Annotated in this window: 68 protein-coding genes and 2 tRNA genes (1 of these 70 running past the window's edge); 27 read left to right on the plus strand and 43 right to left on the minus strand. The window is 63.6% G+C overall.

The window, feature by feature from the left end; genetic code table 11:
- Nucleotides 1–137: 137 nt before the first annotated feature.
- Nucleotides 138–932 carry an IS21-like element helper ATPase IstB gene (gene istB, locus ACS5PV_RS02990; RefSeq protein WP_455393894.1) on the plus strand — a complete coding sequence of 265 codons (795 nt, stop codon included), beginning with the start codon at nucleotides 138–140 and terminating at the stop codon, nucleotides 930–932.
- 49 nt (nucleotides 933–981) lie between these two features.
- Here the strand turns inward: istB and ACS5PV_RS02995 are convergent, their stop codons facing one another.
- The gene (locus ACS5PV_RS02995; protein WP_455393895.1) at nucleotides 982–1,494 is read right to left on the minus strand and encodes a hypothetical protein; all 513 of its coding nucleotides are present in this window, start codon (nucleotides 1,492–1,494) and stop codon (nucleotides 982–984) included.
- Nucleotides 1,495–1,550: 56 nt separating this feature from the next.
- Here ACS5PV_RS02995 and ACS5PV_RS03000 point away from each other — a divergent pair, with 56 nt between their 5' ends.
- Nucleotides 1,551–2,489 (plus strand): ArdC family protein, encoded by a 939-nt coding sequence (locus ACS5PV_RS03000; protein WP_455393896.1) that lies wholly within the window; start codon nucleotides 1,551–1,553, stop codon nucleotides 2,487–2,489.
- 307 nt (nucleotides 2,490–2,796) lie between these two features.
- Here the strand turns inward: ACS5PV_RS03000 and ACS5PV_RS03005 are convergent, their stop codons facing one another.
- From ACS5PV_RS03005 to ACS5PV_RS03075, 15 genes are all read right to left on the minus strand, one after another.
- Nucleotides 2,797–3,003 carry a hypothetical protein gene (locus ACS5PV_RS03005; RefSeq protein WP_455393897.1) on the minus strand — a complete coding sequence of 69 codons (207 nt, stop codon included), beginning with the start codon at nucleotides 3,001–3,003 and terminating at the stop codon, nucleotides 2,797–2,799.
- Nucleotides 3,004–3,117: 114 nt separating this feature from the next.
- On the minus strand, nucleotides 3,118–3,339 hold the full coding sequence (locus ACS5PV_RS03010) for a hypothetical protein (protein WP_455393898.1): 222 nt from the start codon (nucleotides 3,337–3,339) through the stop codon (nucleotides 3,118–3,120).
- Complete coding sequence (locus ACS5PV_RS03015; RefSeq protein WP_455393899.1) at nucleotides 3,339–3,593, minus strand: hypothetical protein; 255 nt, start codon at nucleotides 3,591–3,593, stop codon at nucleotides 3,339–3,341. Before ACS5PV_RS03015 ends, ACS5PV_RS03010 begins: the two co-directional genes overlap by 1 nt.
- Before the next feature lie 14 nt (nucleotides 3,594–3,607).
- On the minus strand, nucleotides 3,608–4,189 hold the full coding sequence (locus ACS5PV_RS03020; protein WP_455393900.1) for a glycoside hydrolase family 108 protein: 582 nt from the start codon (nucleotides 4,187–4,189) through the stop codon (nucleotides 3,608–3,610).
- Nucleotides 4,189–4,494 (minus strand): hypothetical protein, encoded by a 306-nt coding sequence (locus ACS5PV_RS03025; protein WP_455393901.1) that lies wholly within the window; start codon nucleotides 4,492–4,494, stop codon nucleotides 4,189–4,191. Before ACS5PV_RS03025 ends, ACS5PV_RS03020 begins: the two co-directional genes overlap by 1 nt.
- A 32-nt stretch (nucleotides 4,495–4,526) precedes the next feature.
- Nucleotides 4,527–5,972: a choice-of-anchor Q domain-containing protein gene (locus tag ACS5PV_RS03030; protein WP_455393902.1), complete on the minus strand. Its 1,446-nt coding sequence runs from the start codon at nucleotides 5,970–5,972 to the stop codon at nucleotides 4,527–4,529.
- Entirely contained in the window at nucleotides 5,972–6,205 is a 234-nt protein-coding gene (locus ACS5PV_RS03035; RefSeq protein WP_455393903.1) for a spike base protein, RCAP_Rcc01079 family, read from the minus strand. The genes ACS5PV_RS03030 and ACS5PV_RS03035 overlap by 1 nt, the downstream gene beginning before the upstream one ends.
- A 69-nt stretch (nucleotides 6,206–6,274) precedes the next feature.
- Entirely contained in the window at nucleotides 6,275–6,550 is a 276-nt protein-coding gene (locus tag ACS5PV_RS03040; RefSeq protein WP_455393904.1) for a hypothetical protein, read from the minus strand.
- A complete protein-coding gene (locus ACS5PV_RS03045; RefSeq protein WP_455393905.1) occupies nucleotides 6,550–7,377 on the minus strand; it encodes a hypothetical protein in 828 nt (275 codons plus the stop codon). Before ACS5PV_RS03045 ends, ACS5PV_RS03040 begins: the two co-directional genes overlap by 1 nt.
- Nucleotides 7,377–7,889: a hypothetical protein gene (locus ACS5PV_RS03050; protein ID WP_455393906.1), complete on the minus strand. Its 513-nt coding sequence runs from the start codon at nucleotides 7,887–7,889 to the stop codon at nucleotides 7,377–7,379. The genes ACS5PV_RS03045 and ACS5PV_RS03050 overlap by 1 nt, the downstream gene beginning before the upstream one ends.
- Nucleotides 7,890–7,913: 24 nt before the next feature.
- Nucleotides 7,914–8,507 carry a hypothetical protein gene (locus ACS5PV_RS03055; RefSeq protein ID WP_455393907.1) on the minus strand — a complete coding sequence of 198 codons (594 nt, stop codon included), beginning with the start codon at nucleotides 8,505–8,507 and terminating at the stop codon, nucleotides 7,914–7,916.
- Entirely contained in the window at nucleotides 8,486–9,661 is a 1,176-nt protein-coding gene (locus ACS5PV_RS03060) for a hypothetical protein (RefSeq protein ID WP_455393908.1), read from the minus strand. The genes ACS5PV_RS03055 and ACS5PV_RS03060 overlap by 22 nt, the downstream gene beginning before the upstream one ends.
- Nucleotides 9,658–10,449 carry a hypothetical protein gene (locus ACS5PV_RS03065; RefSeq protein WP_455393909.1) on the minus strand — a complete coding sequence of 264 codons (792 nt, stop codon included), beginning with the start codon at nucleotides 10,447–10,449 and terminating at the stop codon, nucleotides 9,658–9,660. The genes ACS5PV_RS03060 and ACS5PV_RS03065 overlap by 4 nt, the downstream gene beginning before the upstream one ends.
- Entirely contained in the window at nucleotides 10,446–12,806 is a 2,361-nt protein-coding gene (locus ACS5PV_RS03070; protein ID WP_455393910.1) for a phage major capsid protein, read from the minus strand. Before ACS5PV_RS03070 ends, ACS5PV_RS03065 begins: the two co-directional genes overlap by 4 nt.
- The gene (locus ACS5PV_RS03075; protein WP_455393911.1) at nucleotides 12,778–13,455 is read right to left on the minus strand and encodes an HK97 family phage prohead protease; all 678 of its coding nucleotides are present in this window, start codon (nucleotides 13,453–13,455) and stop codon (nucleotides 12,778–12,780) included. Before ACS5PV_RS03075 ends, ACS5PV_RS03070 begins: the two co-directional genes overlap by 29 nt.
- Before the next feature lie 175 nt (nucleotides 13,456–13,630).
- Between ACS5PV_RS03075 and ACS5PV_RS03080 the strand changes: the two genes are divergently transcribed.
- Nucleotides 13,631–14,407, plus strand: a complete 777-nt coding sequence (locus tag ACS5PV_RS03080; protein WP_455393912.1) for an eCIS core domain-containing protein — start codon at nucleotides 13,631–13,633, stop codon at nucleotides 14,405–14,407.
- Between the two features lie 14 nt (nucleotides 14,408–14,421).
- Here ACS5PV_RS03080 and ACS5PV_RS03085 read toward each other — a convergent pair whose 3' ends face one another.
- The 10 genes from ACS5PV_RS03085 to ACS5PV_RS03130 form a co-directional block, all read right to left on the minus strand.
- A complete protein-coding gene (locus ACS5PV_RS03085) occupies nucleotides 14,422–15,186 on the minus strand; it encodes a phage minor head protein (RefSeq protein WP_455393913.1) in 765 nt (254 codons plus the stop codon).
- The gene (locus tag ACS5PV_RS03090) at nucleotides 15,183–16,526 is read right to left on the minus strand and encodes a phage portal protein (protein WP_455393914.1); all 1,344 of its coding nucleotides are present in this window, start codon (nucleotides 16,524–16,526) and stop codon (nucleotides 15,183–15,185) included. The genes ACS5PV_RS03085 and ACS5PV_RS03090 overlap by 4 nt, the downstream gene beginning before the upstream one ends.
- Nucleotides 16,527–16,528: 2 nt before the next feature.
- Entirely contained in the window at nucleotides 16,529–17,740 is a 1,212-nt protein-coding gene (locus ACS5PV_RS03095; RefSeq protein WP_455393915.1) for a hypothetical protein, read from the minus strand.
- A 115-nt stretch (nucleotides 17,741–17,855) separates the two neighbouring features.
- A complete protein-coding gene (locus tag ACS5PV_RS03100) occupies nucleotides 17,856–18,302 on the minus strand; it encodes a terminase small subunit-like protein (RefSeq protein WP_455394445.1) in 447 nt (148 codons plus the stop codon).
- A gap of 6 nt (nucleotides 18,303–18,308) precedes the next feature.
- Complete coding sequence (locus ACS5PV_RS03105; protein ID WP_455393916.1) at nucleotides 18,309–19,535, minus strand: hypothetical protein; 1,227 nt, start codon at nucleotides 19,533–19,535, stop codon at nucleotides 18,309–18,311.
- Nucleotides 19,532–20,323, minus strand: coding sequence for a hypothetical protein (locus ACS5PV_RS03110; RefSeq protein WP_455393917.1), 792 nt, complete (start codon nucleotides 20,321–20,323; stop codon nucleotides 19,532–19,534). Before ACS5PV_RS03110 ends, ACS5PV_RS03105 begins: the two co-directional genes overlap by 4 nt.
- A 25-nt stretch (nucleotides 20,324–20,348) precedes the next feature.
- Nucleotides 20,349–20,582, minus strand: a complete 234-nt coding sequence (locus ACS5PV_RS03115; protein WP_455393918.1) for a hypothetical protein — start codon at nucleotides 20,580–20,582, stop codon at nucleotides 20,349–20,351.
- Between the two features lie 523 nt (nucleotides 20,583–21,105).
- Nucleotides 21,106–21,672: a hypothetical protein gene (locus ACS5PV_RS03120; RefSeq protein WP_455393919.1), complete on the minus strand. Its 567-nt coding sequence runs from the start codon at nucleotides 21,670–21,672 to the stop codon at nucleotides 21,106–21,108.
- Nucleotides 21,672–22,151 carry a hypothetical protein gene (locus ACS5PV_RS03125; RefSeq protein WP_455393920.1) on the minus strand — a complete coding sequence of 160 codons (480 nt, stop codon included), beginning with the start codon at nucleotides 22,149–22,151 and terminating at the stop codon, nucleotides 21,672–21,674. The genes ACS5PV_RS03120 and ACS5PV_RS03125 overlap by 1 nt, the downstream gene beginning before the upstream one ends.
- Nucleotides 22,152–22,164: 13 nt before the next feature.
- Nucleotides 22,165–22,338 carry a hypothetical protein gene (locus tag ACS5PV_RS03130; RefSeq protein ID WP_455393921.1) on the minus strand — a complete coding sequence of 58 codons (174 nt, stop codon included), beginning with the start codon at nucleotides 22,336–22,338 and terminating at the stop codon, nucleotides 22,165–22,167.
- A gap of 142 nt (nucleotides 22,339–22,480) precedes the next feature.
- Between ACS5PV_RS03130 and ACS5PV_RS03135 the strand changes: the two genes are divergently transcribed.
- Genes ACS5PV_RS03135 through ACS5PV_RS03155 form a run of 5 tightly spaced genes read left to right on the plus strand, consistent with a single transcriptional unit; the run spans nucleotide 22,481 to nucleotide 24,297 of the window.
- Nucleotides 22,481–22,630, plus strand: a complete 150-nt coding sequence (locus ACS5PV_RS03135) for a hypothetical protein (protein ID WP_455393922.1) — start codon at nucleotides 22,481–22,483, stop codon at nucleotides 22,628–22,630.
- 20 nt (nucleotides 22,631–22,650) lie between these two features.
- Complete coding sequence (locus tag ACS5PV_RS03140) at nucleotides 22,651–23,262, plus strand: phage replication initiation protein, NGO0469 family (protein WP_455393923.1); 612 nt, start codon at nucleotides 22,651–22,653, stop codon at nucleotides 23,260–23,262.
- 60 nt (nucleotides 23,263–23,322) lie between these two features.
- Entirely contained in the window at nucleotides 23,323–23,778 is a 456-nt protein-coding gene (locus ACS5PV_RS03145) for a hypothetical protein (RefSeq protein ID WP_455393924.1), read from the plus strand.
- Nucleotides 23,765–24,037 (plus strand): hypothetical protein, encoded by a 273-nt coding sequence (locus ACS5PV_RS03150; RefSeq protein ID WP_455393925.1) that lies wholly within the window; start codon nucleotides 23,765–23,767, stop codon nucleotides 24,035–24,037. Before ACS5PV_RS03145 ends, ACS5PV_RS03150 begins: the two co-directional genes overlap by 14 nt.
- Entirely contained in the window at nucleotides 24,034–24,297 is a 264-nt protein-coding gene (locus ACS5PV_RS03155; protein ID WP_455393926.1) for a hypothetical protein, read from the plus strand. The genes ACS5PV_RS03150 and ACS5PV_RS03155 overlap by 4 nt, the downstream gene beginning before the upstream one ends.
- On the opposite strand, the gene ACS5PV_RS03160 is transcribed toward ACS5PV_RS03155, so the two are convergent.
- From ACS5PV_RS03160 to ACS5PV_RS03190, 7 genes are all read right to left on the minus strand, one after another.
- Nucleotides 24,294–25,286 carry a DUF4238 domain-containing protein gene (locus tag ACS5PV_RS03160; RefSeq protein WP_455393927.1) on the minus strand — a complete coding sequence of 331 codons (993 nt, stop codon included), beginning with the start codon at nucleotides 25,284–25,286 and terminating at the stop codon, nucleotides 24,294–24,296. The genes ACS5PV_RS03155 and ACS5PV_RS03160 overlap by 4 nt on opposite strands.
- Nucleotides 25,287–25,302: 16 nt before the next feature.
- A complete protein-coding gene (locus tag ACS5PV_RS03165) occupies nucleotides 25,303–25,758 on the minus strand; it encodes a hypothetical protein (RefSeq protein WP_455393928.1) in 456 nt (151 codons plus the stop codon).
- Between the two features lie 71 nt (nucleotides 25,759–25,829).
- Complete coding sequence (locus ACS5PV_RS03170) at nucleotides 25,830–26,204, minus strand: hypothetical protein (protein WP_455393929.1); 375 nt, start codon at nucleotides 26,202–26,204, stop codon at nucleotides 25,830–25,832.
- Nucleotides 26,201–26,800, minus strand: coding sequence for a hypothetical protein (locus ACS5PV_RS03175; RefSeq protein ID WP_455393930.1), 600 nt, complete (start codon nucleotides 26,798–26,800; stop codon nucleotides 26,201–26,203). Before ACS5PV_RS03175 ends, ACS5PV_RS03170 begins: the two co-directional genes overlap by 4 nt.
- Nucleotides 26,797–27,528 carry a helix-turn-helix domain-containing protein gene (locus tag ACS5PV_RS03180; RefSeq protein WP_455393931.1) on the minus strand — a complete coding sequence of 244 codons (732 nt, stop codon included), beginning with the start codon at nucleotides 27,526–27,528 and terminating at the stop codon, nucleotides 26,797–26,799. The genes ACS5PV_RS03175 and ACS5PV_RS03180 overlap by 4 nt, the downstream gene beginning before the upstream one ends.
- Nucleotides 27,525–27,962 (minus strand): hypothetical protein, encoded by a 438-nt coding sequence (locus ACS5PV_RS03185; RefSeq protein WP_455393932.1) that lies wholly within the window; start codon nucleotides 27,960–27,962, stop codon nucleotides 27,525–27,527. Before ACS5PV_RS03185 ends, ACS5PV_RS03180 begins: the two co-directional genes overlap by 4 nt.
- Before the next feature lie 178 nt (nucleotides 27,963–28,140).
- Complete coding sequence (locus ACS5PV_RS03190) at nucleotides 28,141–28,506, minus strand: hypothetical protein (protein WP_455393933.1); 366 nt, start codon at nucleotides 28,504–28,506, stop codon at nucleotides 28,141–28,143.
- Nucleotides 28,507–29,440: 934 nt separating this feature from the next.
- Here ACS5PV_RS03190 and ACS5PV_RS03195 point away from each other — a divergent pair.
- The gene (locus tag ACS5PV_RS03195) at nucleotides 29,441–29,749 is read left to right on the plus strand and encodes a hypothetical protein (protein ID WP_455393934.1); all 309 of its coding nucleotides are present in this window, start codon (nucleotides 29,441–29,443) and stop codon (nucleotides 29,747–29,749) included.
- A gap of 754 nt (nucleotides 29,750–30,503) precedes the next feature.
- Here the strand turns inward: ACS5PV_RS03195 and ACS5PV_RS03200 are convergent.
- Complete coding sequence (locus tag ACS5PV_RS03200; RefSeq protein ID WP_455393935.1) at nucleotides 30,504–30,911, minus strand: hypothetical protein; 408 nt, start codon at nucleotides 30,909–30,911, stop codon at nucleotides 30,504–30,506.
- A gap of 172 nt (nucleotides 30,912–31,083) precedes the next feature.
- Between ACS5PV_RS03200 and ACS5PV_RS03205 the strand changes: the two genes are divergently transcribed.
- The 5 genes from ACS5PV_RS03205 to ACS5PV_RS03225 all read left to right on the plus strand — a co-directional run bounded on the left by ACS5PV_RS03205 (nucleotide 31,084) and on the right by ACS5PV_RS03225 (nucleotide 32,907).
- A complete protein-coding gene (locus tag ACS5PV_RS03205) occupies nucleotides 31,084–31,341 on the plus strand; it encodes a hypothetical protein (protein WP_455393936.1) in 258 nt (85 codons plus the stop codon).
- A gap of 74 nt (nucleotides 31,342–31,415) precedes the next feature.
- Complete coding sequence (locus tag ACS5PV_RS03210; RefSeq protein WP_455393937.1) at nucleotides 31,416–31,568, plus strand: hypothetical protein; 153 nt, start codon at nucleotides 31,416–31,418, stop codon at nucleotides 31,566–31,568.
- Nucleotides 31,569–32,183, plus strand: a complete 615-nt coding sequence (locus ACS5PV_RS03215; RefSeq protein ID WP_455393938.1) for a hypothetical protein — start codon at nucleotides 31,569–31,571, stop codon at nucleotides 32,181–32,183. It begins immediately after the preceding gene.
- Nucleotides 32,180–32,419 (plus strand): hypothetical protein, encoded by a 240-nt coding sequence (locus ACS5PV_RS03220; protein ID WP_455393939.1) that lies wholly within the window; start codon nucleotides 32,180–32,182, stop codon nucleotides 32,417–32,419. The genes ACS5PV_RS03215 and ACS5PV_RS03220 overlap by 4 nt, the downstream gene beginning before the upstream one ends.
- A gap of 131 nt (nucleotides 32,420–32,550) precedes the next feature.
- Entirely contained in the window at nucleotides 32,551–32,907 is a 357-nt protein-coding gene (locus ACS5PV_RS03225) for a Lar family restriction alleviation protein (RefSeq protein WP_455393940.1), read from the plus strand.
- Nucleotides 32,908–32,944: 37 nt separating this feature from the next.
- Here the strand turns inward: ACS5PV_RS03225 and ACS5PV_RS03230 are convergent.
- The 5 genes from ACS5PV_RS03230 to ACS5PV_RS03250 form a co-directional block, all read right to left on the minus strand.
- Nucleotides 32,945–33,016: transfer RNA gene (locus tag ACS5PV_RS03230), tRNA-Ser, on the minus strand.
- Between the two features lie 14 nt (nucleotides 33,017–33,030).
- Nucleotides 33,031–33,102: transfer RNA gene (locus ACS5PV_RS03235), tRNA-Thr, on the minus strand.
- A 213-nt stretch (nucleotides 33,103–33,315) separates the two neighbouring features.
- Nucleotides 33,316–33,831 (minus strand): transcriptional regulator LdtR, encoded by a 516-nt coding sequence (ldtR, locus tag ACS5PV_RS03240; RefSeq protein WP_455393941.1) that lies wholly within the window; start codon nucleotides 33,829–33,831, stop codon nucleotides 33,316–33,318.
- A gap of 174 nt (nucleotides 33,832–34,005) precedes the next feature.
- A complete protein-coding gene (locus ACS5PV_RS03245) occupies nucleotides 34,006–34,467 on the minus strand; it encodes a DUF6163 family protein (RefSeq protein WP_455393942.1) in 462 nt (153 codons plus the stop codon).
- Nucleotides 34,468–34,469: 2 nt separating this feature from the next.
- Nucleotides 34,470–35,522, minus strand: coding sequence for an enoyl-CoA hydratase/isomerase family protein (locus ACS5PV_RS03250; RefSeq protein ID WP_455393943.1), 1,053 nt, complete (start codon nucleotides 35,520–35,522; stop codon nucleotides 34,470–34,472).
- Between the two features lie 219 nt (nucleotides 35,523–35,741).
- On the opposite strand from ACS5PV_RS03250, the gene hemB reads away from it, so the two are divergent.
- The 6 genes from hemB to ACS5PV_RS03280 all read left to right on the plus strand — a co-directional run bounded on the left by hemB (nucleotide 35,742) and on the right by ACS5PV_RS03280 (nucleotide 42,071).
- The gene (gene hemB, locus ACS5PV_RS03255) at nucleotides 35,742–36,791 is read left to right on the plus strand and encodes a porphobilinogen synthase (protein ID WP_455393944.1); all 1,050 of its coding nucleotides are present in this window, start codon (nucleotides 35,742–35,744) and stop codon (nucleotides 36,789–36,791) included.
- 32 nt (nucleotides 36,792–36,823) lie between these two features.
- Nucleotides 36,824–37,207, plus strand: coding sequence for a hypothetical protein (locus ACS5PV_RS03260; protein ID WP_455393945.1), 384 nt, complete (start codon nucleotides 36,824–36,826; stop codon nucleotides 37,205–37,207).
- A 46-nt stretch (nucleotides 37,208–37,253) separates the two neighbouring features.
- Entirely contained in the window at nucleotides 37,254–38,495 is a 1,242-nt protein-coding gene (locus ACS5PV_RS03265; protein ID WP_455393946.1) for a threonine ammonia-lyase, read from the plus strand.
- Nucleotides 38,496–38,578: 83 nt separating this feature from the next.
- Entirely contained in the window at nucleotides 38,579–39,109 is a 531-nt protein-coding gene (locus ACS5PV_RS03270) for an RDD family protein (RefSeq protein ID WP_455393947.1), read from the plus strand.
- Between the two features lie 143 nt (nucleotides 39,110–39,252).
- Nucleotides 39,253–40,005: an arginyltransferase gene (locus ACS5PV_RS03275; protein ID WP_455393948.1), complete on the plus strand. Its 753-nt coding sequence runs from the start codon at nucleotides 39,253–39,255 to the stop codon at nucleotides 40,003–40,005.
- A gap of 173 nt (nucleotides 40,006–40,178) precedes the next feature.
- Nucleotides 40,179–42,071, plus strand: coding sequence for an autotransporter domain-containing protein (locus tag ACS5PV_RS03280; RefSeq protein WP_455393949.1), 1,893 nt, complete (start codon nucleotides 40,179–40,181; stop codon nucleotides 42,069–42,071).
- A 109-nt stretch (nucleotides 42,072–42,180) separates the two neighbouring features.
- Here ACS5PV_RS03280 and ACS5PV_RS03285 read toward each other — a convergent pair whose 3' ends face one another.
- Nucleotides 42,181–42,675 carry a hypothetical protein gene (locus ACS5PV_RS03285; RefSeq protein WP_455393950.1) on the minus strand — a complete coding sequence of 165 codons (495 nt, stop codon included), beginning with the start codon at nucleotides 42,673–42,675 and terminating at the stop codon, nucleotides 42,181–42,183.
- Nucleotides 42,672–43,466, minus strand: coding sequence for a hypothetical protein (locus tag ACS5PV_RS03290; protein WP_455393951.1), 795 nt, complete (start codon nucleotides 43,464–43,466; stop codon nucleotides 42,672–42,674). Before ACS5PV_RS03290 ends, ACS5PV_RS03285 begins: the two co-directional genes overlap by 4 nt.
- Nucleotides 43,467–43,808: 342 nt before the next feature.
- On the opposite strand from ACS5PV_RS03290, the gene purB reads away from it, so the two are divergent.
- Complete coding sequence (gene purB / locus ACS5PV_RS03295) at nucleotides 43,809–45,119, plus strand: adenylosuccinate lyase (RefSeq protein ID WP_455393952.1); 1,311 nt, start codon at nucleotides 43,809–43,811, stop codon at nucleotides 45,117–45,119.
- Nucleotides 45,120–45,207: 88 nt separating this feature from the next.
- Nucleotides 45,208–45,489, plus strand: coding sequence for a helix-turn-helix domain-containing protein (locus ACS5PV_RS03300; protein ID WP_455393953.1), 282 nt, complete (start codon nucleotides 45,208–45,210; stop codon nucleotides 45,487–45,489).
- A gap of 141 nt (nucleotides 45,490–45,630) precedes the next feature.
- Here ACS5PV_RS03300 and ACS5PV_RS03305 read toward each other — a convergent pair whose 3' ends face one another.
- Nucleotides 45,631–46,557: a dihydrodipicolinate synthase family protein gene (locus tag ACS5PV_RS03305; protein ID WP_455393954.1), complete on the minus strand. Its 927-nt coding sequence runs from the start codon at nucleotides 46,555–46,557 to the stop codon at nucleotides 45,631–45,633.
- Between the two features lie 185 nt (nucleotides 46,558–46,742).
- Here ACS5PV_RS03305 and ACS5PV_RS03310 point away from each other — a divergent pair, with 185 nt between their 5' ends.
- The 5 genes from ACS5PV_RS03310 (at nucleotide 46,743) to ACS5PV_RS03330 (ending at nucleotide 51,873) form a co-directional block, all read left to right on the plus strand.
- Nucleotides 46,743–47,591 (plus strand): D-amino-acid transaminase, encoded by an 849-nt coding sequence (locus ACS5PV_RS03310; protein WP_455393955.1) that lies wholly within the window; start codon nucleotides 46,743–46,745, stop codon nucleotides 47,589–47,591.
- A gap of 72 nt (nucleotides 47,592–47,663) precedes the next feature.
- The gene (locus ACS5PV_RS03315) at nucleotides 47,664–48,026 is read left to right on the plus strand and encodes a hypothetical protein (RefSeq protein WP_455393956.1); all 363 of its coding nucleotides are present in this window, start codon (nucleotides 47,664–47,666) and stop codon (nucleotides 48,024–48,026) included.
- A gap of 165 nt (nucleotides 48,027–48,191) precedes the next feature.
- The gene (locus ACS5PV_RS03320; RefSeq protein WP_455393957.1) at nucleotides 48,192–49,484 is read left to right on the plus strand and encodes an adenylosuccinate synthase; all 1,293 of its coding nucleotides are present in this window, start codon (nucleotides 48,192–48,194) and stop codon (nucleotides 49,482–49,484) included.
- A gap of 71 nt (nucleotides 49,485–49,555) precedes the next feature.
- The gene (locus tag ACS5PV_RS03325) at nucleotides 49,556–50,875 is read left to right on the plus strand and encodes a histidine kinase (protein WP_455393958.1); all 1,320 of its coding nucleotides are present in this window, start codon (nucleotides 49,556–49,558) and stop codon (nucleotides 50,873–50,875) included.
- Nucleotides 50,876–50,940: 65 nt separating this feature from the next.
- Nucleotides 50,941–51,873 (plus strand): AEC family transporter, encoded by a 933-nt coding sequence (locus ACS5PV_RS03330; RefSeq protein WP_455393959.1) that lies wholly within the window; start codon nucleotides 50,941–50,943, stop codon nucleotides 51,871–51,873.
- A gap of 95 nt (nucleotides 51,874–51,968) precedes the next feature.
- Here ACS5PV_RS03330 and rpoH read toward each other — a convergent pair whose 3' ends face one another.
- On the minus strand, nucleotides 51,969–52,781 hold the 3' portion of the coding sequence (rpoH, locus tag ACS5PV_RS03335; RefSeq protein WP_455393960.1) for an RNA polymerase sigma factor RpoH. Its footprint extends 78 nt past the window's final position; only the last 813 of its 891 coding nucleotides appear in the window; the start codon falls outside the window, past its right edge; its stop codon occupies nucleotides 51,969–51,971.

Here is a 52,781-nt window from a genome sequence, read left to right on the forward strand (position 1 = left end):
CCGCCGCCCTACGGCGGCCGCTCGGTGCGCCAGATCCAGGCCCCGGCGGTGCCGGCTCCCGCCCATCCGGTGATCGGGCTGCAGCACCCGCTTGCGCTCTACGACGGGCTCTCGGGCCTGATGACGGGAGAACCGGCATGAGCGACCTGCAGCATGCCCGCCTCGCCGAACTCTGCGCCGAGTTGCGCCTGCAGGCGGTGCCCGCAGCCTACGGCGCGCTCGCGCAGGCGGCGTCCGAGCGCGACACGCCCTACGCCGTCTTCCTGGAGGAGGTGCTGCGGGCCGAGCGCGAGGCCCGGCGCACCCGGGCACGGGAGATGTTCGCCCGGGTGGCGGGCTTCCCGGCGGTGAAGACGCTGGAGGGCTACGACTTCGGCTTCGCCACCGGGGCGCCGCGGGCGCAGATCCAGGAACTGGCCAGCCTGGCCTTCGTGGAGCGGGCGCAGAACGTGGTGTTCCTGGGCCCGTCCGGCGTGGGCAAGACGCATCTGGCGATCGCGCTCGGCTACCTGGCGACGCAGCGCGGGATGAAGGTGCGGTTCACCAGTGCGGCGGACCTGGTTCTGACGCTGGAGACGGCGCAGCGCCAGGGGCGCCTGAAGGAGGCGATGCACCGGGCGGTGAACCTCTACCGCCTGCTGATCGTCGACGAGATCGGCTACCTGCCGTTCGCGCGCGAGCAGGCGAACCTATTCTTCCAGGTGGCGGCCAAGCGCTACGAGCGGGGAGCGATGATCCTGACCTCGAACCTGTCGTTCGGGGCATGGGACCAGGCGTTTGCGGGCGACGCGGTGCTGACGGCGGCGATGCTGGACCGGGTGTTGCACCATGCCTGCGTGGTGACGATCACCGGCGAGAGCTACCGGCTGAAGGACAAGCGGCGCGCCGGGCTGGTGGCGCTGCCAGTGCGGGAACCAGCCGTTCCCGCGTGAGGGGTGGGTCAGGTTACGATCGGCGACAAACCAAAAGGTGGGTCAGACTTCAATCGGCGTTGACACCGTTGCTCGGGTTCACGAGGTCGATGACCACGCGCCGGTATTTCATGGTGTTCAGGGCGGCCTCAGTCCCTGCGGAGATTTCCCCATTCGCCGGGTCGTTGAGGAACAGGTCCGGCTTCGGGCACTTCCACTTCTGGATGACCCGCACGTTGGCGATAATCATCTGGCTCTTTCCGGTGCCAGGGACGCCGAACATGATGAGGCTGCGGTTCTTGTTGCCGTAAGTCCGGTCGGCAGTGTTCCTGAAAACCCCTTCCTCCCGGCGGATGCCAAGGTACGGCCCGCCGTCAGGGACCAGGTGCCCGCGCTTCTTCAGGTCGCGGCGTGTGTAGAAGTTCGAGCCCTCCGCCTTCGGCTGCTCCTGAAAGCACCCGTAGACGTACTGACCCGCTTTCCAACCCTTCTTTACAGAATAGCTGACCACTCGCCCGCCGATGACGACCGGGGCGCAGAGAAGGTCTATCGACTTTGCAGCTACCTTTAGAGGGTTAATCATGTTCTAATCTTGGCTGTAGTTCTGCGTAACATCAAAGCGTTTCAACGAGGTTTGCCATGAGCAAAGCCGCGAACGAGAAGTCATGCCCAGCCCATCCCGAGGCATGGCAGGAAGCTTTAACCGCCCGCATCATCCAGGATCTGAAAGAGGGAGTGCCGCCGTGGGTCAAATGCTGGAAAGAAGACCGTACCTGCGCCGCCGTCCGGCTGCCCATGAACATCACGGTCAACCGGCCCTACGCTGGCATCAACGTGCTTGCCCTCTGGTACGCCGCTTTGGAGAAAGGCTACCGTACCCATGGCTGGCTCACCTACAATCAGGCCGGAAAGCTCGGCGCTCGCATTAAGAAGGGCGAGAAAGCCGAAAAGATAATCTTCGTGGACTATGTCCAGAAGAAGGATAAGGGGGCGAAGGAGGGCGAGGAGAAGCAATTCTACCCCGTCGTCAAATTCCACAACGTGTTCAACGTGGACCAGTGCACCGACATCCCCCTGCCCTACCTCAAGCCGCCGGAGATGTTGCCGCCGTCTGAGTACAAGCTGGCGATGGTGCGGTTCGCTCACGATACAGGCGTGCAGTTCATCCAGTTCGGCTGCCGGGCGGCGTGCTACAAGCCCTCCATCGACCAGATCGAGCTGCCCAAGCTGGAGAGCTTCACCAGCGAGGACGCCTTCTGCGGTGTCCTGGCCCACGAGCTGATTCATGCCAGCGGCCACAAGGACCGCCTGAAGCGGACCTACGGCAAGCGGTTCGGCGACGAGCTGTACGCCGCTGAGGAGCTGGTGGCGGAGATCGGCAGCGCCTTCCTCTGCGCCCACCTCGGCATCCCGCCGACGACGCGCGAGAACGCCTCCTACATCGCCACCTGGATCACGGTGCTGGAGAACGACTTCCGCGCCATCACCAGCGCGGCGTCCTATGCGTCGGAGGCGTTCAACTTCCTCACGCGAACTGTGGAAGAAAACAGGGCCGCCAGGCTAATGGCTGCTGAATAATCACTGCCCCGGTGCGAGCCGGGGCACTTTTTTTGGAGTGAAGCGATGGAATGGCGACCGGTTGGTGCCCCTCCCGACATACAGCAGACGGATGAGATAGACCTTTATCTTCGATATGCCGACGGCACAATCAGGGATGGATCATACGACCAGGAGATTGGCTTCTTTGTCTGGAACTTTTCTGGCGTCGAAGAACCTGTAGAATGGTCATATCTCTGGGAAATGCCCCCGCCGATAACCCCACCACCGGACGGCAAAGAAACACAGTGGTTCTGACCTATGGCCGGGAGCAATCCCGGCCTTTTTCCTATCTACGCCCCTTCAGTCCCAAGGCCGCAAAGAAGCCAATCGCGCCGAACACGAGGAGCAATGCTCCGATCCACGGTACGACCAGGGCAATGCCTATACCGGCGACGAGCAGGCCGAGCGAGAAGCCGTTGAAGTTCGGGTGGTAATTCTGGGCCTTCTGCAGCAGGGCTTCTCGGCGGTCGCTCCAAAGGGTTCTTACCGGCATATTTCCTCCCAGACCGCACGGGCGCGGCCTGCATCGTTCTGTGTTTTTGGGGTGTCCCGGCGGCTCACCTGAATGGGCTTGAGCTTGTCGCAGAGCACGGCTTTCACCGGGCCCTCACTCGTCACGGTAGACGCCATACTTCTCGCGGTAGCGCAGCTTATCAGCATCAGAGAGAGCATCATAAGCAGCGCCAGCCTGATCGGCCTTCTGATCGAGGGCCAGGGCGGCCTCAGCGTCATCGGCGCGCCGCTTCTCCTGCGCGTTGGCCAGAGTGACCTCCCGCAGGAGCAGGACACCACCCAGCCACGCCAGGATTTCCCTGAGCCATGCGGGCACTACTGCGCTGCCGGCTCGCCGTTCACGACGGCGCTGTTGCTCGGATCGCTCACCACGACCACCGGCCCCTGAGCGACGACGTTGGTGCGCTCCTGGATCAGCACGCCGTCGACGGTGTGCAGGATGTCCTGAGCCGGTTTGACCTGCATGTAGTCGGCCAGGCGTTGGGCGCCGCCAATCACGAAAAGTGCGATGAACGTGTAGAGAGACTTTGTGGCAATCTCTTTGATGAAGTTGGCGAGGAAGGCAGGCACCGGAATTTCTTTCTTTATGCTTTAGCTTCGTCGGTATCCGGCACGTCGTCAAGGATACGATTCGCCATCCAGCCGTAGAAGAAGGTGCGCTGGCTCCGGTCCTTCAGTGCCAGGGTCAGGTAGCGGTCCGCCTGCTGCCCCTCCAGCGCGGCGATGAGCACGCTCTGGCCCGGGCGCTTACCCCGGTGCATCGCGTACCGTTCCAGCACGGCGAGCGTCGCCTTGCCGATCCTGCCGTCCGGCACGAGGTCCGCGCCGTACCGCTGGTCGTTGTTCAGGGCGTTGAGCGCGAGTTGCAGCCATTCGGAAGCAGCGGATACGCCGCAGTTCACCGCCGCGTCGGCCAGCTCGATAGCGAGCCGGGGAAACAGCTTGGCGATGGCAAGGAACTGGAGCGGCCGCAGGTAGCTCCGCAGGTACACCGCCTGCACCTGCTCCCGCGTCACCGTGTCGATGTTCAGGCCATTGGCGCGCGCCACAGCCTCGGTCATGCCGAAAGCGGTCTTGCCGCCCCGGTCGTTCGGGTTGTTCACCCGGCCGCCCTCGGTCCCGAAGATGTGCGCCAACGCATAAGCCTGGGCGTTCTCGGGCGTCATCAGCGGCCATCCGCCATTGGCTTGTTGCCGAACCCGTTCTGCATGAGCAGCATGCGGCGGATTTCGCCCACACTGGCCTCAATGCGGATGGTGCTGTCACGGGTTTCCTTCGCGTCCTTCGCGTTGTCCTTATTGCTGGCAAGGATGCTTTCGATGACCTTCGTATTCTCCTGACCGTTCCGCTCCACGTCGTTCAGGCGCAGCCATTGGTTGAAGCAAAAGCTCACGAACAAGAAGATCCCGCCGAGCAGGTACGGCAAAGGAATTTTGTAATCAATCCAGCGGGAAATCGTCTTACGGTTCACGGCACATATCGATCTTGAGCATCAGCAATTCATCATGCCTTCTCGTAGGCGCCGATGTCCGGCGTCCCACCTTGAGGCACCGCGTTGCCGTCCTTGTCGGTGGTGAGGCCCAGGTTGGCCCCGACGTTGATGCAGGGCGAACCAGCTTGCAGGTGGAAGTCGCCAGCAGCAGCGTTCACGAACAGCGGGTTGCTCGTGATGCTGTGACTGCCCACCTTGGCGTTCAGATTACCGGCGCTGTTATCGAAGTAGTTGGTGGTGTTCCCGAAGGCGCAGTTGTAATCCAGGGCCTCGATCACGCCATTGTTGAATTGGTCGTCAAAGCCGCGGGACCAGTTAGCCACGATCATGTTGCGGAAGTTGTATGTGAACTTGGGTCCATCCGTGATGAAAACACCGGCCCGGCCTGCCCGCATACCGCCGTACAGCACGTTGTTGTAACCCTCGATCCGCACGTTGCTGGTGAGGCTGGAACCGCCCTGAGCATTGATGCCGCGATTGTCGTTCACGCTGCTCTTGCAGACGTTGTAGTGGAATTTGTGCACGCCGGGCGTATTGGTGCCGGAGGCGATGCCGTAGACCGGGAAGTGGTCCCAGTTGTTCTCACAATAATTGCCGTAAGCCGTGGTGTACCCAGTGGATTGATTGCCCACGGCGGATTTGTTGTTGTACCGGATGTCGCAGCCGCGCACGGTGACACTGAAATAGTCGTCAGTGCCCGGATTGCCGTGGAACGACACGCCGTCCCCGGCTGATCCAGTCCCATCCTTCGGGCCGTAGCCGCTCGCCCAGATGCGGCTATTCTCAATCAAAATATTCTTGGGCGGATTGACCCCTGCATCGCCGTCAACACCGTCCTGTGTCGAGCCGTAGACATCGCCTCGGAACGTCCCGCCTACGACGCCGAGCCCGAACAGGCAGGCGTTCCGAGGGGAGCAGAGGAGAGAGAGGCCGTCCACGACACAGCCATTGCCGGTCACACGCACCAGGGCCGACGTGCTGGACGGGTTGAGGACGACCTGTTCGTAATTCTTGGCGTTCGGGTCGGTGCTGCTGAAGACGTACAGCAGGCCGTTACTCCAGCCCCACTGGCCGGACGTGGGCGCGGTCGGTGTGCTGGTGTTCTCTGCCAGCTTGGTGATGCCGTCCAGGGTGTATGCAGCCCGCTCAAACACGTTGGTGGGCTTGGCGGCGAGCGGCGAGGAGTAGACGTTGCCGGACACCAGCGTCCACGGCGCGGCGATTGCGGTGGAGCCGAGCAGGACAGGCAGGTTGCCGGTGCCGAAGGTGGTGACCTTGGAGCCGCCGGACAGGGCCGGGATGCTTCGCCCCCGCAGCACAAGACCGCGCTGGAAACGCAGGTCCATCGCCGGGCGCGCCCAATCGACGGCATCGAAGTCCCCGGCCGAGGTGATGAAGATCGGCGCCGGTGGCGCGTACTGCAGGATGGGCGAGACGCCGATGCCGATGCCGAGCATTAGGCGTAGGCCACTCGTAGCCCTGTGGCGGTGGTGGCGGCGGCAATCCCCTTGCCCTGGATGGGATGCCAGATACCGGCGGCGACGTTCGCGTAAGTTGCGATGTTGCCGCTGGCCTCAACCACGATCAGCGTTCCGGTCCCGCCGACGTAGACGGCATTGAATCCAGCAGATGACGCGAAATCAACTCCCGCTGTAACTGCGGCTGTATCGCTGACCGGGTTTGTTCTCATCGCGCCTCCCTGGCTTTCTTTATTGGATAAGCTTGCCTGAATAATTTGTTTCTATGCAAGCGGTTTATCTCATAGTTTGACCGTGACCCCAGCTACGGGTGTCGTCACGGTGGCCGTGGTGCCGCTGGTGCTGGTTGAAGCGCCAAGGGTGCTGAGCGTCGGCATCCACACGCCGCCGACCCGCTTCTGGTCGGCGGTTGGCGGCGGGGAAGTGACCTCAACCGCGCCCGGCACAGGACAGGGCAAATCCGCCCAGCCGCCGAGGTAGTTTCCAGACGCGTCCGCGTAGTACCGCGCCGCCGATCCCTGATTGGCCATGATGCCGTTGGTCGTCTTCGAATCCATCACGCGAAAGCCCTCAGGATCAGGCGCCAGTTCGCGTTCGTGAAGGTGACGCCGGTGCCGGTGGTGAAGTGCAGCCCCTGGAATGGGCTACCGGTCGCGTACCGGATCGCCAGCGCGCTGCTGGTGGCGACGATGGCCATGGCCGTCGCGTTGTTCGAGCCGTTGAAGGCCAGAGGCACAGTGATCCGGTCGCCGACCGAGTAACCGTACTCGGCCGTCTTGCACACGAGAATGGCGTAGAGAAGCTTCGGCTCGGCGTTCAGCCCGTGGGCGATGTTCAGGAGGCCCGCGCCGGTGATCGCCTGCTCTGCGCTTTCGAACGAGGCGGTGAACACCATCGGCACGGCGGCCCAGCTGAAGTCACCGCGCAGGAACTTCGAGGCGTCGGCCGCGCCGGTGAACGGCAGATCGACCGATGAGATAGCGCGGAAGCCGGGCGTCGCGTCCACACCGCTGGAGGGACCGGCGAGAAAGGTGTTCTTGGCCTGCTTGTTCCAAGCCACGTTGATGCCCCCTGTCACGGTGTACTGAGAGGGCATCGTGATCGTCAGGGTGCTCTGGTTGCCGTCGAAGGCACAGAAACCCGAGACCTTTTTCACCGTGCTCCCGGCGGTGATGTAGATGTCATAGGTGCCGTTCGGCAGCTTGCCTTCCACAAACCCGTTCGCATCGCAGATGAGCGGCGCGGCCTTGCGGGTGGTCTCATTGTCCTCGTAGACGGCAGCCTCATTGTTGGTGCCGCCCTGATAGATGAAGACCTGCGCGCCGACGAGCGGCTTGACTGCACCTGTGCTCTGGTCGGTAACGGTGGTGGCGAACTTCTGCATCAGGACACCGATGCAAAGTCGAGAGGTTGGTCGGCATACAGGCGAAGGTTCGACACCGCGGCCCCGCTGGCTCCCCCGGCCGAGCCGCCGTTGCCCCGGACCTGCACGCTCTGCCCAGCCTTCACGGTCACGTCGGCGGAGATCTCGCCGCTGCCGGAAACCGCCTGCTTCGAGCCGATCGCCGTGTCCCCGACGAACAGCTGCACCTCAGCGCCGTAGCCCGCACTCACTCCGTAGGTGAACTTGGCGGTGTAGGTGCCGTCATGGGCGACCAGTGTTTCCTTCCACTTCTGGAGGCCGCTGCTGTTGGTCATCTGCACGGGAGCGGCGTTGGTGTGCAGCAGGTATGTGCCGGCCGAGAATCCGCCGATGGCCTTAGGGCTGATGCGCGGAGCGTTGTCGACGCCCGCGATGACCGCCAGGAGATTGTCCCGCAGGGCCCGCATAAGGCTTTTTGTGACCGGACGGTCCTGATCTATCTGTGCGTCTGGGATATTCGTGTAATCGACCACATGGCGAGCTTTCTTGGGTACAGCTTAGTTTATTCTAGGACCAGGCTGCAAGTCGCTCATCACGCCTGCATCATTGCTGATGAACATGTATTTCTTGCGCTGGTCGTCGGTCGCCGCGCTCCACGGCGCCATCGTATCCGGTGTGATGGAGGAGAGCTTGCCGACGCCGGTGGTGCTCACCTGCAGCAGTACATATTCGTACTGCGTGCCGACCTCGACCTCCCGCTCCTGAGTGACGATGTAGCGGATATAGCCGGGCGTGCCGTCCGGGTTCTGAATCAGGCGGCTGGTCACATCCACCAGGTCGCCAGTATGCAGGGTGTAATCCTTGGCATCGACGCGCAGGGTCACCTCACGGGGCGTCTCCGCGTAGCGCGCCAGCAGGCGGAGCGCGACCTGGCGCGCCTCAGTGCGGGTCGGCGCCCAGCGGCTGAGGATGGTTTCCGTGGCGGGCACGCCGTAGGCGCTGGCGGCTTCGCTGGCCGCATCGACCGTGACCTCGATGTAGCGGAAGTTCTCCTGCTTCGCGTCCTTCGTCGGACCGGTCAGGCCGAGGTAATAAATTACCCGGCTGATGCGCTCCTTCTCCTGGTCCTTCACCTTGAAGGAATCGGCCACGATGTGCTGCAGCTCATCGAACACCGGCACGTTGCCCGAGGGCGGCTGAGGCACGATGGCCTTGAACGGAGCCTGGCGGCCTGCTCATCCCACCACAGCGCGCACCCCGTGCTCGCCATCAGGTCCTCAACGAGCTTCTGGACGCCCTCCGGTTTGCTCAGCACGATGGTAATGGCGTAGCCGGGCAGCCAGGTCGCAGCCTCCGTCTCCCAATCGGCCTGGTTGATGTAGGCGGCGCTGATCCCAGCGTAGGTGGTCAGCAGATCGGCGGCGACGGTGGCCACGCTGACGGCGGTATACCGGATGCACAGCTGCACGGCGTCCGCCGCCTGATGGTCGGCGGCGGCCGAGCCGTCGCTGCCCCGTGTCAGCCCCGTCAGCTGGTCGCCGCTTTTGGCCGTGTAGCGAATCAGCTCATCCCCGACGCGGACGGTGCCGCTGGCAGGGTAGGACGCGCCGACGCCGGTGGGCTGAAGGGCCAGGCTGGCGGCCGAGGCCGTGATATCGGCCGACAGGGAGCCGGTGCTGGTCACCGGCGCGACAGCCTTGTCCGTCTCGGCAAACCGCAGCACATCCTTGCCGTAGACCTTCACAACGCCGTTGGCGTCCGGCCCCTCCATGCGGTCGATGAAGTAGGTGCGCGTCTTGCTGTAGATGGTCCGGTCGCCGTCCACGTAGCCGGTGTTCACCCGCATCACACGGTTCAGCATGAACGGGTTGCGGGCCCGCAGCTTGCCGAAGAAGCTGCCCTGATCGTTGGGGAGGTAGGCCCGGCCGCTCGCATACGGGTCGATGCCCCGGTCATGGTACGGGAAGTCCTGCATCGTCACGACGACCGAGGCGCTGATCGACAGCCCGGACGGCTTCAGCTGGGTCGGCGCTATGTCCACATCCTGGATGCAGGGGAAGAGGGTCTCACCGACGGGCCGGAAGGCGTTGGCCGAGCAGAACCGGTACGTCTTGGCCGTCTTGGCGTAGGCCAGCGGCGCCTGGCACGTCTTGAACGTGTTGAAGCACTTCTGGCCGCCGGTAGTGCCCAGGACCGCGGTGCAGGGCGCTGCGCCATACGTCAGGCCGCAGAAATCCAGGTCCAGCTCCACCACCGTGATGGGGCGGCGGCCGACCCTGATGCGCAGCTCATCAAAGGTGGTCATTCGACCACGCCCCTGATGTTCAGCGTGGCGCCCATGTACCCGTTGTAGTGGGTGAAGGTCGGTGCGGGCACCTCATCCTCGGACCAGACCAGGGCCACGTCCAACGGGCGCTTGACCACCTGCGGGGCGAAGAAGAACGGCTTCCGCTCGATGTGGCGGACCAGCGGCAGCCAGTTGGCCTCCATCCATGCCGTGGGCACGAACTGAACCACCAGCGTGGTCCTGATGCCGTTCGCCAGGACACTGCGGCCAAGGAAGGCGCCGCCATCCGACAGGCTGGTGGTCAGCCGGGTCGCCCGCGCGAACCGGGGCGGTGCCCAGCCGAGGTACATGCCATAGGGGAGCGCGAGGTACTGGCCGAAGCTCACGACGCCGAGACTGAACACCTGCGTGCAGATGATGACCAGCCGCCACTGCGTGGCCGTCTTGGTGTCGAAGAAAACGATCCGGGGCGCGTTGTTCGCCGGAGCCACGCCGGACGTGGCATCGACCCAGGTGGTCCCGTTGTAATATTGCAGGCCGATGGTGCCGCCGTACTTGTAGACATCCTGATTGTAGACGGCCAGGTAGTTGGCCGAGCCCGGCATAGTGAGGGTCAGGTTGATGTACACCGTCCCGGCGGCGGCGGGCTTGAAGAAGTCGCAGGTGAGCCAATCGTAGGCGTTAGCGACCGGGTAGGCCGCGTTCTCACTGGAGGCGGTGACCGTGCCGCGTTCCAGAAGGTTGTCGTAGGCGATCCGGCACGGGTTCTGCGCGGTTGTGCTAGAGGGCAGGATAAACAGCGTCATGCTGCATATACTTCTACACGAGCGCCGCTCTTTTGTTGCTCGTTAATTTGATCAATGAGCTGGCGGACAGCCAGGCCAGACAACAGCGCGCGGTCGCCTCCTTCGATGGAGATGTAGACTTGCGTAACCGCGTTCTGGCCCGTTGTGTTTTGTTCGTACTGGCCTGTGCTCGAATTGAAGCTCGTTCCTGCGTTACCGGGGCTTCCGCTCGACTTATCACCGCTCGCCATCATGGCCGCCTGAGCAATCCCGGTGGCCGCCACTGCCGCCGCCGAGATGTAGCCCATAGTGCGGACTGTGGTTGCCGCCGCGATTCCCATCGGGGTCGGCCCATATATTGCGAGGGCTTTGGCTGCCGCCACTTCTGTGTTGATAAGCATTTCCGCGATTGCTCGCGCCTTTTCGAAGGCCAGCATGGCAATCGCAATCGCCTTGTTTTTGTTTGCGAACACCTGAACAAAACCGAGAATAGAATCCAGGGCCTGTTTGCGTGACGACGCTATAAGTGCATCATTGTCACGCTGTTGTTGCAGCGCCTTCTCCGCAGCGTCCTGCCGAATCTCGTTGAGGTTGTCCTGGTGCTCCTGCTCCAGCTCCTCTGCCATCCGACGATACTCTTCATCGGTAACCAGTCGGAGTTCCAGCGCCTCTTCAAGCCGCTTTTGCTTTTCCTCGTACTGAGCGTTCTCCTGCTCGGTTTCCGTCCCGAACTGCTCAGTCACATAATCCTTCAGCTTTTGACGGTAGGCCTCATCCGTGGCCGCCATCATCTCGTTGTACTTTTCCTTTGTGATGGCCTGTTTCGCCAAGGCTTCTTCAATGATTTTCTGCTGATCCTCATAGCTGGCTTGCAGCTTGTCAGGATCACTCCCGATGGACACTCCAATGTCGCGGACCTGTCCACTCAAGCTATCGCGCTCATCGGCTTGCCGTTTGGCTTCGCGCTCGGCTTCCTTGCGTGCCTGCTCGGCCTCGCGGGCTGCCTTCTTACGGGCTTTCTCAGCGGCTTTATCTGCCGCCGATGTGTCCGGCGATGCGAGCTTGCCCAATGTATAGGAACCGCTGACTTTTGGAGCCGCCGGCGCATGCTGTGCGTTGAAGTCAGCAATCGTCTGCTGAATCATCCGTTGTTGGAAGGTCGCAGCGTCGTTCTTTGATACCCGCTGCTTTTGGACCTCGGCTCCCAAACCGAACGGTAGATTGTTGCCGACGCTTTCAACAGCGGAATTGGCCTTAGCAGTGAAGCTGCCGATGCTGGCAGCTGCCTGGACTGCGGCACTTGCGACTTGCGCCAGCAGCCCAGCCAAGGCGGCGAGACCAGCTTGAACCTGCGGGTCGTTGACCGCAGCCGTAAGCTCCACGACACCGTCGGTCACTGCATCAAGGATGCCCGCACTGGCGAATCGGGCCTTGAGGTCGAACAGCGCGTTTTCCAGCCGGTTAAATGCGGCCTGTGCGCTCTGGGTGGCATCTTCCAGGCTGGCGCCGAACTCCTGCCGGACTGCGGCGGCAAACTTCGGCAGGAAGTCGCCGGACATGACCTGCCCCTTCTGCATGAGCTCGCCCAGCTCGGCCGTCGTCACGCCCATAGCCTTTGCAGCGATCTCGAAAGCGCCAGGGAGACTTTCGCCCAGCTGACCTTTCAGCTCCTCCATCTGGACGGTGCCCTTGGCCGCCATTTGTTCGAGCGCCTTAAACACCAGGGCTACGTTCTCGGACGGCAGGTGCATGGCGGTGGCCGCCTCAACGTCAAAGGCGCTGTCCGCCAACATTTCTTCAGTCATACGCGGGAAGGCGTACATCTTCTTGGCGGCAATCTCGATCTTGCCGATCTGCGGGGTGCCGGTCTCGACAATCACGTCACCTTCACCGGCCCAGCCTGCCGACGCTTCCTGGTCGTCCAACGGCATCTCAACGCTCTTCTGGGAGGTCTTGATGACGGTGGCGATGCTACGCATGGCCGAGGTCTCGAAGATTCGCCCGTTGATCGGGGCCAGCATCTGAGCCGGCACCATGTACCCACCATCCGGCAGGCTGTCGGTGCTCAGGTACTTCTGCTGCTCGGTGTTCAGGTTGCGGTCGCCCTTGCGCAGGAACGCATCGTAGGCGGCCTTCTCAGCCTTCTGCTGCTCGGTTTGGGCATTGTCGTTGGCTAGACCGCCACGCTCGAAGGCAGCCTTCAGCTTCTGATGCTCGGCCTGCATGGTTTCGAGAGAGGTGGCGACCTCGTTGGCGCGCTTCTCAATCTCGGCCTTTACTGCCGGACTGACTTCCTTAACGGCAGTATCGTGGGCATTACGGAGCGCATCAAAGCTCTCGGTAATGGTCTTAACTGTTTGCTCTAGTTCCTTGCTCACTGGGGAGTGACTTTCTTGCACGTTCAGCCAGGCTCAAAAGCCCGGCCATGAGTGCGGCTGAATCGCCACCATCCCGGTGCGCCAGCATCGCCTTGAAACCGCTGGACACGATGACTTTCGCATCTTCGCGGCTATACCCTGCATCCCGCAGGACAATCTCTAAATCCCGTTCGCTCTCTGGCGCGGACTTCACACGGTCCACGGTCGCATCGGCATTGGCGGGAAAAGTAACGAGGGACACTTCCATCAGCTTCACCTTGCGCAGGTGACGAACCTTGGTGTCCGCATTGAAATAGTCTTCCAGGGTGATGAACCCGATGGACAGGCCCTTAAGCGCGCCCTGCTTGAGGAGCGAGTAGGCTTCCTTGCCCTGCTGCACGTCCTGGTTCAGCTTACCGCGGAGCTTGAGGCCGTGTTCGTCCTCCTCCATCTCCACGTAGATGCCGACCGGCTGGCTGGGATTGTGCTGCCAGAGCAGCGCAGGCATCCCGTATTTGCGCAGAGACTCGATGAAAGCCCCTTTGTCCACGATCTCATTGTAGGAATCGACGACGCCAAAGACCGAGCCGTAGCCCTCAAACTCACCAGCTTCGCCGCCATCTTTTGCTTTGATCTCGGCGCTGAACTGGAGAACCTGCTTCTTTTGCATCAACCAACCCTTGTTTATCGCATTAAACACACATGTTAATGCCTATGACAAGCTTGTCGGTTGCTTCTTCTTCAGAACAGAGTTTCGTTCGAGTTATGTCAGGCGAGTGCCGGAACGGAGGCTTGACACGCTATGGTTGGCGTGCGGTAACTGGCACGGGCTGGAGGTATTGCAGATGAGAGCTTTAGCCGTACTTCTCTGTTCAGTAATTTGTACCGAAGCCCTGGCCTGGGATCCCATAGGGGATATCAAGAATCCCGGTCGAATTTTACGGAACATACAGAGAGAAACAGGCGCTGCTATTGATAAAGTTCCTGTTGTTGGGCCTGCAATAAATGATGCAGGGAGAACGATAGATCGATGGAGGCTAGAACTCCAATCCAGTGTATTTACTGGACCCGGGCTTGAGCAGTGGTTTTACGCCTCTAGGAATACGTCTATCAACGGTGCTCAACCGATTCCGCCGAACATCAGGGCTGCCGTCCAGGGTTGGTACGATGATGATGTGCTCAATCGTGCAAGATTCAAAGTCGGCGATGGTGGCGCGCTGAACCTCGCCAATAATTCGATCCGTGTTGGCAGTGCTGAAGCTGTTACCCTAATTGACGTAATCGTATTCAAAGGCCCTACCGAGGCATCTCAACCTGACTTGTGGGTGCATGAACTGAAACACGTCCAGCAATTCAGAGATTGGGGCGTACGGGACTTTGCAATTAGGTATATGCGCAGCTGGAACAGCGTTGAAAACGAGGCGTACGCCATTCAAGGCGAGTACCAGCGCAATCCTGGACCACGAGGACAAACCGCCTTTCAGCAGCCGCCAAATTTCCCAATGCTTTCGCAGATGTGCGCAACACCGGCAGGCATGTGTATAGTTCCTCAACCTCAGCAGAAAGGCGTTCAATGCGGATGCCAATTCCCCAATGGGTTGTTCATGGGGTTTTTGCAGTAAGTATATAGCTAAAACTATGTAGACACCGCGAACGCCAATACGCAGCGGCAGTGCACGACGTTTGAGGCACTGCCGCGCGGGTCGCCCGGCCGGGCCATCTTCTCCCCGCTCACTGTGAAATTCTGATCCATGGGAATGGCAGGTGACCCGGCCATGGCCGCGTGACCGTCGCGTGTCCGGCCGTCCTGCACCGGCACCCACCGCTTCAGCATCTCAAGGCCGTTGTCCTGCGCCACCTTCTCGGCACCGGCCTGGCTGGCAAACATCATGGCGCCGTGGGTTTCGGTCCGGGCGATGGTAATGGCGCGGAACACGCTGAGGCCGCGCACGGCCAGCAGCTGGGTCGCTACCTGGACCGGGTTGAACTCGGCATCCGGCGCCAGGGCCTTGTCGATGACCCGCTGCATGTCGGCTCGGGTGGTATCGGCCGTCTCCTTGGCCCGCTGCGCCCCGAACTCCACGATCCACCGGCGAACGAGCCAGTGCCAGAGGCGGTCCCAGGCTTCCTTCCGCTCCACGGCGGCGGATAGGGCCTTGTCGCCCTTCAGGGCCTCAACCAGAGCCAGCCGTATGGCGATGGTGTCGTAGTGCTCGGCCAGCGACCCCATCATGGCGACGTGATCGTGGAAGTGCCGGTCCAGCAGCTTGCGAGACGAGGCGAACTCGGCCGCCGCCTGTTCGATGTAGCGGTTCTTCTCCCGGTAGAGGGCGCGGGCATAGGGCCGCTCCACCGTCTCCATGAGCTTGTCCCACCGTGCGAGCAGCGCGGCGTCGCTCACTTCACTCCGAACTCGCGCGACATGGCGCGCGCCGTTTCCTCGGCCGTGAACCCGGCATCGCGCATAGCCTTCGCCAGCGCCGCATTACCCTCGCCGGGCGGCGGGTTGTCGTTGCCCGGCTTGGCCGGAGCCTCGTTCAGGCGGTCCAGCGGGCGCATGGTCCCCTTCATGTAGAGGAGGTCGGCACCCTTCTCCGGTGAGAGATCGAATCCGACCTCTACCCGCGCCTCGTTCGGGGTCAGCAGGCCGGAATCCACGGCCTTGACCATCCGCTCGAACTTCCGGCTGCGCTTGGCCTCCAGAGCGGGCACGCTGTCGGCGTTGTAGGTGAGCTGCAGGCCCTTCCCGTAGAACGGGGTGAGGAAGTCGCTCAGGGCCTCGATCACCTCGTCCAGCAGCGGCAGAACGGTATCAGACCACAGCCGCTCCAACGCGGCGTCCATATTGCTGAACGTGGCGGCCTCGGTGGTGACCAGCGGCAGGGGCACGCCGTAGACGAGGGCGATGTTCTTGGCCGCCTCGGTCATGGAGGTGCCAAAGTCCATGTCCACCGGATTCATGGACAGCGGGGTGAACTTCACGCCGCCGGTCAGGACGGGCATCGTCCCGGCGTTGCTGGTCCCGGTCCACACCCTGGAGAAATAGGTGCGCAGCTGCTGCAGCACGGTGTCGTTGACGCTGCCGGTGGCCTCAAGCAACCCGGAGGGCCGGGCGCTGTTCTTCAGCAGGCTGAAATTCCACTTCCCACCGGCGTTGTGGGTGTCGGTCGCTACCGCGGCGGCGGCGAGGGGCGACATGCCCCGCCAGTCGTCCAGCAGGTTCGGACCCTTGATGTGGAGCACCTGGCTCTCGCCGGTCAGCGGGTTGACCGGGTAGCGCTTCTTTTGCTCGCCGGACCCGTAGATGAAGGCCACGGGGAGCGCGCCCGCCTTCGGCTTCTCGATCTCGATGTGGCGGGGGTCGAGGTTGTAGAGCTCGGCCGGCTTGCCCGTCTCCGGCAGGCGGAGCACAAACGCCTCACCGGCCGCCTGGTGGAAGGTCACCAGCTCCTTGAAGAACTCCTTGCCGTTCTGGGTGGGGTTGGGCTTCCGCAACAGGTCGAGCAGCGGGTGCTTGGTCGCCACCGTGTCGGCGTCGCCCTGCTTCATCTCCAGCTTCACGCTGGCGGCGTTCTTGGCGATGACCGAGATGCAGGAATAGACGATGGGGTTGCCGCTGTAGCCCTCCTTGAAGAAGCCCGCGAGGGTGCGGGAGACGGAGGAATCGGCGTTGAGGAGGATGAAGGACTGAGAGCCGGGCGCGGGCTGTGCTTTCTTGCTAAAGAGGTCAGTCCATCCCATTCCTACAGAACAATCACTTGCGGTTCAGCTCCACGGGTTGTTCTGGCACGGTTGGCCAGGGCAAGACTCATCACGCAGTCGTCATGCATGCCCTCTGGCGCGGAGTACCGGACTCCCGTTCTTGTGTATTCATACTCGAAGCACTCAAGCTCCGATTTGATTACTCCGTCCGGATAGTAGATTTCCGATTGCTGAATGGCAACAGCTAAGCCTTCCATCAGCATCTGCTTGCTGGCGGATGAAAATTTGTAGCCCTGGTAGTTGCTGTACTCGGCACCGCCGGTGTCGGCCTGCAACTCCTCAAGGATGGGGTCACCGACCCCGGTGCTGTCCACGAGGGTGGGCTTGCTGCCGCAGATAAGCCGGACGCGCTTCATCGTCTCGCGCCAGGGCAGCTGGAACCGGTGGAACTCGCAGACCGCGCCGTCCTCATCGAGGCCGATGATGACCGTCCAGTCCACCGACTTCGCCAGGTCCACCCCGTAGCAGACAGCGGGCTTCCGGCTCAGCTCGCGCGCCTGCTTCTCGATGTAGCTGATGCCGAACGGGTTGCCGCCGTCGTCGGACGGCTCGCACAGGTACAGCTCCCGGAACACGTTCTCCGGAAGGGTGCGCCGGGCGTCGTCCAGCTCGGACTGCGGGAACACCCCGGCAGCGACGGCATCAAGGGCAGTGATCTTGTGGTAGCTGTGGCCGGGCTCTCCGCCCTCGGCCTTCCGCGACCCTTTGAAGAACCAGTTCCCCCTCCCCTTCACGTTGCCGATGAGGCGGATGGGGCCCTGTGTGGCGGTCAGGGTGGAGCGGAGGGCGTAGAACGCCTCCACGCGCATCCGTGAGGCTTCGTCGGCGACCGCAGCCCACACGTCCTCCCCGTACAGGAGGTCCGGCTTCTCGCCCGTCTTGAAGCGCATGACGGCGCCGTTGACGGTGTTGGTCAGGGTCAGTTCGGAGTCGTTGGAGCGGAGCAGGCCCGGTGGCACACCCCGCTTAATGCGCCCGTAAGCGATTTTGGCGACACCGGTGGCCGGTGCGACCCACCAGAACTCCCGGCCCGGCTTGCCCCTGATGAGCGACTGTTCGAACAGCCAAGCCATGCAGGAGACGGTCTTACCGCTTTTCGTGCTCCCCTCGATCCAGGCATACCGGTCGCTGTTGAAGAACGCCTGCTCTTGCTTGGCGTAGAGCTTAGGCCGCTCGTAGACGTACTCCTTCACTCACCGGAGGCTAGTGCACTGACGCCTTCAAAAGGTACACCGCGCTCGCCAAATTGCTTCGTCATTGCAGGTGGTTAACGGGGATTCGCCTGATACGTTCGTCGGTGTCAGTGTACTAGGAGCCGATCTTGATGGTGAAGGTGGGCGGCGCCGTGGGGTCGTTCGGGTCCGCCAGCTGCACCTTGTCGCCGTACTTCTTCGGCGCGGCCTTACCCATCAGCCATTTGCGGGTTTCAGCCCGCAGCTTGGAGCGGGCCACCGCTTCACCGTTCACAATCCAGCCGATGGTTTCGCCGTCGCGTCCCAGCTTTTCCATCCAATCGTTTTGCCCGTCGTCCGCGATTTCCAGCAGTTCCTCAGCCCAGAACTCGGCCCGCTGCTCCATCGCGCGTGCGTACTGCTTCTGAAAATCGTCGTTCTCACGCGCCCAGCGCATGATCGTACCCATGCTGGGCATGCCGTCCTCAGCATCAAGGACGCGCAACGTGGCGCCTGAAGCGATACGTTCACAGATCGCCAAAGCAAGTTCTTGGGTGTAATTGGTTGGACGTCCTGTAGCCATATGCAACTAAAGCTGCAAATCCAATCTCTCTGCAAGCTCTTTCACATATGTACTGCTAAGACCGAAGCGTTCTTTAATGATGACACGAGAAAGGCGATGGTTTCCATCGATGATGCCGTCCAAACTCATAAGAATGAAATAAAAATACAAAACGCGCCTTGCTGCCTCATCCCATTTCTTATACTTCAGCGGATTACTCATGATTTCATCCGCTCTATATCGGGCTGCTGAAAGTTTTTTTAGATATTCCTGAATCAGAGGCACAACTCGTTCGTGAATTTCTGCTGGTGCCTGCTCCCACCGGAAATAAAGATAAGACAAGCGTTCAGCACGATGGAAATCTTCCCTGGCGGCTCCGTGCCGAATTTCCCACAAAAGTGGATCTAGTATAAAATCGGGCTTATTATAATTGAAAGTAAGCCGGGGCCAGTTATGGCGCCACCAGTATTGGTAAATACCGTTCGGGAAAAGTTCCGTAAAGCGCTTATCTCTGCCCAGCTCTTTTGCAAAAGTGTTGAAGTTTCCGGCCATAACCTGGTTCACAAGAAACCCGAAAACCATTGCTTGCGCGCGTTCAGCTGAAATCGCCCCCTCAAGTAAGTTACCTATAACTGCCATGAGTCGTTGGTAATCGGTTTTTGTAGCGAAACGCTCAATCCACTCAAGCGCGATGCGGCGAAGCTCCTCGTCAATCGGATGCGGTGGCTCGGTAAGAGATCGGGCATGTCTCACCGCATCGCCAAGCCTTGTAATCCAATAGCGTGAATGGACAGGAGTCCTTTCGAAAATATCGCTGAAAGAGGCAGCAATCTCCTCCACCATCCATTGGTCTTGCTGCTCCTGAAAGACGCCATTTCTGGCATCGCCCAGCAAGCGTCGCAACGTTTTCAGGACTGGATGATCGATAGCCAAATTATCGAACCGTACAAAAACATCATTGGATTCAGCATCGCCAGGGATGATATGGCAGAAGCCGTTAACCCAGAACGGTATCGGCGACGGCTCACCTAATGTGTATGAAAGAAGCTGATGATCTTCTGGTAGGTTGTAGTCTATCTGAAATCCCTCTGCGTTGATGAAATCCATAAATTCAGTGATTTTGAAGCTAGCGTCCGTTTCGCCAACATACATCGTGTTTTCGCCCGGCACGCCGAAGACTGCGATGCCGATCGAATCCACATCAGGGACGATACGTATGGCCCCCAATAACTGAGCAGTGCCGGCCAGACTCACAGACGGACTCCGGCCTTTTTGTAGATTTGCTTCACAGCCTGGTATATCTGGCCATAGTGAGCATGCAGAGAGAGCGGGAAATGGCTGTAGGTTTCTACGTTCTGAGTGAGATCATTCAGCCACGTCATGAGCGATGGTTCTCGGGTAACTTCTTCCGGTACCACAACTCCAAGCACGTTTTCGCGCGTCAGTACAACATCCTGATCCAGCGAGACTTCGATAGCAGCAGCACGATCATCACATTTCCGGCTCGAGTTGTCTAAAGCCAGTCTGCAAACAGCCATGATCTCCTGATGGCGCAGCGTCATCTCATGCTGTTCGGTGATTTCCTCGAAGCCAGCCGCAGCGCGGTTGAAATATTTATCTGGATTTTTATAAACAAGCGAGATCAGCCGTCCAATGTTGCGCCTGTCGGAAGAAAGCTCAAAACCTTCCAAGTCAAAGCCTGTTACATAGTCCGGCAAACGATGACGCATAAAAGCGCCGCTGTCGAAAGGGAATATCCGTTTGATGCTGGGCGGTTCGTGGAAGCGGAGAACAAACGCCATAGGCAGCTGCCAACGCTGCGGGTTCTCGATGTCATCTTGCTTATAGGCCGGGCGCCCGACGAAGCAGTAGCATAATTTTTCTGCTTTGAAGACGCTGCAGGGCATTGCCAGCAGTCGTCCTGATTTCTTCACCTTCCAGATATTCTGTACTTGGGTACTATGGACAAGAGGCGGCTCTTTGGCGACTGCGAGGTTGGATTTCTCCAAAAACTCTCGCAGTGTCAGCGGTTCATCATCCATCTTTCGATCCGCCCCAGGCCCATGATTATTGCATGGGAAGCGGCTTGACGCCCCGTTCGACGTCCTCGGCAATCTTTTTCAGAAGCTTGACAGCAGCATCTTTTCCCGCCCGAACCTCAAGGAGACTTGCTCCAACGCTAGCAAAAATGAAAGAGACCTGAACTGCGGTGAAATCTTGCTCGCTAATCAGCTTCACCGCGTACTCTTCTACTTCGGTAGACAGCCTCATGAGCTGTTTCTGCATTTCGACTTCGGTCATGATACCCCTCACTACCAATTCCGAATGAGGAGCCTACGGCACCTCTCTAGTTCAATCTATAAGCGACTTCTCTTGCTGGCAATTGCGCTCTGAGATTGATACGCCCGCAGGCAGCGGGCAACCTGCCTACGCCGCTTCCGGGCTTGGCGCCGGGTGAGCTCCATGGGCTTGGGTGCCTCCGGGTAGACGGTGAGTACCTTGCGGGTCCGGCAGTCGACCACGGCCACGAACCGGATCAGGCCACGCCGGACGGCGGCGACACACTCGGCCGTACCGTGCCGCTGTTCTCCAATGGCGGCCCTTAGTGACGCGCACACCTGCGCCAGCTCCTCATCCGAGAGCGTGATGCCGAAGCGTTCCTGCATCCTCTGGTGAGCGTGTTGGGAGAAGCGGAGGGCCATGAGGGTGGACGGGAGAGGTCAGAGCTTTCTGAGAGCCCGCCGCATCAGCCAGTCACCGGAGCGGGTAGCGCCACCGGTGAACAGGACGGCGCCGAGGACGAGGAGGGCGAGGCGAAGGTAGGTCATTGCGCTCCCTCCCCGTTCATCGGGCAGCCTTCAGCCTTGGCCGGGCACTCGCTGACCTGAGCGCACCCGCATGCACGGCAATCGACAGGGAGGTCGCCACCACGAGGCCTGGAACGACGGTCTTTGCCGTCCCATGCACCCCACCGCGCCGCTTCTTCGCTCAGCGCACGCCGCTGATTGTCAGACAGGGCCAGGAGGACGTAGGCCCGACCGTTGGCGCGTACCGCCTTGCCCTGCTTCATCTCAATGCAGGATCGGCGCAGGCAGGCGCGGACGTTGCTGACATCTTTATGGACGACGAACACCTTATGGCCGGCGTTGCGCAGCTCAAAAGCCAGGTCATCCATCGTCATGATCTGACCGCGCATCAGGGCGCGCAAAAGGATGCCCTCCCGTGTGTCGGCATACTCGGGGAGGAGCAGCTGGCCTGCGGTGATCTTGCGGACGCTCTTCCGGGGCGCCGGTTTGGGCGGTGCGGTGCGGTCACCAAACCAAGGGGACTGGGGGGCCGGGTCGATGAGCTGGTCCAGCCAGGCTGAGAAGCGGGAAAGGATTGCCAGCATCAACGTGCCTCCCCTTCGAGACCCTGGCCTTCAGTCCATTCGAACTTCACGCAGGCGAGACGCTGAGTTCCGAAACTTGAAAACGGTTTACGGTCCGCCCCTTCGCGCGTGAGATGGACTTCAGCATAGTGCTTGGGCCCCTCACCACGCTGAATTCGAATACCTTCTTCCGGGTAGATGTTCACCCAGCACTCGCCGCGCAGCGGCTCTTTCTTCTCCGGCTGTGGCTGCAACATCTCACGGATGATTTCGCGGACACGTTCTTCCGTCATAAAAGAAGGGCTTTGGTCTGCAAAATCTACCACGGATCGCTCAGCATAGGCTCCGGTTGAAGTGCCGTTTTTATAGTACCAACCGCCGTTAGAAAGCTTGACCGACAGCCCCATAGCATCTTCATCATAGATCTGTACAATCACTATGCTGTTATCTTTTAGCAGAACTTTTCGACCAACATCTTTGACAGTAAATTTGAAGTCCACATTTCTCTCTCCCTTAGATTTGAGCCGCAGCCACGCTCAGCAGCAGGCCGGTGGCGGCATAGCCGAACTTCAGCAGGCCGATGACCGTAAAGGCCACCACACCGGTTGCCAGCAGCACAGCCCATCCGGGCACGTCCTTTTCCTGCATGATCGGGTGAGCAGCGTGGCTGGTTAGATGACGGTCCATTTATTTATTCTTCCTTGTTGTGGCCCCAAGGTGAGGCAGGTTCCAGTCATCGTCAAACAATATTTCACATTTATTTCACTTTTATTTGTTGACGACATATCTGTGTTGTCACAATGTTCTTCCACCAAGGAAGGATAACGAGATGGGAGAACACACGCTTCACCTTGGGGACGCGGATGGACCGAGCCCCAATGAATACGCGGCCATGATGGTGGAGCTGGCGATTGAACGCCGCTGCCCGCCCATGACTGATGCCGAGATCGACGCCATGGCGGCGTTGTTCGGCCAATAACGAACGAAAGCACGAAGAAAATGAAACCGCAGAAATCCGGCGGCAGCTACCGACAACCTCCGGCTGGCCCTCAGCCAGCCATCCTGTACAGCCTCATCGATCTGGGCACGCAGGAGGGCAACTACCAAGGCCGCATCACCCGGAAACGCAAGATCAACATGCGCTTTGAGCTGCATGGCGAGGACTGCCAGATGGACGATGGGCGGCCGATGTCACAGGGAATGACCTTCACCCTCAGCTCCCACCCTAAAGGTGCCCTGCGACCGTTCATGGAGGCATGGCGGTCCAAGTCCTTCACGGACGAGGAGTTCGAAGCGTTTGACCTGCGGAAAATGCTCGGCGTTCCCTGCATCCTGACGCTGGTGCAGGACGGCGACTACATGGCCATCAACGGCATCAGCAAGCTGATCGCAGGCATGGCGCCCCCGGTCCAGAAGAACCCCAGCATCTACCTCTCCCTGGAGCCGGGCGAGTTCCAGCCGCATCTCTTCGACGGCCTGTCCGAGAAGATGAAGGAGACCATCCGCAAATCGCCGGAGTACGCCGCCCTCACCGGGCAGGCTCAGGCTACTGGTGGTTCGCCGATGAAAATTAGCGACGATGTGCCGTTTGACGACGACATTCCGTTCTAATGGGAAGGGGCTCAGCCCCTCCCACTCAACCCCAAACCATAATCAAGAAACGACCGACACATGACTGACCAGAACGTGGAGACCATCTCCCAACAGACCGTCCTCGAAGCCGAGGAGAGCGCGCGCCAGTACCTGCTGGACCACATGCATACCATCGTCCGCAACATCCCCGGCTGGCGCAGCCTGCGCGAGGAGACGCAGGAGCGTATCATCTACCAGGTGGACAACCTCAGCGGCGACGTGGTGCGCAATATCATCCAGCACCTCGTCACGGACGGCCGGAAGGTCATCCGCACGACCATCGAGAGCCTGCAGGTGAAAGACAGCCTGAAGGTGCAACTGACCGCGCAGAAGACGACCAACAACATCGCGGACATCGGCAACGCGCAGGGCAGCTGGTGCTACCTCATCACCTACGATGAGAAGAACAACATGGATCGTCAGGTGCCGTCACCGGACCCGGACCAGCCTGAGCTGTCCGCTGGCGAACTGGCCGACGCCGATGCTCACGCCTGAGGCTGAAAAGGCCCTGACCGAAGCCCTTGAGCGGCGCAACGCCGCTCAGAAGGCTTGGGTGGACGCCAGGAACACCGAGACGGAAGCCTATATCGCGTTCAGGCAGGCTGAGGAAGATTTCGCCCGCCAGCAGTATGCACTTGCCGGACCTCTCACCTTCCTGAAAGGTTTCCAGTGCAGGGCCGAGATGAGGCACGTCTATACCGCGGTCATCACCCCGACAGATCAGAGTAACGACGACGTAAAGAAAGCACGATGACAAAAGCCAAGACCAAGAAAATCGAATTGCTCAAGGGGCGCGGCCGGCGCCCCCTTTCCGCATACCGATTTGACCACCTTCACCAGGTCGGCGACAGCTTCACGGTGGGCTGCTCCAGCTTCACTGACGCGGAGAAGGTCCGCAAGCGCAATAGCCTATCAGGCCTGTGTCGCTACTATCGCCGGAAATTTGGCCACACCTATCGCACAGAGATCACCGGCGATACAATCACGGTGCAGCTGGTGCGCTGTGGTTGTTAGCGCGGCTTTCCGTTCTTCAGCATTGGCCGTATCCGTCGCCTGCCACGCTGAACCTCGATCTTTGCTTGCAAGTGCTCTTTGTAGGAACGCGGCTTGAGGAAAAGATCGATCACGGTTTCTTCGGGATTGACACCCATAAATTCTTGTAGATAAGGCAGTTCGCGGTCCCCCATCGCGTACACGTACTTTAGTGAGCGGCGTGTAACCTGTTCGTTCATGAACCGCACCATGTCCTGGTTATGAACTCGCCTGATAATATCTGACATCGCTGATTTGTTGACGGCCCAAAATACTCGCTTGGGACTTACCGGCATCATAATGTGGCAATCATCTTCTTCCAGGGCGCCGTGCCAATAGACTGGACGATCCGATGTGAACAAGGCCGGTGCTAGCGGGTGCATCGGCGACTGCCCCCAAATCATGTTGACTAGGTGGGTGCCGATTCGCTGGCTCGCCATCATAGCATTGGCAAGTTCAAGAGAATGGCGGCTCAGCTCCTCCGAATTTTGTGCAAGCTCCTGCCGAATCTTATCTACTAGGCGGAGCGGATCGTTCTTTTGCCTCCTCTTCCGCCAGTCTTTCTCAGATTCTGGTGTTATGACAAGCATATTCTCATGCAGCCGTGCCCGCAGGTTTTGAATATAACTTGGGTGACGAAAAACCAATGTCATAACGAACTGTGCCCACGCCGTGCGTTCTTCCGCCGTAAATTTTTGTGCGTTACTCTCCATCTTCGTCAGTACATCGGCCGCCTTGCTATCGACGGGCGAGAAAAATTTTTCCTCGTAAAACGCCTTCTCGATCAATGGCAGGTCGGCCAAAAACTCCTTAGCATTTACAAAACCGGTTGCCCGCGGTGAGCAGTACCGCGGCTTCACAACATCCTTGTACTGTCTGCTGAACTCAACAAGCTTACCGTTTGAAGTCCAGCGCTTTAGGTAGAATTCGGGGAGATAGTGATGCCGCCAGGCGATCTTTTGCTGAGGCATGAGAACCGTACGGAATTTACTTTAAGGATTTTTTGTGCTTCCAAGTCGTGGACGACCTGGCGACACAACCCTTCGGCAACGGGACGCCCTCTTTGTCCTTTTCGTACCCCGCGCTGATCATCACACTGCCTGTGATATACCCGGCGTTGACCGTCATCTGCTGCTCGTTGGTGTAACGCTTGCCCATGCGCTTCTGCAGCAGAGGGTCAATCCCGGCCATTGCTGGAAGACCGGCTTCGACGGCCTCTAGCGCCACTGCCTTTGCCTCTGGCGACATGATGATCGCGTACATTTCCTGGTATAGCGGATGATCTTCAGTCAGCCCGCCTGAACCGAGAGGCAATTTCAGTTCATCAATCTGCTTCACAATCGCCAGAGCTTCCGGCGTACCTTTTCCCAGCGCGTTATTTCTCAGCGAGAGACGTTCATTAGCCGTCATCGCCTTCAGCTTCTCAATCGTATAAGTCGGCATGCCGCGATGTTCGCTCTGCTGTGGCGCCCTGCGCTACCCGGCAACCATTACCGCAGGCTACGGCCAAGTTTTCAAGGCCGATTATCGTTCGCCGGTGTCAGTACCCGCGCCACATCGTCCACGGACCGGATAACGAGGTAGCGGGCGCCCATCAGCACGGAAACGCGCTGGAATTCCTTTTGGGCGTCCGTCTGGCGTGCGGTGCCAGCCTTGCACTCCAAATGCACCGTGCGCCCGTGTGGTGCGACTGAGCAGGTGAAGTCCGGCACACCGTCTACCCGTCCGGGCCCCGAGGGTGTGAGGAAAACCCCTCGTTTCGGGTCGAACCGGCCGCCGTTGAAGTTCTGCTGGAACTGCAGCTTGCCCTGCGCCTGGTAGACAGCGAGGAGCTGAGCGACCCCGTTCTCGAGCGCGTACCCCGCCGAGTTGGAGCCGCGGCGGCTCATGCAGCCCTCCGGGACGCCAGGTGCTCGTAGGCACGGCGGACACCGACGCGCTGAACCTCCTCCTGATGTTTGCGCAGCTTCTCCCGGTGCTCGGCGTACCAGCGGGCGCAATGAAGGTCCCAGGCCGCCGGCTGCATCGCCCCGGCTTTCCACGCACGAGCCAGAAGGCGGGAGTGCGCGTTGCTCTTCGCCGTCTTGTAGTGGAAGCGCTGGAGCATGGCGTCGATGCAGGCGGACACGTCCAGGCGAGTCCAGCCGTCCGGCATGGGCGCCTTAAGCAGTGTGTGGGCGTACCAGACGCCGCCGTTCGTCTCGGCCTCCTTCCACTCCGCCGGGGTGGTGTCGTCCCGCTCAGGCTCGCATCCGCACTGGCGCAGCAGCTCCAGCATCTGCCCTTCCTCGGGCCAGCGGGCGAACTTGGAAGTGCGTACCCAGGTGGCGAGAGCCAGATTGATGTCCTTCATCGAGTAGGCGCCGACCGAGGCGCACCACGAGTCCGCGATACGATCCAGCTGCTGGCCGGGCTTGAGCTCAAAGGCACCATAGCGCTCCGTAAGGGCGATGAAGAGGTCGTTGATTTTGTCGAGCGGTGTCATTGTTTGTTCCTCCGGTGTGCAAAGAAGTCGTGGTTTTTGTAATCGATTGATGTAGGCGGGTTGCGCCAGATGCCGCTGCTCAGGAACTTGGACATGGTGGGGATGTACTGCCCACCATCCTTCTTCCAGCCTTGAGAACCAGCAAACGCCCTGACTGCCTGGATGATCTGGTCGGCGTAGGAGTGGCAGCCACCCTTCCGCCCCCAAATACGGAAAGCGTCATCAGGGTCTACGCGGTGGGACGGCGCTACCTTCTGGAACTCCGCCATGAAAGTCTGGAACTTTTCATCGAACACCCAAGGCTCCCCAACAGGGGGTTGGGGGGTGTTCTGTTCCTTGGTCTGTTCAGATGGTTTGTTATGGGGGTCCAGCTCCCGGACCACCCCTAGTCCGGCTCCCGGACTACCCTGGTCCAGCTGCCGGACCACCCCTGGTCCATTTCCCGGACCACCCCCCGGCATGCAGGGGCGGTAGATGTTCGAGGTGGCGCTTCCGTTCGGACGGTCCCGGCTTTCCTTCACCAGATACCCGGCGCGCTCGGCGCGGCCGATGTGATCGATGACGGTGCTGCGGCTGAGACCGCTCTCCTCCGCGATGAGGGAGTAGGACGGGAAGCAACCGGTCCCGTCCGCCGCCATGCGCAGGCCGATGGTGTAGCAGACAAGTTTGGTGGTCGGTTCGAGCTTGGAGTCTCGAACGGCGTGCTGCCACGAGAAGAAGGTGTTCATGCCTTCATCCCCAGCTGCTTGACGGCTTCGGCGCCGATCAGCGGCATGCCGTTGTCGTCCAGCAGGTAGGCCGCAAAGACGTGGCCGAACGACAGCGCGCCGGACTCCACAGCGGTCACGTTGCCCTTCACCCAGTCACGGATGATGCTGTCCGCCGCCAGCAGTCCCTTATCGAGCGCCGCGCGCTCCCACTGAGCCGGTGTTCCGCGTCTCCGGCTGTTCCAGGGATTGGCCTTCAGATAGAGCGCGGCCCATCCCCCGGCCGACACGCGGAACTCCACCGGATGCCCGCGCCAGCGGAATTGCAGCATGATGGTGTGGGTGGCGAAATCATCCATGAAGCCGATCTGATCGCAGCCGAAGCGGCGCAGGATCTTCGTGGCTTCAGCGCGGGCTGATGCACCGCTGGTGGCGTTTTCGTAGGGAAGGCTCATCGTTGAGCCCCCAGCAAGTCAAACTCAGTGATTGGGCGTTCTTTTGCGCATGCATGTGCATCCACGTCTCCAGCTTTCGTATTTGTTTGGCACCTCCAGCTTAAAAATTGCCGGGGCGGGTGCTGGAGGCAACCCGCCCACTATCTCAAACATGACACAAATTATATGTCATTCAAACTTATTTTGATTTTTGCTTTGCTACAAATTCACATTGAAACACATAAGTCGCGTGTCGAAAAAAGTCGAAGTCGGCTGGCGTTGGAAGAACGATATAAGTTATATCAAAATCCGGGTTTTGTTGCGCATACACATCCCTTTGCGGTTTGCAAAATTCATCTGCTGTATGACCGCCGGGAACTCTCTTTGAATAGAACCTGGGAAAGGTTGGCACTGGCTTGAGCTTAGGAGTCCAAAGCTCGTAAGCATCGTCGAGTTTCTTCAAGCCCTCAATCAGTCCAGCCGCGCCGAGCACGACGGCAGTTGCGATACCCAGCCACTTCACTACCGGATTCGTCGGCTTCTGATCACTCGCCCCCTCAGACATCGCTGCAGCTCTCCCCGCATCCAGCCCATCTTATCGCTAAGGTTAGTGTTGTCCCCTAGCAATTGCCAGGGCTCTCGTGCCCCATGTTGCTGCCTAAAGCTCTCGCATGCATCTCTAAAGCGCTCGACAGCACATCTCAGCTATTAGACGCTGCCTCTGCAGCAATGCATGAGGATCATCTATGAAAACTTCCGCTGCAAACCGGAGGCGGTCTACATGGCCGCCCACCGACATCACCCGCACCCAATCGCCCCCAGGCTGCACCTCCGCCGTCGATTACGTCCGTGACAACATGGACCACATCGCAGCGAATGTGGCCCGCACATGCTCAGAAGTCTGTCCCGGTGGCTGTCTGGCCCGCAACCTCGCCAAGGTCACGCAGGCCCAGCAGTCCGTGAACAGCAGCCGCGAGAAGGTCTGAACGACTTCTCCCGGCCCTACACCGGACCGCCCCCGGCGCATTTCCCGCCCAGCCCCTCGGGGTTCTGGATGGAGGTCGAACCGGCCCCGCCGTACCGCGCCCGGCTTCACTGCCCCGGCGAGGTTTCGAAACTGCTCTCCTACGAAGAAGCCTGGAAAATCCTCTGGGAGCAGCAGTACAGCCGCCTGATGCGCCACCAAGCAATCAGATTCTGAAAGGAGTACGATGATTATCTTGATAATCAGGATACGGCACCCCGAACGGAGAAAGGATTACTGGTCGCACATCACAACCAAATGTCTTTCTTACATCGAGCAAATGGCCCCCGCAGAACGCGCTGCCATACTGGCCACGTTAAGAAGCCGAAGGAGGTGATCCCATCTGCCCGGCGCAGGCTTAAGCGGCCAACCAGCCCGAACCAATAGCCGATTGGCCCTTGCGAACCTCGCAGGGGCCTTTTCTTTTCTGGAGGCACCTATGGATGAACTACCTGCTTATGGAGTGCTCTTTAGGATGGGCGTCCCCGCCTACAACCCCGATGTGGCCGTGTGGATAGACCGGACCGGCGCATCCTACGCGATGCGGACTGATGGAAGCCGGAAGCCCGGCCGCCTTATCATCATCGAGGTGGAAGGCGACGACCCCACGGAGAAGCAGCTCTACACGATGGAATGCATGTTCGTGATGCTAGACGTGCACTATAACCTGGCCGCCTTACACCTGTGCCCGGCCATCCTGCCCCACCTGGAAAGGATTAAGAACGGGAAAGCCCAGAAGGCGAAGCCGTTGCTTCTGGCTCAGGACGCAGAAGGCCATGCATAGCGATTACCCCGGTTCGCCGGGGTTTTCTACTATCCCGCCCCGAACGACGCCTCAAGGCACGCTTCGCTCTCCGGCCTTGACCCGCCGCCCGCGACGGGAACTCCGGCTTCCATGGAATCGACGCTTCGCGCGATCCCCTTTCCGGCTCTCGCGCTCCCACATGCCCCCTGTCGAACCCTGAGCAGGCGTCGCTCTCTTTGAAATGCTGCCGCCACCGACACAGGAGGCAGCCGTGCAGCCACCCCCGACATTTCAGCAGCAGGACACGGAGCATCTAGAGGACCCGCAGGAGCACGAGGGCCAGCCCATCGCCCGACGCATCCTCACCAGCCGTGCCGCCGTCCTCGCCCTTGGCTTGGTCCTGGGCGGGGCCGGGACAGCCCTGGCGACACGCCCGGCCGACCCGGTGAGGGCCGTGGAGGCACCCCCTCCGGCAAAGCCGCCGGAGCCGCCCCGCATCGTCTACGAGACGCCGCCACCCCCGCCGCCACGGCCGGAACCAAGAATCATCGAAAAGACGGTGGAGCGCATCATCGAGCGGTGCCCCACACCGAAGGAGGAACCGCCGAAACCGCCACAGGCCAAGGCCGTGGCCCCGAAGCCCAGACCGAAGCCAGCCCGACCGCTCTACGACCCTTTCGCCCAGCGCGACGTGGTGTACGTCCGGGAACCACCAAGGCCGCCGTGTCCCCTCTGCCTCTTTGGTGAATGAGAAGAAGCCCCGGTGGATGCCGGGGCTTTTCGCTTTTGAGGGTCAGTGCTCGGCAGGGGCCGCGCCGTTCAGGTGCTCCGGCAGGGGATTGTCGGGACCGATGAGCAGTTGCTCGATGGTGCCGCCGCGCGCCAGGTGCGCCTGCACCCAGTCCGCCTTCTGCCAGCTCCCCCGGCCGGTGGATGTCTGGCCGGTCACCGGGTCGCGGTATTTCGGCGGAGCCGATGGCCGGGAACGGGGTTCGTCGCCCTTGCCGATCTCGCCGGGCTTGCCGGTCAGCGCCATCAGCTCCGCCCGTTCGGCATCCAGAGCGGCGAGCCGTTCCGCAATCGTCGCCTCCATATCTGCCTGACAGCCCGCCAGAACGGTTTTCTTGGCGTCGAAGCCAAGAGCCTTGAAGTGGTCGAGGAAACTTTCCGTATCATCGAAGGTGGTGGTTTTCGGGGCCATGATGGACTCCGTGAAAAGGTATGCAACATAGCCAAACTATATTGTCTGCATGGAAAGGCAATAAAGATTAGGGCTTTGCTCCCTTTTGCGCCTTTTTGCATTTATCGAATAATAGTTGTTGACGCTTTATGATTATGGCTCTAATATCTAATCACCAAGGAAAGAGAAAACATTGCAACAACAAATCTGCCAAGAAAATGCCCGCATCGAAAGGGCGCATGAGCAGGACATTGCTGATTTCCGCGCTGAGCGGAAGGCCATTCTTGAAGGTGCGCCGATGAGCGTTGAAGAAGCCTTTGCGGTTCTGCAAGCTCTCCGTGAACAAAACGCAGAATACTTTGCCCTCACCGGCAAGAACCCGACCATTCTCAAGCCTGAGCGCGCTGCTTTCGCCCTAGAGAAGAAAATCCGCCAGATGTGGGGGTGCTAATGCCTAAAGGTGGGAAAAGAGAAGGAGCTGGACGCCCTAAAGGGTCCGGCTCCTATGGGGAGCCGACCGTGTGGATGCGTATCCCTGAAAGCGACACGGAAGAAGTCAGAAAGATTCTCGCGCGCCGAGAGCATCTTGCCGCCCTTCAACGAGCGAACCCGCATGAGCTTATTGCAGCAAAGCGGGCCGAGCGGGCGAAAGAGAAAACCGAAGAGGAAGCTAAATGAGTGAAACACCCACTTTATGACCTGTGCTATAGCGCCCACCGCAACACGAGCTTTAGCCCGGACCGTCGTGCTGAACAGGAAATTGCAGCCTACATTGAAAACGCGGAAACCGTAGAAAAGCACGGCGACCCGGTGAAACATGAAAGCCTGTTCCGCGCATGGATGGCCGCCAAGAGCCGCTGCGCTTCCAGCATGATTACCGGCCCTGCTAACTTCAATGTACGCCGGAATGAAAAGGCGTTTGCTGGCGAGGAAAAGCACGGCAAAGCCTACTATGCCTTCCTAGACCGCGTGCAGCGCCCAGCCAGAACCCTGCGCACACCGAACAGCGCCACGGCGGAAAAAACCCTGGAAGCTTTGGGCGACACCGTGAGTGAGTCCAACCGCTATGCCATTAGCGCCGAGTGGCAACGGGTCTATTTTGAGTTCGACGGCAAGCCAGAGGACGACGTGCGCGACCTGCTGAAGCGTAACGGCTTCAAGTGGACGCCGAGCAAGGGACATTGGGAGCGACTGCTCACACCAAACGCCCTAGCAGCGGCCAAACGTGTGGCGGCGCAGCTTGCAGCGGACCAAGAAGCCCCGAGCCGCGCCGACGAGGAGCAGGCGCGATGACCTGGCATACCTTTGCGACGGCGGAACAGCGCCAGGGAATGGCGGTGTTTGATGGAGTGATTGCCCGCATCCGAGCATCTTTCACTGACTGGTCGGAATGTCAGGCTGCTGAGTCTTATCGCGGCTGGCTGGATGAGAACGGGATTGAGGCGGAGAATGCAGCCGGATGGTTCAGTAGTGAGGCTGCTGACTTTCACACGGTTGACCGTTTTATCGCTTACGAAGAAGGGCGGTAATGGCCGGAGCGTCTCCGCGCTCCCCACTCCTCCCGCCTGTGCTGGCATCGTGGGCGCCCAAGGACGGCCAAGGGTTAGCGGGCGGGAACCCCACCCACCCGCGAGATTAGAAACAAAGAAATTAGAAACCAATGGAATTGAAGAAGTGTCCTTTCTGCGATGGTGTCGCGGAAGTCTATTGCCGCGCGAGGACATACGACTTTGTCGAGTGCCGCGTGTGTGGCGCCTCTCAAAGCATGTACCGCTACAAGACAGCTGAAGAAGCAGCCAAGGCATGGAACACCCGCGCAGCCGTCACAGCGGACCCACGAGTGCAGGAGCTGGAGGCGGCGCTGGAGGCCCTGCTGGAAATCGTAGAAGCGGAGTTCGAGGCCGACCCAGAGCCAGAAGACCTCACCAGCTGGGAAAAGGCGATATTGGCGGGACGTGCCGCCCTCGCGGGGCGCGCGCCCGTTCCCGCCGCGGCCCCGCCCCAGGAGGCGGTGTGAGACTCTGGGCGAATAGCTAGGAGGCGATGGAGATAGGTGGGGCGGGTGGGACTCAAACCCACAACCTGAGGTTTAGTAGGCCCCCGCTTTCTCCAATTGAGCCACCGCCATAGGAGCTGCGGGCCGGCGGGGCAGGAATCGAACCTGCGACATCCCAGTTACCGACTGGGAGCTCTACCACTGAGCTACCGGCCGTCCGCCCCCTTGAGATGTGCACTGAACCTGCTCGGCGCAAGTGCTGATCAAAGGGAAAAATGCCCAGCGCGGTCTGGCCGAGGAGGGTGAAACGGACTGGCACGGAGGTGGCACGGACACCCCCTGCCACCCCCTGCGCCGAATCACTTCTCCGTGCCACTCGCTGCCGGGTAGCACGGAGAAATCACTCAATATTTTGAGTGGGTTAGCGCGTTAGAGGCGATAACGAATTTGGTCGGTCCAGAAGCGCTCGAGGCGGGCCAGCGCCTGGTTGAGGCGGCCGAAATCGTCCTCGGAGATGCCGCCGATCGGCTGGATCGTCTTGGCGTGCTTCTCGTAGAGGCCGCGGACGATCTCGTGCACCTCGTGGCCCTTGTCGGTGAGGCTGATGCGCACCGAGCGGCGGTCGGTCTTCGAGCGGGCGTGGTGCAGGAAGCCGGTCTCGACCAGCTTCTTGACGTTGTACGAGACGTTCGAGCCGAGGTAGTAGCCGCGGGTGCGCAGCTCGCTCGCGGTCAGCTCCTTGTCGCCGATGTTGTAGAGCAGCAGCGCCTGGACGCTGTTGACGTCCTCGCGGCCGCGGCGCTCGAACTCGTCCTTGATCACGTCGAGGAGGCGGCGGTGCAGCCGCTCGACCAGGTGGAGCGCCTCGAGGTAGTGGGGGCGCACCGCGGTCTCGGTCTCGGGAGCGGAGGTCGTCTGCGCCATCTTCGTCGCCTGGGTCTTCATCGGATCGCTCTCACTCTGTACGGGGGTGCTCGGCGGTGTCTCCCGCTCCGCTTATGAGTTCAAATTAGGGGCGCCCCGTGAATGTGAGTTTAAACGACAGGATAAATTCTCGATTTACCTCTGTCGGTAAATCGAAGATGAACCTGATCGTTCACTTTCGAGAAAGGTTGAGGATCAGCGTAGTTCGCGAGACGCCAACCAAGAGACCGTGAAGTAGACCAGGATGATCATGCCGTCGAAGGCGAGGCTCGGAATCGACATCGGCAGCAGCTGCGGGGTCAGCAGGGCGAGCACGATCGCCGAGGTGGCGGCGAGCAGCCAGACCACCCCGCCCCAGGCGGTGGCGAGCCACAGCCCCACCGCCGCCAACAGGTTGATGACGCCGAAATAGACGATCACCGCCTGCCGGCCGATCGGCGCGGTCTCGAACGGCGCGGCGTTGGGGCGGGCGCCCAGGATCTCGGCCCAGGCGCTCAGGCCCTTGACCATCCAGACCACCGCGACGACCCGCATCAGCCAGACCAGGACTACGTCCCAGCGCGTCTCGGGCCGCGGCGGCCGGCGCTCGATGCGGTCGGCCGTCTCCTCGATCCCCGCCCGCCGCGGGCCGCCCCGGGCCTTGCTCAAGCTGCGCATGGTCAGGTGAAGCTCGGCTCGCCGGGCATCGGCGCGAAATGGGCCTCGATGTCGGACGCCTTCACCGCCTCCAGGGTGGCGGGCTGCCAGTCCGGCGTCCCGTCGCGGTCGATCAGCACCGAGCGCACGCCCTCGTAGAAATCGTGACCGCGCAGGATCCGGCACAGGATGCGGTATTCGAGCCGCATCGCCTCCGGGAAGGACAGGGACGCGCCGCGGCGCATCTGGGCCAGCGCCAGGACGAGGCTGGTCGGCGAGCGGGTGCGGATCGTCGCCGCGGTCTTGTCCGCGAATGCGGACCCGGCGGCGTCGAGGCGTGAGAGCACCTCCGCGACGCTGTCGGCCGAGAAGCAGGTCTCGATCAGCGCCCGCTCGGCGTGGAGCGGGCCGGGGGGCGGCGCCGCGTGGCGGCCGATCGCCTGCTCGATCGGCCCACCCTCGCTGAGCGCGTCGCGGATCGCCTCGAACTGCGCGGCCGGTGCGGCGTGGGTGGCGAGCCCGAAGGCCAGCACGTCACCCTGGCCGATCCGCTCGCCGGTGAGCGCGAGGTAGGTGCCGACGAAGCCCGGCAGCCGCGGCAGGGCGTAGGTGGCGCCCACATCCGGAAAGAAGCCGATGCCGGTCTCCGGCATCGCGAAGGCGGTGCGCTCGGCCGCGACCCGGTGCGAGCCGTGCAGCGACACCCCGACCCCGCCGCCCATCACGATGCCGTCGATCAGCGCGACGTAGGGCTTCGGATAGCGCTGGATCAGGGCGTTGAGCTCGTATTCCTCGCGAAAGAAGGCCTCGGCCTGTGCGTACTGCCCGGCGCTGCCCTCCTGGTGGATGCGGCGGATGTCGCCGCCGGCGCAGAAGGCGCGCTCGCCGGCGCCCTGCACCACCACCCGGGTCACGGCCGGGTCCGCCGCCCAGGCATCGAGCGCGGCGCGCAGGGCGCGCACCATCTCGAGGGTGAGGGCGTTGAGGGCCTTGGGCCGGTTGAGGGTGATGAGCCCGGCGGCCCCGCGCCGCTCGCACAGAACCGGATCGTCCGCCGTCACGCCCGCGTCGCTCATGGTCCACACTCCCGGTTAAGGGCGGTTAACCGGGTGTCGCCCGCCGCGTCAACGGCGCGGCGCCCCGCGAACCTCCATCGCGACCCTGTCATGCACCCGCGCCCGGGTTCAGGCGCCGTCCGGACTGTGCTACCTCCGGATTGGACGAATTCCACGTCGAAGAAACTGATCTGGAACAGGCCCGGCGCGAAGGCGGGCCGCGAGGAGGCCCGACCCCGGATGTCGCAGATCCAGCCGATGCCCCGGCCGCTCGCCCGGGAAGCCGCCCGGACCGAGCCGGCCTCCCTCGGGCTCACCCAGCGCCCGCGGCGCAACCGCAAGGCCGAGTGGTCGCGCCGCCTGGTGCGCGAGACCACCCTCACCGTCGACGACCTGATCTGGCCGATCTTCCTGATCGAGGGCGAGAACCGGCGCGATCCGGTCGCCTCGATGCCGGGCGTCGAGCGCCTGACCGTCGACGAAGCGGTGCGGGCGGCCGAGCGCGCCGCCGCCTTGCGCATTCCGGCGATCTCGTTCTTCCCCTTCGTCGAGCCGAGCTTGCGCGACCCGACGGGCTCGGAGGCGCTCAACCGCAACAACCTCGTCTGCCGCGCCGTGCGGGCGGTGAAGAAGGCGGTACCGGAGATCGGCGTCATCACCGACGTCGCCCTCGACCCCTATACCAGCCACGGCCATGACGGCCTCCTGGAGGACGGGGTGGTCGTCAACGACGAGACGGTGGCGCTCCTGGTGGAACAGAGCCTGATCCAGGCCGAGGCCGGCACCGACGTCATCGCCCCCTCCGACATGATGGACGGACGCGTCGGCGCGATCCGGGCCGGTCTCGACCGGGCGGGCTTTCGCGACGTCCAGATCATGACCTACGCGGCGAAGTACGCCAGCGCCTTCTACGGCCCGTTCCGCGACGCGATCGGCACCAGCGTCACGCTGGTCGGCGACAAGCGCACCTACCAGATGGATGTCGGCAACACCGACGAGGCCCTGCGCGAGGTCGCCCTCGACCTCGACGAGGGCGCCGACTCGGTGATGGTCAAGCCCGGCATGCCCTATCTCGACGTGATCCGCCGGGTGAAGGAGACGTTCTCCGTCCCCACCTTCGCCTACCAGGTCTCGGGCGAGTACGCGATGATCGCGGCGGCCGCCCAGAACGGCTGGCTCGACGGCGAGCGCGCCATGATGGAGAGCCTGTCGGCCTTCAAGCGCGCCGGCGCCGACGGCGTCTTCACCTACTTCGCCCCGCGGGTCGCCGAGCGGCTGCGGCAAGGGTGAGACGGAAAGGACGGGTGAGACGGAAAGGACGGGTGAGGCCGGGCTCCCGCGCGAGGCTCGCGGGCCTCGCCGCCCTGCTCGGCCTCGCCGCCTGCGCGGGCACGCCCGACGCCGAGCAGGCCCGGATCTGCCGGCGCGCCCTGCCGACCCTGGTGCCGACGGGATCCCGCGTCGCGGTCCTGCGCGAGGCCGCCGGGCCGCAGGAGCGCAGCATCCGCATCGACTTCTCGCAGGAGCGCGAGGGCCGCAGCCCGCTGCCGCGCTACGCGGTCTGCGAGTTCTCCGGCTTGAGCCGCACCGACCTCTCGGGCCTGACGAGCGACCGCGGCCCGGTCGGCGGCGCGGCGCTCTACCTGCTCAAGCACTACTACCTCGACACGCCGGACGCGGCGCAGGCCGAGCCGGGGGCGGGCTGACGCGCGGCCCCGCGAGCCCTACAGTGGCGCGCCTGGAGATTCCCGCTTGAGCCAGCCCTACGCCATCACCCCGGACGACGTCGTCCGGGCCGCCCACACCATCCGCGGCCACGTGCTGCGCACGCCGCTGGTGCCGGCGCCGCGCCTGTCGGAGCTGACCGGGGCGCGGGTGCTGGTCAAGCACGAGAACATGCAGGCGACCGGCGCCTTCAAGGAGCGCGGCGCGGTCAACCGCCTCAGCGCCCTCTCCGAGCCCGAGCGCCGCCGCGGCGTGGTGGCGATGTCGGCCGGCAACCACGCGCAAGCCGTGGCCTACCACGCCCGCCGCCTCGGCATCCCGGCCACCATCGTGATGCCGGCGACGACCCCGCTGGTGAAGGTCGAGAACACCCGCGCCCACGGCGCCACCGTGGTGCTGGAGGGCGAGACCCTGGTCGAGGCGGCCTCTGCCGTCGACCGGCTGGTCGAGGCGCACGGCTTCGTGCTGGTCCACCCCTACGACGATCCCCTGGTGATGGCCGGCCAGGGCACCATCGCGCTCGAGATGCTGGAGGACGCCCCCGACCTCGACTGCCTCGTCGTGCCGATCGGCGGCGGCGGGCTGATGAGCGGCATCGCGGTCGGCGCGAGCCTGCGGCCGCGGGTGGCGCTCTACGGGGTGGAGGCCGCGCTCTACCCCTCCTTCCTCAACGCGATCGACGGGCAGGAGCGGCCGATCGGCGGCCCGACCCTCGCCGAGGGCATCGCCGTCAAGACCGTCGGCCGCCTGACGCTGCCGATCATCCGCGACCTCGTGCGCGAGATCGTCCTCGTCGACGAGCCGCAGATCGAGCGGGCGGTGCACGACTACGCCACGCTTCAGCGCAGCCTCGCGGAAGGCGCGGGAGCGGCCGGCCTCGCAGCGCTCCTCGCCCGGCCCGACCTGTTCTCCGGCCGCACCGTGGGGCTGGTGCTCTGCGGCGGCAACATCGACGCGCGGCTGCTCGCCTCCGTGATGGTGCGCGAACTGGAGCGCGAGGACCGCATCATCTCGTTCAGGATGACCGCGAGCGACCGGCCGGGCGTGCTCGGCCGGGTCGCCGGGCGGCTCGGCGAGCTCGGCGCCAACATCCTGGAGGTCTCGCACGGCCGCCTGCATCTCGACGTGCCGGCGAAAAGCGTCTCGATCGACGTGACGATCGAGACGCGCGGGCCCGGCCACACCGCCGAGATCCTCGACACGCTCGCCCGCGAGGGGCTGGAGCCGCGGCGGATCGGGCCGCACGGCAACGGGGCGACCGGGGCCTGAGCGCCGTCGTCGCGGGCTGCCCTTGAGACATGGTTGCGCCGCGCCCACCTTAACCCGCGGGCGATACGGCGGAGACGAGCGCGATGGCGAATTCCTGGCAGAACGGTCCCTATCAGGGCGGACCCTACCAACCCGGCTACGGCGGCCCCCTGCCCCCGTCCGGCTCCGGCTCCGGCTGGGCCGGGCCGCCGGTGCTGGTGGCGCACGGCTCGCTGTCGCGGCGCTTCATCGCCTACCTGCTCGACATCCTGTTCATCTTCGGCTTCAGCTGCCTCCTGTGGCTGGCGATCTCGCTCCTCGGGGTCATCACCTTCGGGGTCGGCTGGGCGCTCTACGCGATCCTGCCGGCGAGCGGCATCCTCTACAGCGCGATCACCGTCGGCGGTCCGCGCCAGAGCACCCTCGGCATGCGGATGATGGGCCTGCGGGCGGTGCGGGCGACGACCGGCGGGCCGATCGACTGGATCACCGCCGCCGTGCACGCGCTGCTGTTCTACGTCGCGCTGTCGACCTTCCTGCTCTGGGTGCTCGACATCGGCATCGGCGTGCTGCGGGCCGACCGGCGCATGGGCCACGACCTCGTCCTCGACCTCGCGGTGGTGCGGGAGGCGTGACGGCTGCAACCTTCGGGGCCGGCCGCGCTTAACCGTCAGGATTTTTCGCCGGCGCGATCCACCCCTGTTGAGGCGGGCCGCGTCGGTGCTATCCTGGCCTTCCGGCGCCCGCGCCGGCCCGAGCCCTGCGAGAACACCGAAGCGTGACCAGCCATCCGCGGGACGCACCGCAGTTCTACCTCACGGCGCCCTCGCCGTGCCCCTACCTGCCCGGGCAGCAGGAGCGGAAGGTCTTCACGCATCTCGTCGGCCGGCGCGCCCGCGACCTCAACGAGATCCTGACGCAAGGGGGCTTCCGCCGCTCGCAGACCATCGCCTACCGGCCGGCCTGCGAGACCTGCCGCGCCTGCATCTCGGTGCGGGTGGTGGTCGACGACTTTTCGCCCAGCGACAGCCAGCGCCGGGTGCTGAAGCGCAACCGCGACCTCGTCGGCCAGGCCCAGCCCAACCGCCCGGCCTCGGAGCAGTACGCGCTGTTTCGCCGCTACCTCGACGCGCGCCACGGCGACGGCGGCATGGTCGACATGACGGTGCTCGACTACGCCATGATGGTCGAGGACAGCCACGTCGAGACCCACCTGGTGGTCTACCGCAGGCGCGGGCCCGACACCGCGATCAACGGCCGCGGCACCGGCGCGCCGGTCGCCGTCTGCCTCACCGACGTGCTCTCCGACGGGCTGTCGATGGTCTACTCGTTCTACGATCCGGCGGAGGCCGAGCGCTCGCTCGGCACCTTCATGATCCTCGACCACATCGAGCGCGCCCGGGGTCTCGGCCTGCCCTACCTCTACCTCGGCTACTGGGTCGAGGGGTCGCGCAAGATGCAGTACAAGGCGAAGTTCACCCCCCAGGAGCGGCTGATGCCGAACGGCTGGGCCCGGGTGGAGGAGGCCTGACCCTGAGACATCCCCGGTACCGGGAGAGTGTCGCGGCCGGGCCACAGGCCGGCCGCGACATCTTTTCGGTATCGTAACCGAACCGTCGAAAGCTTGACCGGACCGGTCCCGGCCTGCCCCATTGTGGCCCAAAAGCGGCGCGGCGACGCCGCAGGGCCTTCGGGGGAAGCGACATGGACACGGGTTTCGGACGCCTGCGGCGTGCAGGCATGGCGGCGGCTCTCCTCGCCGGCACGGCACTGGCGGGAGCGCAGGGAGCGGCCGCGCAAGGAGTGAGCGGGCTCACGGTCTTCGGCGACAGCTACGCCGACACCGGCAACGTCGTGCGCCTCACCGGCCGGCCCCTCGGCTTTCCCTACGTGAACGGCCGCTACTCCAACGGCGCCAACTTCGTCGACGGCCTCCAGGCGATCTACGGCCTGCCCGATTCCGCCGTGGTCAACTACGCCGTCGGCGGCGCCCAGACCGGCCCCGGCAATGTCGGCTCGAGCCTGCTGCCGGGCCTGACCCAGGAGGTGACGGCGTTCCTGGCGAGCGGCCAGCGCCTCGGCCCCGGCAATCTCGTCGCCATCAATATCGGCGGCAACGACGGCATCGCGGCGGCGCTCTCCGGGCTCACGACCGCCCAGGCGCCGCTGCTGGGCCGGGCCTCGGCGGCGAACGCCGTGGGCAGCGTCGGGCAGATCATTGGCGCCGGCGCGAGCACGATCGTGTTCAACGGCTTCACCACGCTCAACGGCCTGCCGCGGGTCGCGGCCTCCGGCAACGCCGCCGCCGCCGACCTCTTCTCCCGCACCTACTTCGACGGGTTGCAGGCCGGGCTGGCGCCCTACTCGGCGGCCGGCACCCGGATCTTCCTCCTCGACAACGGCCAGATCTTCCAGCGCATCATCGCCGATCCCGGCCGCTACGGCTTCGTGAACACCAGCACGCCCTGCGCCCTCGTCGCGGCCTGCGCCACCGCCCCGAAGGCGGTGCAGAACACCTACCTCTCCCTCGACGGGGTGCACCTGACCGAGGGCGGCTACCTCGTCCTGTCGCGCTACATGGCGAACGCGCTCGCGGCCCCGAACGGCATCGCCGCCCAGGCCGAGCTCGGCCAGATCGGCACGACGAGCTTCGCCGGCGCCCTGCTCCAGCGCCTCGACGCCTACCGGCTCTTCGCGCCCCTGCCCGGCGAGGCGACGGGGGCTCTCAGCACCACCGGCGTCGCGCCGCTCGGCGGGGCCCCGAGCCCGCTGATCGTCTGGGGCCAGGGGGGTTACGCCGGCGGCAGCCGGGCGACCCGGGGATTTGCCACCGGCTACGACTACGACAGCCCGAGCGGCACGATCGGCATCGAGGCGACGCCTGCGCCGGGCGTGCGCTTCGGCTTCGCCTTCAACTACGCCAACCCGCACGCCACCCTCCGGGGCGGCGCCGGCTCGATCGACGTCGACAGCTACGGCTTTGCCGCCTACGGCTCGTTCACCGGGACCAACCTCTTCGCCGACGCGGTCCTGGCCTATGGCCGCCACGACTATTCCGTCACCCGGCCCGGCGTGATCGACCCGCTCAACGGCGCCACCGGCGGCGACAGCGTCGCGGTGGCGGCCAAGGCCGGCTACCTGTTCGACACCTTCGGCTCGTTCCGCCTCGGGCCAATCGTCGGCCTCACCTACGCCACCACCCGGGTCGGCGCCTATACCGAGCGGGGCGACCCGGTGCTGACGCAAGCCGTCGGCGCCACCGGCCTCGACTCGCTCGTCGGCCGCGCCGGCGTGCAGCTGCGCGCCGCGCCCTTCAGCCTCGTCGGCCTGCCGGTGCGGGGCTTCGTCAACGTGACGGCCGAGCACGAATTTCTGGACGGCGGCCGCACGCTGGTGACCTCGCTGACCTCGACCCCGCTCCTGCCGATCCTGACCCCGCTCGGTCGCGGGGCACGCGGCACCTACGGCCTCGTCGAGGCGGGCCTTGCTGCCGACGTGACGCCGGGGGTGAGCCTGACGCTCACCGGCGGCACCACCTTCGCCCGGACGGGTGGGGACGGGTACGCGGTGAATGGCGGGCTGACGATGCGATTCTGATCACAGCTGAACTCGAGAGCCCGCAGTCCGGCGGGGCGTTTCGCGACCGCCCCCCGGCATGCGCGCAAATTGAACCTTGACTTGGCGGAGCGAGATTTCCGATTGTATTTTATTCATATAACCTTAGCGCCAAAACCAATGTCATGAAAAGCGTCCAAATTATGAATTCGACTATTTTCTGATTGGGTACCGATTTAAAGAATACCGGCCGCGACGCTGTTTGCTTTATTTCAATGAGTACATCTTTCAGCAGCTTCTCGGTCGTGGCACTCGGCTCGGAATAGTCCCTCAGCACGGCCTGCTCCATCTCGCTCTGTACGCTCCTGCTTGTCAGGCCGTAATATAACATGATGATGCAAAAAATAAGCAACAATACGATAAAGCACCAGGAAATGCGAACAACTTGCTCTCGGTTGGCAGCCCAAATTGTCAGGGTGTAGACGATCGATATCACTGCCGATCCGACCGAATAAGAAAAATTTATAACGCTCAGTATTTTTTCCTGAACGGCAATTTTTGCGATAATAATATCGCGGATTGTATTGCTGGAGTACGTCTTCTCGATTGCCGCGCCTTCTAGGCCATCTTCATTATTATAGATCATTTGATCATACCTTTTTGCTCAAGACACCGAAACATGAAATCGACCGCCAGCAGATGCTCGGAGTCTTCTCCCGATGGCAATTTCTTGCCTCGCAAAAGTGTCGTACGGAATATGTCGATATTTGTTTCTCCAACGCCAAGCTTTGGATGCAGATCTACAAAAAATGGAAGAATTTCTCTCTTAAAGAAATCAACCTTTGAATGCATCGTGTTAGCATCGACTTTATCACACTTATTGATCAAAATCGCAATTCCGCTTATTTTCTTCTTGGCGGCCGAATCATGCGGGACCAGCTCATTGATCCTCACACCGAGCATTCGCGACCATTTCGCGGTATCACCATACTTGTCGAGCGCCTCTTCATCGAAGGCAGCTGCGGGACCTGTCGGATTTTCAATAATCCTTCGTATGTCAAAAATGAAATACAAAAATGCGGGCTTTTGGTCCTTCACATCCTTGGCGATTGGCTTTGCGTCAAAAAATCCCCGGCTGTCTCTTATCCAGAACGAAAAATTGTTGAATGATCTTGTGCCGTTGTGAAAGTGTATATTGGCCAACCGGCTATTGAAGTCCTGCGTCTCCTCCATCGGCCTCGGATGTGGCGGGAGAGATCCTGACAGCAAAAAGTCACGGAAAGACGTTTTTCCTGATGAATTTTGACCCTCCAGCAGGATCGTATGAGAAAAATATCTTCTTATCCACCGCAGGCTCAAAGATATCGCACTCGACGTTATTTTCATTGCCTCTCCAACACCTGCTTTTATTATTGGACCGCCCAACCCTTCCGCCATCGCAAGCACTTCCTTTTTGATTCACACAATACTATCAGATGTCATATGTGATACATTACGCTATATCCGCCAACTTATCATGTAAACATCCGATTATGGAAAACTGATTTCCATCTTTGTGCGCCACAGGCCGCAATACATGGTTCGTATCTGAGATTGTATGATTTGATCTTGCAAAAATTTTTCCGCAACGTGCCGGCAAGGTCGCTCCTGCTCTATTGCGGCATGTCGGCGAGGCCTCGAAGCACGTGCAGGCTGTCCTCACGCCCCTTCCTTGCCTTCTCGCCCCGCATCCCATAGCCGTCGCGGCAACCTCCCCATCCATGAGCAGGAGCCCCGACGATGATCCCCCGCTACAGCCGGCCCGAGATGACGGCGATCTGGTCGCCGGAGACGCGCTTCCGGATCTGGTTCGAGATCGAGGCCCATGCCACCACGGCGCTGGCCGAGATCGGCGTCGTGCCGAAGGAGGCCGCTGCCAAGGTCTGGGAGAAGGGCCGCGACGCGGTGTTCGACGTCGCCCGCATCGACGAGATCGAGCGCGTCACCAAGCACGACGTGATCGCGTTCCTGACCCATCTGGCCGAGATCGTCGGGCCCGAGGCGCGCTTCGTCCACCAGGGCATGACCTCGTCGGACGTGCTCGACACCTGCCTCAACGTGCAGCTCGTCCGCGCCGCGGATCTCCTCATCGCCGACATCGACGGGCTGCTCGCCGCGCTCAAGCGCCGGGCCTTCGAGCACAAGCTCACCCCGACCATCGGCCGCTCGCACGGCATCCACGCCGAGCCGGTGACCTTCGGGTTGAAGCTCGCCCAGGCCTATGCCGAGTTCGAGCGCAACCGCGCCCGCCTGGTCGCGGCCCGCGCCGAGGTCGCGACCTGCGCCATCTCGGGGGCGGTGGGCACCTTCGCCAACATCGACCCGCGGGTCGAGGAGTACGTCGCCGAGAATATGGGGCTGGTCCCTGAGCCGGTCTCGACCCAGGTGATCCCGCGCGACCGCCACGCGATGTTCTTCGCGGTGCTTGGCGTCGTCGCCTCGTCGATCGAGCGGCTGGCGATCGAGGTGCGCCACCTCCAGCGCACCGAGGTTCTGGAGGCGGAAGAATACTTCTCCGAGGGCCAGAAGGGCTCCTCGGCGATGCCGCACAAGCGCAACCCGGTGCTGACCGAGAACCTGACGGGTCTCGCCCGCATGGTGCGCTCTTACGCGCTGCCGGCGATGGAGAACGTCGCGCTCTGGCACGAGCGCGACATCTCGCACTCCTCGGTCGAGCGGATGATCGGGCCGGACGCCACCGTCACCCTCGACTTCGCGCTCGCCCGCCTCACCGGCGTGGTCGACAAGCTGCTGGTCTATCCCGAGCAGATGCAGCGCAACCTCGACCGGCTCGGCGGCCTCGTGCACTCGCAGCGGGTGCTGCTGGCGCTCACGCAAGCCGGCGTGTCGCGCGAGGACGCCTATCGCCTCGTCCAGCGCAACGCGATGCCGGTCTGGCGCGGCGAGGGCGACTTCCTCACCCTGCTCCAGGCCGACAAGGAGGTGACGGCGGCGCTCAAGCCCGAGGCGATCGCCGAGTGCTTCGACCTCGGCTACCACCTCAAGCACGTCGACACGATCTTCCGGCGGGTGTTCGGGTCGGAGGGCTGAGACGCAGAAACGCGATGGAGGGGGTCGGGCGCCGCGCGGTGTTCGATCCTCGACCGCGGGCAGCGCGATGGGACTGGCAGGCACACCGATGACCACCGAAGCCTTCGCGAGCGTCTTCGACGCGCTGACCGACGATCCGGTCGAGGCCGCGAACATGACTGCGCGCGCCGACCTGCTGCTCCAGATCCGCGAGCGGATTCGCAGTTGGGACTTGCCTCAGGAGCAGGCGGCAGCGCGAGTGGGTCTGACCCGGCTTCGGCTCAACGACTTGATGCGTGGCAAGCTGGACAAATTCTCGCTCGACGCCCTCGTGAACATCGCCACCGCTGCCGGCTTCGTGCTGCGCATCTCACTGGAAGATGCCGCCTGAGCGAGAGCGGACTGCCGGACCTGAATGACCGTTGGACGTGTCCCCGCGCTCCGCGTCACCCCGGGACTCGGCGAAGCCGAGAATCCGGAATGACGCGAAAGGTCCGGGGGCCCTTCTCTTAGCCCCGGCCGCCGCGCGACATCATACCCGCGCCCGCGGATCGTGCCGCCCCAACCGCTCCAGCAGGAAGTCCACTTCCGCCTTCGCCGTCGCCGACAACCCGGCCCCCGGCTTGCGCTGGGCGTCCGAGGCCAGGATGCCGCGGCGCATCATCACGTACTTGCGCACCGCGAGGCCGAGGCCCGGCTGCTGCTCGTAGCGCAGGAGCGGCAGGTGGGCATCGAAGATGTCGTGGGCGCGCTCGCGCTCGCCGGCCGCGCTCAGGCGCACGACGTCGACCAGCATCTCCGGGAAGGCGTAGCCGGTATTCGCGCCGTCCGCCCCGCGCTCGCACTCGAAGTCGAGAAACAGGCCGCCATTGCCGCACAGGATCGAGATCGGCCGCAGCGAGCCGTCGCGCTGGAAGGCGCGGAGAGCCGAGATCTTCTCCAGCCCCGGCCAGTCCTCGTGCTTGAGCATGACGCAGTTCGGGTTGTCGGTGACGATGCGGCGGATCACGCCGGGCGTCATCACCACGCTCAGGGTCAGCGGATAGTCCTGGATCACGAACGGCACGTCGGGGCCGATCACCTCGGCGGCCTGGGCGTAGTAGCCGACGATCTGGTCGTCAGTGCGCAGGGACGGCGGCGGCGCGATCATCACGGCGGCCGCGCCCGCATCCATCACCGCGCGGGTGAGCGAGCCCATCGCGGCAAAGCCCGGGGCCGAGACGCCGATGACGACCGGGAGCTTGGTGCGCCGGATCACCCGCGAGGCGACCGCCACGGCTTCCGCGCCGTCGAGCTTCGGGGCCTCGCCCATGATGCCGAGCACGGTGAGGCCGGTCGCGCCGATCTCGCCGTAGAAATCGGTCATCCGGTCGACCGAGGCCTCGTCGATGCGGCCGTCCGGGTGGAACGGGGTCGGGGCGATGGGGAAGACGCCCTTCGCGTCGGGGGTGAGCCGCATGTCGTGTCCTCTGGTGGTCGCCGGACGATAGGGCGTCGGCGCCGGCCCGCGCAACCACTGCGCGCGCACGCGCCACGCGGGGCGGGCCGGCCGGAATCGCGCTTGCGGCCGGGCTCCGGCTGGTGCTTCAAGAACGACGTGTTCGTGAACGGCCGCCCGATCGGCCCCGCGAGAGGAAGACCCGCATGTCCCGCATCGTCTACGTCAATGGCCGCTTCGTGCCCTTCGAGGAGGCGACGATCCCGATCATGGACCGCGGGTTCCTGTTCGCCGACGGCATCTACGAGGTGAGCGCGGTGCTGGACGGGCGCCTCGTCGACAACGAGGCCCACCTCGCCCGGCTCGACCGGTCGCTGGGCGAGATCGGCATCCGCAATCCGCATTCGATCGCCGAGTGGACGAAGCTCGAAGAGGAGCTGGTCACCCGCAACGCCCTCAAGGAGGGCCTCGTCTACATGGAGGTCACCCGCGGGGTGGCCGAGCGCGACTTCGCCTTCCCGCCCGAGGGCACGCCGCCGACCGTGGTGATGTTCACGCAAGCCAAGAACGTCTCGGCCAACCCGCTCGCCGAGCGCGGCGCCAAGATCATCACCGTCGAGGACCTGCGCTGGAAGCGCCGGGACATCAAGTCGGTGGCGCTGCTCGCCCAAGTGCTGGCCAAGCAACAGGCCGCCGCCGCCGGCGTCGCGGAAGCCTGGATGCACGAGGACGGCTTCGTGACCGAGGGCGGCTCCTCCACCGCCTTCATCATCACCGAGGATAACCGCATCGTCACCCGCCCGCTCTCGACGGCTTTGTTGCCCGGCATCACTCGCCGGGCGGTGATGCGGCTCGCCGAGGAGAACGGCCTGAGCGTGGAGGAGCGCGCCTTCACGGTCGAGGAGGCGCTTCAGGCGTCCGAGGCGTTCTTCACCTCGGCCTCCGCCTTCGTGATGCCGGTGGTCGAGATCGACGGCACCCGCGTCGGCGGCGGCCAGCCCGGCCCGATGACCCGGCGCCTGCGCGACCTCTACCTGGAGATGGCGGCCGGCTAAAGCCTAAGCGGGGCCGGAACTGACGGGTGCCGGCCCTGTTTCCCTCAGGAGAACCCTGATGGGAGAAACCGAATGTCCAAGCTGACGCGCGGCGGACTGGCCGTGCTGGCGATCGTCGCCGGCGCCACCGCCGCCTTCGCCCAGTCGCCCGAGGTGCCCCTGAAGGGGCGCGACCGCGACCCGAACCTGCCGCCCCTGAACCAGACCATCCCCGAGAAGGTGCGGCCCGGCGACGCGACCTCGAACGCCGACAAGTCCGACACCACCGGCTCGACGCTGAGCGATAAGCTCCAGCAGTCGGACGGCGTGATCAAGCCGCCGGCCACCGGCGCCCCCGACATGGCGGTGCGGCCGCCGGACCCGACTCCGAACTCGACCCCGGTGATCAAGCCGGGCGAGCTGCCGGGCCAGGGCCCGAACACCCAGGCCAAGTAAGGCGTTCGAGCAAGGCGTTCGAGAGGCTGCGCCCGGCCGTCGCTTGATTTCCCGGCCGGGATCGCCGAAGAGCGCACACGCGTGACACCATCCGCAGCCGATCAGCCCCGCGCCTTCCATGCGCCGGGGCTTTTCGCGCGGCGGGCAGGGACGGGTATTGTTGATATGGCGAACGTCGTCGTCGTGGGCGCCCAGTGGGGCGACGAGGGCAAGGGCAAGATCGTCGACTGGCTCTCCGAGCAGGCCGACGTCGTGGTGCGCTTCCAGGGCGGGCACAATGCCGGCCACACCCTCGTGATCGACGGCGTGACCTACAAGCTGTCGCTCCTGCCATCGGGCGTGGTGCGCGGCGGCACGCTCTCGGTCATCGGCAACGGCGTCGTGGTCGATCCCTGGCACCTCGTCGAGGAGATCGCCAAGATCGGCCAGCAGGGCGTGGCGATCACGCCGGAGAACCTGCGCATCGCCGACAACGCGACCCTGATCCTGCCGCTGCACCGCGAGCTCGACCACTTCCGCGAGACCTCGAACGCGGTGCTGAAGATCGGCACCACCAAGCGCGGCATCGGCCCGGCCTACGAGGACAAGGTCGGCCGCCGGGCGATCCGCGTCGTCGACCTCGCCGATGCCGAGATGCTCGACGCCAAGATCGGCCGGCTGCTCGCCCACCACAACGCCCTGCGCCGCGGCCTCGGCATCGACGAGATCGACGGCGCGGCGCTGAAGGCGGAGCTTCTCGCCATCGCCCCGAAGATCCTGCCCTTCGCCGACACGGTGTGGTCGCTCCTCGACGATGCCCGCCGCTCCGGCAAGCGCATCCTGTTCGAGGGCGCGCAGGGCGCGCTCCTCGACGTCGACCACGGCACCTACCCCTACGTGACGTCCTCGAACATCGTGGCGGCGCAGGCCGCGACGGGATCGGGCCTCGGCCCGGGCGCGATCGGCTACGTGCTCGGCATCGTCAAGGCCTACACCACCCGGGTCGGCGAGGGGCCGTTCCCGACGGAACTCACCGACGCGATCGGCGAGCGCATCGGCGAGCGCGGGCGCGAGTTCGGCGTCGTCACGGGCCGCAAGCGCCGCTGCGGCTGGTTCGACGCCGCCCTGGTGCGCCAGACCGTGCGGACGTCGGGCATCAACGGCATCGCGCTCACCAAGCTCGACATCCTCGACGGCTTCGAGACGATCCAGATCTGCACCGGCTACCGCCTCGACGGCCGGGAGATCGACCACCTGCCGGCGAGCCAGGCCGACCAGGCCCGGGTCGAGCCGATCTACGAGGCGTTCGAGGGCTGGAGCGAGACCACCGCCGGGGGCCGCTCCTGGGCCGACCTGCCGGCCCAGGCGATCAAGTACGTGCGCCGGATCGAGGAGCTGATCGGCGCGCCGGTGGCGCTGCTGTCGACCTCGCCGGAGCGCGACGACACCATCCTGGTCCACAACCCATTCGAGGATTGAGCGGAATCCAGAACGTACAGGCGGGCGAAGCTTGACGCCCGCTGCCCCGCACGACAAGGCATGCGGCGACCATGGCCGATTACTACCCCCTGCTCGCCCGCGCCCTCGAGGCCCTGCCCGACCGTTCGCCCGACCTGCGGCACACGGTCTACGAGCGCGCCCGCGCGGCGCTGATCGGCCAGCTCCGCTCCCTCGATCCGCCCCTGTCGGAGGCCGACATCGAGGCGGAGCGCGCCTCCCTCGACCGGGCGATCGCCCGGCTCGAGATCGAGCATGGCGGCGCTCCCGAACCGGGGCCCGCCCCGCCGGAGGCGGCGCCCGAGCCGCCGCCGGAACCGGTCAGGCCCCCTGAGCCGTCGCGCGCCGTCGCCCCCCCCGCCCCGCCCGACCCGCCGCCGCCCGAGGCGCCGGCCCCGCACCACGCCGACGCCCTGCCGGAGGCCGGCCCCCCGGTCGAGCTGAAGCCGCCGCCGGCGCGGGCGCGCACACCCGATCCCGCGGAGGAGCCGGCGAACCCCGAGGCGGGCGCCGCCCCCCCTCAGCGCCCCCGCCTCGACGTGGTGGCGCCGAAGCGCGACCGCTCGCGGCTGGTGCGCAACGGCATCGTGGCGGCGGTGCTGGCCGCGGTTGTCGGCGCTATCGCGGTCACGGCGTGGTCCCTGCGCGACAACCCCGCCGCCCTGCCGACGGGTTTCGCCGAGAACGGCCCCAACCGTCCGGCCGAGAACCAGGATTCGAAATTCGCCGACCGGGTCGGCGGCGAGCGGGCGCCCCCGGCGCCGGTACCCGCGCCGGCGGCCCCGGCCGCGCCGCAGGGCAGCACCCCGCGCCCGTCGCCGACGCCCGACATCGCGGTGGCGCAGCGCGGCACCCTCTACGAGGAGAACGGCCCCCAGGGCAGCGCCCCGAAGGCGACGCAGGCCCGGGTGGTCTGGCGCCTCGACGCCGTGAACGGCGGCCAGGGCCAGCCGCTCCAGACCGTGGTGCGGGCCACCGTCGACGTGCCCGACGCCGGCCTGAGCCTGGCGATGGTGCTGCGCCGCAACACCGACGCGACCCTGCCAGCCTCGCACATCCTCGAACTCACCTTCGCGCCCACCGACCCGAACCGCACCGTGCGCGACGTCGGCCTGATCCAGTTCAAGGACGACGAGACCGGCCGCGGCTCCCCGGTCTCCGGGCTGCCGGTGCCGGTGCGCGACAACCTGTTCCTGATCGGCCTCTCGAACCTCAAGGCCGACATCGAGCGCAACACCGACCTCCTGCTCAAGCGCAACTGGATCGACCTGCCGATCCGCTACGCCAACGGCAACCGTGCGATCCTGACCTTCGAGAAGGGCAATGCCGGGGAGAAGGTGATGCGGGAGGCGTTCGAGCAGTGGCAGCCGTGAGATGATCGGCGCCCGGCGGGCACCGTATCCCACCCGGGGGGCAACACCGCCTTGAATGCCAACCCATGACCAGCGCCGTGCTGCTGGCCCTCCTTCCCATCGTCCTCCTCACCGCCCTCGGCCTCACCCTGCGCCGCCGCCGCTTCCTGGCGGACGCCTTCTGGCCCCAGGCCGAGCGGCTGGGCTACTTCGTGCTGCTGCCGAGCCTGTTCTTCCACAGCCTGGCGACGGCGCATGTCGAGGCGGTGCCGGTCGGCGCGCTCGCGCTCACGCTGATCCTCTCGACGATCCTCGTCGCCGGCCTCGTCCTCGCCTTGCGGCCGCTGATCCGGGTCGACGGACCGGCCTTCACCTCGGTGTTCCAGGGCAGCGTGCGGTTCAACAACTACGTCGGCGTCACGCTCGCCGCCGGGCTGTTCGGCGCGAAAGGCATCGCGCTCGCGGCGATCTGCAATGCGGCGATCGTGCCGACGGTCAACGTCCTGTGCGTGCTGGTCTTCGCCCGCCACGGCGCGGCGCGGCTGACGCCGCTCGGCATCGTCCGGCAGCTCGCCACCAATCCGCTGATCGTGTCGTCGCTGGCGGGCCTCGCCGTCCAGCTCCTCGGCTGGGGTCTGCCGCCGGGGCTGGAGCCGGCGCTTCGCACCCTCGGCGCGGCCTCGCTGCCGATCGGCCTGCTCTGCGTCGGGGCGGCGCTCGAGTTCGAGGGCGCGCGACGCTGGATCCGGCCGGTCGCCTCGGCCTCGGTGATGAAGTTCCTGGCCATGCCGACGGCGACCGTGGCGGTGGCGCACGGCCTCGGGCTGCACGGGCCGGCGCTGACCACGGCCCTGCTGTTCCAGGTGCTGCCGACGGCCTCCTCGGCCTACATCCTCGCCCGCCAGCTCGGCGGCGATGCGCCGCTGATGGCCGGCATCACGGCGGTGCAGACCGTGCTGGCGCTGGCGGCGATGCCGCTCGTGCTGATCGGCCTCTCGCTCGTCGTGCCGATGGGGTGAGGGGCCGGCCTGCTTCAGTGTCTCTCACGAAACTCCCGGTCACCGGCGTCGCTCGATGGGGCGGCGCCAGCGCAGCGGGAGCTTCGTGAGGTGCACTAAGCCGGCACCCCCGCCCGCGGCGCCTCGCGGGTGGCGAGGTTGCGCTTGACCGCGTCCTGCACCTTCTCGAAGGCCCGCACCTCGATCTGCCGCACCCGCTCGCGCGAGACGCCGAACTCGCTCGACAGGTCCTCCAGCGTGATCGGGTCGTCGGCGAGCCGCCTTGCCTCGAAGATCCGGCGCTCGCGCGGGTTGAGCACGCCGAGCGCGTCCTTGAGCGCGGCGAGGCGGTTCTGCCCCTCCTCCTCGCGGGCGAGCACGGTCTCCTGGGTCGGGCTGTCGTCGACGAGCCAGTCCTGCCACTCACCCTCGCCCTCCTCGCGCAAGGGCGCGTTGAGCGAGGCGTCGCCGCCGAGCCGGCGGTTCATGTCGATCACGTCCTGCTCGGGCACGCCGAGGCGCGTGGCGATCTGCTTGACCTGGTCGGGGCGCAGGTCGCCCTCGTCGAGGGCGGAGATGCGGCCCTTGGCCTTGCGCAGGTTGAAGAACAGCTTCTTCTGGTTCGCGGTGGTGCCCATCTTCACGAGCGACCACGAGCGCAGGATGTATTCTTGAATCGCCGCCTTGATCCACCACATCGCGTAGGTGGCGAGGCGGAAGCCCTTGTCGGGGTCGAAGCGCTTGACGGCCTGCATCAGGCCGACATTGCCCTCGGACACCACCTCGCCGATCGGCAGGCCGTAGCCGCGATAGCCCATGGCGATCTTGGCCACGAGCCGCAGGTGTGAGGTCACGAGCTTGTGGGCGGCGTCGCGATCGCCATGCTCGCGCCAGCTCTTGGCCAGCATGTACTCCTGCGTCGGTTCCAG

This window comes from Methylobacterium sp. Gmos1 (genome assembly GCF_053764715.1).

Coding starts and splice junctions, on each gene's coding strand:
- ACS5PV_RS03090 (WP_455393914.1), bottom strand. CDS start 16,526: ATGGGATGGACTGACCTCTTTAGCAAGAAAGCACAGCCCGCGCCCGGC.
- ACS5PV_RS03150 (WP_455393925.1), top strand. CDS start 23,765: ATGCTCACGCCTGAGGCTGAAAAGGCCCTGACCGAAGCCCTTGAGCGG.
- ldtR (WP_455393941.1), bottom strand. CDS start 33,831: ATGAAGACCCAGGCGACGAAGATGGCGCAGACGACCTCCGCTCCCGAG.
- ACS5PV_RS03100 (WP_455394445.1), bottom strand. CDS start 18,302: ATGGCTACAGGACGTCCAACCAATTACACCCAAGAACTTGCTTTGGCG.
- ACS5PV_RS03180 (WP_455393931.1), bottom strand. CDS start 27,528: ATGAACACCTTCTTCTCGTGGCAGCACGCCGTTCGAGACTCCAAGCTC.
- ACS5PV_RS03310 (WP_455393955.1), top strand. CDS start 46,743: ATGTCCCGCATCGTCTACGTCAATGGCCGCTTCGTGCCCTTCGAGGAG.
- ACS5PV_RS03060 (WP_455393908.1), bottom strand. CDS start 9,661: ATGACCACCTTTGATGAGCTGCGCATCAGGGTCGGCCGCCGCCCCATC.
- ACS5PV_RS03075 (WP_455393911.1), bottom strand. CDS start 13,455: ATGCAAAAGAAGCAGGTTCTCCAGTTCAGCGCCGAGATCAAAGCAAAA.
- ACS5PV_RS03165 (WP_455393928.1), bottom strand. CDS start 25,758: ATGCCGACTTATACGATTGAGAAGCTGAAGGCGATGACGGCTAATGAA.
- purB (WP_455393952.1), top strand. CDS start 43,809: ATGATCCCCCGCTACAGCCGGCCCGAGATGACGGCGATCTGGTCGCCG.
- ACS5PV_RS03300 (WP_455393953.1), top strand. CDS start 45,208: ATGACCACCGAAGCCTTCGCGAGCGTCTTCGACGCGCTGACCGACGAT.
- ACS5PV_RS03040 (WP_455393904.1), bottom strand. CDS start 6,550: ATGGATTCGAAGACGACCAACGGCATCATGGCCAATCAGGGATCGGCG.
- ACS5PV_RS03145 (WP_455393924.1), top strand. CDS start 23,323: ATGACTGACCAGAACGTGGAGACCATCTCCCAACAGACCGTCCTCGAA.
- ACS5PV_RS03000 (WP_455393896.1), top strand. CDS start 1,551: ATGAGCAAAGCCGCGAACGAGAAGTCATGCCCAGCCCATCCCGAGGCA.
- ACS5PV_RS03080 (WP_455393912.1), top strand. CDS start 13,631: ATGAGAGCTTTAGCCGTACTTCTCTGTTCAGTAATTTGTACCGAAGCC.
- ACS5PV_RS03030 (WP_455393902.1), bottom strand. CDS start 5,972: ATGCTCGGCATCGGCATCGGCGTCTCGCCCATCCTGCAGTACGCGCCA.
- ACS5PV_RS03330 (WP_455393959.1), top strand. CDS start 50,941: ATGACCAGCGCCGTGCTGCTGGCCCTCCTTCCCATCGTCCTCCTCACC.
- hemB (WP_455393944.1), top strand. CDS start 35,742: ATGTCGCAGATCCAGCCGATGCCCCGGCCGCTCGCCCGGGAAGCCGCC.
- ACS5PV_RS03130 (WP_455393921.1), bottom strand. CDS start 22,338: ATGGACCGTCATCTAACCAGCCACGCTGCTCACCCGATCATGCAGGAA.
- ACS5PV_RS03155 (WP_455393926.1), top strand. CDS start 24,034: ATGACAAAAGCCAAGACCAAGAAAATCGAATTGCTCAAGGGGCGCGGC.
- ACS5PV_RS03200 (WP_455393935.1), bottom strand. CDS start 30,911: ATGGCCCCGAAAACCACCACCTTCGATGATACGGAAAGTTTCCTCGAC.
- ACS5PV_RS03005 (WP_455393897.1), bottom strand. CDS start 3,003: ATGCCGGTAAGAACCCTTTGGAGCGACCGCCGAGAAGCCCTGCTGCAG.
- ACS5PV_RS03120 (WP_455393919.1), bottom strand. CDS start 21,672: ATGCTGGCAATCCTTTCCCGCTTCTCAGCCTGGCTGGACCAGCTCATC.
- ACS5PV_RS03110 (WP_455393917.1), bottom strand. CDS start 20,323: ATGGATGATGAACCGCTGACACTGCGAGAGTTTTTGGAGAAATCCAAC.
- ACS5PV_RS03020 (WP_455393900.1), bottom strand. CDS start 4,189: ATGACGCCCGAGAACGCCCAGGCTTATGCGTTGGCGCACATCTTCGGG.
- ACS5PV_RS03290 (WP_455393951.1), bottom strand. CDS start 43,466: ATGGCGGAAGGGTTGGGCGGTCCAATAATAAAAGCAGGTGTTGGAGAG.
- ACS5PV_RS03065 (WP_455393909.1), bottom strand. CDS start 10,449: ATGACGCTGTTTATCCTGCCCTCTAGCACAACCGCGCAGAACCCGTGC.
- ACS5PV_RS03170 (WP_455393929.1), bottom strand. CDS start 26,204: ATGAGCCGCCGCGGCTCCAACTCGGCGGGGTACGCGCTCGAGAACGGG.
- ACS5PV_RS03185 (WP_455393932.1), bottom strand. CDS start 27,962: ATGAGCCTTCCCTACGAAAACGCCACCAGCGGTGCATCAGCCCGCGCT.
- ACS5PV_RS03220 (WP_455393939.1), top strand. CDS start 32,180: ATGACCTGGCATACCTTTGCGACGGCGGAACAGCGCCAGGGAATGGCG.
- ACS5PV_RS03210 (WP_455393937.1), top strand. CDS start 31,416: ATGCGTATCCCTGAAAGCGACACGGAAGAAGTCAGAAAGATTCTCGCG.
- istB (WP_455393894.1), top strand. CDS start 138: ATGAGCGACCTGCAGCATGCCCGCCTCGCCGAACTCTGCGCCGAGTTG.
- ACS5PV_RS03175 (WP_455393930.1), bottom strand. CDS start 26,800: ATGACACCGCTCGACAAAATCAACGACCTCTTCATCGCCCTTACGGAG.
- ACS5PV_RS03045 (WP_455393905.1), bottom strand. CDS start 7,377: ATGCAGAAGTTCGCCACCACCGTTACCGACCAGAGCACAGGTGCAGTC.
- ACS5PV_RS03280 (WP_455393949.1), top strand. CDS start 40,179: ATGGACACGGGTTTCGGACGCCTGCGGCGTGCAGGCATGGCGGCGGCT.
- ACS5PV_RS03140 (WP_455393923.1), top strand. CDS start 22,651: ATGAAACCGCAGAAATCCGGCGGCAGCTACCGACAACCTCCGGCTGGC.
- ACS5PV_RS03195 (WP_455393934.1), top strand. CDS start 29,441: ATGGGCGTCCCCGCCTACAACCCCGATGTGGCCGTGTGGATAGACCGG.
- ACS5PV_RS03245 (WP_455393942.1), bottom strand. CDS start 34,467: ATGCGCAGCTTGAGCAAGGCCCGGGGCGGCCCGCGGCGGGCGGGGATC.
- ACS5PV_RS03305 (WP_455393954.1), bottom strand. CDS start 46,557: ATGCGGCTCACCCCCGACGCGAAGGGCGTCTTCCCCATCGCCCCGACC.
- ACS5PV_RS03115 (WP_455393918.1), bottom strand. CDS start 20,582: ATGACCGAAGTCGAAATGCAGAAACAGCTCATGAGGCTGTCTACCGAA.
- ACS5PV_RS02995 (WP_455393895.1), bottom strand. CDS start 1,494: ATGATTAACCCTCTAAAGGTAGCTGCAAAGTCGATAGACCTTCTCTGC.
- ACS5PV_RS03225 (WP_455393940.1), top strand. CDS start 32,551: ATGGAATTGAAGAAGTGTCCTTTCTGCGATGGTGTCGCGGAAGTCTAT.
- ACS5PV_RS03285 (WP_455393950.1), bottom strand. CDS start 42,675: ATGATCTATAATAATGAAGATGGCCTAGAAGGCGCGGCAATCGAGAAG.
- ACS5PV_RS03160 (WP_455393927.1), bottom strand. CDS start 25,286: ATGCCTCAGCAAAAGATCGCCTGGCGGCATCACTATCTCCCCGAATTC.
- ACS5PV_RS03250 (WP_455393943.1), bottom strand. CDS start 35,522: ATGAGCGACGCGGGCGTGACGGCGGACGATCCGGTTCTGTGCGAGCGG.
- ACS5PV_RS03135 (WP_455393922.1), top strand. CDS start 22,481: ATGGGAGAACACACGCTTCACCTTGGGGACGCGGATGGACCGAGCCCC.
- ACS5PV_RS03315 (WP_455393956.1), top strand. CDS start 47,664: ATGTCCAAGCTGACGCGCGGCGGACTGGCCGTGCTGGCGATCGTCGCC.
- ACS5PV_RS03190 (WP_455393933.1), bottom strand. CDS start 28,506: ATGTCTGAGGGGGCGAGTGATCAGAAGCCGACGAATCCGGTAGTGAAG.
- ACS5PV_RS03035 (WP_455393903.1), bottom strand. CDS start 6,205: ATGAGAACAAACCCGGTCAGCGATACAGCCGCAGTTACAGCGGGAGTT.
- ACS5PV_RS03325 (WP_455393958.1), top strand. CDS start 49,556: ATGGCCGATTACTACCCCCTGCTCGCCCGCGCCCTCGAGGCCCTGCCC.
- ACS5PV_RS03320 (WP_455393957.1), top strand. CDS start 48,192: ATGGCGAACGTCGTCGTCGTGGGCGCCCAGTGGGGCGACGAGGGCAAG.
- ACS5PV_RS03270 (WP_455393947.1), top strand. CDS start 38,579: ATGGCGAATTCCTGGCAGAACGGTCCCTATCAGGGCGGACCCTACCAA.